Origin of the sequence: Streptosporangium sp. NBC_01755, from assembly GCF_035917995.1 — a bacterium.
Lineage (GTDB): Bacteria > Actinomycetota > Actinomycetes > Streptosporangiales > Streptosporangiaceae > Streptosporangium.
The window spans coordinates 2,971,362-3,027,861 of the sequence record NZ_CP109131.1 but is presented as its reverse complement, the minus strand read 5'-3'; the positions used below and the strand labels follow the sequence as shown (position 1 = coordinate 3,027,861).

Annotated in this window: 53 protein-coding genes and 1 pseudogene (1 of these 54 running past the window's edge); 25 read left to right on the top strand and 29 right to left on the bottom strand. The window is 69.2% G+C overall.

Annotated elements, in window-relative coordinates:
• The 4 genes from OG884_RS13865 to OG884_RS13850 are packed head-to-tail and all read right to left on the bottom strand — an operon-like array spanning nt 1 to nt 3,113.
• A complete protein-coding gene (locus tag OG884_RS13865) occupies nt 1-255 on the bottom strand; it encodes an acyl carrier protein (protein WP_326645672.1) in 255 nt (84 codons plus the stop codon).
• 58 nt (nt 256-313) lie between these two features.
• On the bottom strand, nt 314-1,537 hold the full coding sequence (locus OG884_RS13860) for a ketosynthase chain-length factor (protein ID WP_326645670.1): 1,224 nt from the start codon (nt 1,535-1,537) through the stop codon (nt 314-316).
• Nucleotides 1,534-2,805 carry a beta-ketoacyl-[acyl-carrier-protein] synthase family protein gene (locus OG884_RS13855; protein ID WP_326645668.1) on the bottom strand — a complete coding sequence of 424 codons (1,272 nt, stop codon included), beginning with the start codon at nt 2,803-2,805 and terminating at the stop codon, nt 1,534-1,536. Before OG884_RS13855 ends, OG884_RS13860 begins: the two co-directional genes overlap by 4 nt.
• A complete protein-coding gene (locus OG884_RS13850; protein WP_326645666.1) occupies nt 2,802-3,113 on the bottom strand; it encodes a cupin domain-containing protein in 312 nt (103 codons plus the stop codon). Before OG884_RS13850 ends, OG884_RS13855 begins: the two co-directional genes overlap by 4 nt.
• Before the next feature lie 306 nt (nt 3,114-3,419).
• Between OG884_RS13850 and OG884_RS13845 the strand changes: the two genes are divergently transcribed.
• From OG884_RS13845 to OG884_RS13825, 5 genes are all read left to right on the top strand, one after another.
• Entirely contained in the window at nt 3,420-3,878 is a 459-nt protein-coding gene (locus tag OG884_RS13845) for a DUF1772 domain-containing protein (protein WP_326645664.1), read from the top strand.
• Nucleotides 3,879-3,909: 31 nt separating this feature from the next.
• Nucleotides 3,910-4,377, top strand: coding sequence for a pyridoxamine 5'-phosphate oxidase family protein (locus tag OG884_RS13840; protein ID WP_326645662.1), 468 nt, complete (start codon nt 3,910-3,912; stop codon nt 4,375-4,377).
• 111 nt (nt 4,378-4,488) lie between these two features.
• Entirely contained in the window at nt 4,489-5,697 is a 1,209-nt protein-coding gene (locus tag OG884_RS13835) for a cytochrome P450 family protein (protein ID WP_326645660.1), read from the top strand.
• Nucleotides 5,698-5,747: 50 nt separating this feature from the next.
• Nucleotides 5,748-6,776 (top strand): methyltransferase, encoded by a 1,029-nt coding sequence (locus OG884_RS13830; protein WP_326645658.1) that lies wholly within the window; start codon nt 5,748-5,750, stop codon nt 6,774-6,776.
• 492 nt (nt 6,777-7,268) lie between these two features.
• Entirely contained in the window at nt 7,269-9,401 is a 2,133-nt protein-coding gene (locus OG884_RS13825) for an ATP-binding protein (RefSeq protein WP_326645656.1), read from the top strand.
• On the opposite strand, the gene OG884_RS13820 is transcribed toward OG884_RS13825, so the two are convergent.
• The 3 genes from OG884_RS13820 to OG884_RS13810 are packed head-to-tail and all read right to left on the bottom strand — an operon-like array spanning nt 9,381 to nt 12,141.
• A complete protein-coding gene (locus OG884_RS13820; RefSeq protein WP_326645654.1) occupies nt 9,381-10,337 on the bottom strand; it encodes a carbohydrate kinase family protein in 957 nt (318 codons plus the stop codon). The two genes, OG884_RS13825 and OG884_RS13820, sit on opposite strands and share 21 nt — an antisense overlap.
• Nucleotides 10,334-10,987, bottom strand: coding sequence for a hypothetical protein (locus OG884_RS13815; protein ID WP_326645652.1), 654 nt, complete (start codon nt 10,985-10,987; stop codon nt 10,334-10,336). The genes OG884_RS13820 and OG884_RS13815 overlap by 4 nt, the downstream gene beginning before the upstream one ends.
• 23 nt (nt 10,988-11,010) lie before the next feature.
• Nucleotides 11,011-12,141, bottom strand: coding sequence for a hypothetical protein (locus tag OG884_RS13810; RefSeq protein ID WP_326645650.1), 1,131 nt, complete (start codon nt 12,139-12,141; stop codon nt 11,011-11,013).
• Nucleotides 12,142-12,445: 304 nt separating this feature from the next.
• On the opposite strand from OG884_RS13810, the gene OG884_RS13805 reads away from it, so the two are divergent.
• The 5 genes from OG884_RS13805 (at nt 12,446) to OG884_RS13785 (ending at nt 21,217) form a co-directional block, all read left to right on the top strand.
• A complete protein-coding gene (locus OG884_RS13805; RefSeq protein ID WP_326645649.1) occupies nt 12,446-15,595 on the top strand; it encodes an AfsR/SARP family transcriptional regulator in 3,150 nt (1,049 codons plus the stop codon).
• Between the two features lie 776 nt (nt 15,596-16,371).
• A complete protein-coding gene (recD2, locus tag OG884_RS13800; protein WP_326645647.1) occupies nt 16,372-18,537 on the top strand; it encodes an SF1B family DNA helicase RecD2 in 2,166 nt (721 codons plus the stop codon).
• A gap of 317 nt (nt 18,538-18,854) precedes the next feature.
• Nucleotides 18,855-19,262 (top strand): TOBE domain-containing protein, encoded by a 408-nt coding sequence (locus OG884_RS13795; protein ID WP_326645646.1) that lies wholly within the window; start codon nt 18,855-18,857, stop codon nt 19,260-19,262.
• A gap of 192 nt (nt 19,263-19,454) precedes the next feature.
• On the top strand, nt 19,455-20,189 hold the full coding sequence (locus OG884_RS13790; RefSeq protein ID WP_326646922.1) for an ABC transporter permease: 735 nt from the start codon (nt 19,455-19,457) through the stop codon (nt 20,187-20,189).
• On the top strand, nt 20,186-21,217 hold the full coding sequence (locus tag OG884_RS13785) for an ABC transporter ATP-binding protein (RefSeq protein WP_326645645.1): 1,032 nt from the start codon (nt 20,186-20,188) through the stop codon (nt 21,215-21,217). The genes OG884_RS13790 and OG884_RS13785 overlap by 4 nt, the downstream gene beginning before the upstream one ends.
• 78 nt (nt 21,218-21,295) lie before the next feature.
• Here the strand turns inward: OG884_RS13785 and OG884_RS13780 are convergent, their stop codons facing one another.
• Nucleotides 21,296-21,649: an anthrone oxygenase family protein gene (locus OG884_RS13780; RefSeq protein WP_442811725.1), complete on the bottom strand. Its 354-nt coding sequence runs from the start codon at nt 21,647-21,649 to the stop codon at nt 21,296-21,298.
• On the opposite strand from OG884_RS13780, the pseudogene OG884_RS13775 reads away from it, so the two are divergent.
• From OG884_RS13775 to OG884_RS13765, 3 genes and pseudogenes are all read left to right on the top strand, one after another.
• Nucleotides 21,632-21,739 (top strand): annotated as a pseudogene (locus tag OG884_RS13775) (AraC family transcriptional regulator); the annotation flags it as partial. The gene OG884_RS13780 and the pseudogene OG884_RS13775 sit on opposite strands and share 18 nt — an antisense overlap.
• Nucleotides 21,740-21,861: 122 nt before the next feature.
• A complete protein-coding gene (locus OG884_RS13770) occupies nt 21,862-22,032 on the top strand; it encodes a hypothetical protein (protein ID WP_326645643.1) in 171 nt (56 codons plus the stop codon).
• Between the two features lie 200 nt (nt 22,033-22,232).
• Nucleotides 22,233-24,143 (top strand): glycoside hydrolase family 15 protein, encoded by a 1,911-nt coding sequence (locus OG884_RS13765; RefSeq protein WP_326645642.1) that lies wholly within the window; start codon nt 22,233-22,235, stop codon nt 24,141-24,143.
• A gap of 219 nt (nt 24,144-24,362) precedes the next feature.
• Here OG884_RS13765 and OG884_RS13760 read toward each other — a convergent pair whose 3' ends face one another.
• The 3 genes from OG884_RS13760 to OG884_RS13750 form a co-directional block, all read right to left on the bottom strand.
• Nucleotides 24,363-24,626 (bottom strand): hypothetical protein, encoded by a 264-nt coding sequence (locus tag OG884_RS13760; protein WP_326645640.1) that lies wholly within the window; start codon nt 24,624-24,626, stop codon nt 24,363-24,365.
• A gap of 300 nt (nt 24,627-24,926) precedes the next feature.
• On the bottom strand, nt 24,927-25,691 hold the full coding sequence (locus tag OG884_RS13755; RefSeq protein WP_326645638.1) for a phosphatase PAP2 family protein: 765 nt from the start codon (nt 25,689-25,691) through the stop codon (nt 24,927-24,929).
• Between the two features lie 52 nt (nt 25,692-25,743).
• Nucleotides 25,744-26,127 (bottom strand): hypothetical protein, encoded by a 384-nt coding sequence (locus OG884_RS13750; protein WP_326645636.1) that lies wholly within the window; start codon nt 26,125-26,127, stop codon nt 25,744-25,746.
• A 152-nt stretch (nt 26,128-26,279) separates the two neighbouring features.
• On the opposite strand from OG884_RS13750, the gene OG884_RS13745 reads away from it, so the two are divergent.
• Both OG884_RS13745 and OG884_RS13740 read left to right on the top strand, forming a co-directional pair.
• Complete coding sequence (locus OG884_RS13745; protein WP_326645633.1) at nt 26,280-27,365, top strand: quinone-dependent dihydroorotate dehydrogenase; 1,086 nt, start codon at nt 26,280-26,282, stop codon at nt 27,363-27,365.
• Between the two features lie 94 nt (nt 27,366-27,459).
• Nucleotides 27,460-27,663, top strand: a complete 204-nt coding sequence (locus OG884_RS13740; RefSeq protein ID WP_326645632.1) for a heavy-metal-associated domain-containing protein — start codon at nt 27,460-27,462, stop codon at nt 27,661-27,663.
• A gap of 35 nt (nt 27,664-27,698) precedes the next feature.
• Here the strand turns inward: OG884_RS13740 and OG884_RS13735 are convergent, their stop codons facing one another.
• Together OG884_RS13735 and OG884_RS13730 are read right to left on the bottom strand one after the other, a co-directional pair.
• Nucleotides 27,699-28,643 (bottom strand): beta-N-acetylhexosaminidase, encoded by a 945-nt coding sequence (locus OG884_RS13735; RefSeq protein WP_326645631.1) that lies wholly within the window; start codon nt 28,641-28,643, stop codon nt 27,699-27,701.
• Nucleotides 28,644-28,705: 62 nt separating this feature from the next.
• Entirely contained in the window at nt 28,706-29,032 is a 327-nt protein-coding gene (locus OG884_RS13730; RefSeq protein WP_326645629.1) for a glycoside hydrolase family 20 zincin-like fold domain-containing protein, read from the bottom strand.
• A 118-nt stretch (nt 29,033-29,150) separates the two neighbouring features.
• On the opposite strand from OG884_RS13730, the gene OG884_RS13725 reads away from it, so the two are divergent.
• Nucleotides 29,151-30,689 carry a N,N-dimethylformamidase beta subunit family domain-containing protein gene (locus OG884_RS13725; RefSeq protein ID WP_326646921.1) on the top strand — a complete coding sequence of 513 codons (1,539 nt, stop codon included), beginning with the start codon at nt 29,151-29,153 and terminating at the stop codon, nt 30,687-30,689.
• 8 nt (nt 30,690-30,697) lie between these two features.
• Here the strand turns inward: OG884_RS13725 and OG884_RS13720 are convergent, their stop codons facing one another.
• The 3 genes from OG884_RS13720 to OG884_RS13710 form a co-directional block, all read right to left on the bottom strand.
• Nucleotides 30,698-31,582, bottom strand: a complete 885-nt coding sequence (locus OG884_RS13720; RefSeq protein WP_442811679.1) for an N-acetylmuramoyl-L-alanine amidase — start codon at nt 31,580-31,582, stop codon at nt 30,698-30,700.
• A gap of 102 nt (nt 31,583-31,684) precedes the next feature.
• Entirely contained in the window at nt 31,685-31,933 is a 249-nt protein-coding gene (locus tag OG884_RS13715) for a hypothetical protein (protein WP_030917491.1), read from the bottom strand.
• Nucleotides 31,934-32,056: 123 nt separating this feature from the next.
• Entirely contained in the window at nt 32,057-33,142 is a 1,086-nt protein-coding gene (locus OG884_RS13710) for a LacI family DNA-binding transcriptional regulator (RefSeq protein ID WP_326645625.1), read from the bottom strand.
• 135 nt (nt 33,143-33,277) lie between these two features.
• Between OG884_RS13710 and OG884_RS13705 the strand changes: the two genes are divergently transcribed.
• A complete protein-coding gene (locus OG884_RS13705) occupies nt 33,278-33,967 on the top strand; it encodes a TetR/AcrR family transcriptional regulator (protein WP_326645622.1) in 690 nt (229 codons plus the stop codon).
• Nucleotides 33,968-34,105: 138 nt separating this feature from the next.
• On the opposite strand, the gene bldC is transcribed toward OG884_RS13705, so the two are convergent.
• A complete protein-coding gene (gene bldC / locus OG884_RS13700) occupies nt 34,106-34,309 on the bottom strand; it encodes a developmental transcriptional regulator BldC (RefSeq protein WP_013133571.1) in 204 nt (67 codons plus the stop codon).
• A gap of 318 nt (nt 34,310-34,627) precedes the next feature.
• Entirely contained in the window at nt 34,628-35,485 is an 858-nt protein-coding gene (locus tag OG884_RS13695) for a hypothetical protein (RefSeq protein ID WP_326646920.1), read from the bottom strand.
• A gap of 315 nt (nt 35,486-35,800) precedes the next feature.
• Here OG884_RS13695 and OG884_RS13690 point away from each other — a divergent pair, with 315 nt between their 5' ends.
• Both OG884_RS13690 and OG884_RS13685 read left to right on the top strand, forming a co-directional pair.
• The gene (locus OG884_RS13690) at nt 35,801-36,904 is read left to right on the top strand and encodes a Leu/Phe/Val dehydrogenase (protein ID WP_326645621.1); all 1,104 of its coding nucleotides are present in this window, start codon (nt 35,801-35,803) and stop codon (nt 36,902-36,904) included.
• Nucleotides 36,905-37,054: 150 nt separating this feature from the next.
• A complete protein-coding gene (locus OG884_RS13685; RefSeq protein ID WP_030917477.1) occupies nt 37,055-37,288 on the top strand; it encodes a DUF3073 domain-containing protein in 234 nt (77 codons plus the stop codon).
• A gap of 177 nt (nt 37,289-37,465) precedes the next feature.
• Here OG884_RS13685 and purM read toward each other — a convergent pair whose 3' ends face one another.
• Nucleotides 37,466-38,491, bottom strand: a complete 1,026-nt coding sequence (gene purM / locus OG884_RS13680) for a phosphoribosylformylglycinamidine cyclo-ligase (RefSeq protein WP_326645620.1) — start codon at nt 38,489-38,491, stop codon at nt 37,466-37,468.
• A gap of 43 nt (nt 38,492-38,534) precedes the next feature.
• Nucleotides 38,535-39,980, bottom strand: a complete 1,446-nt coding sequence (purF, locus tag OG884_RS13675) for an amidophosphoribosyltransferase (protein WP_326645619.1) — start codon at nt 39,978-39,980, stop codon at nt 38,535-38,537.
• 160 nt (nt 39,981-40,140) lie between these two features.
• On the opposite strand from purF, the gene OG884_RS13670 reads away from it, so the two are divergent.
• A complete protein-coding gene (locus OG884_RS13670) occupies nt 40,141-41,166 on the top strand; it encodes a hypothetical protein (protein ID WP_326645618.1) in 1,026 nt (341 codons plus the stop codon).
• 32 nt (nt 41,167-41,198) lie between these two features.
• Here OG884_RS13670 and OG884_RS13665 read toward each other — a convergent pair whose 3' ends face one another.
• On the bottom strand, nt 41,199-41,654 hold the full coding sequence (locus OG884_RS13665) for a sterol carrier family protein (RefSeq protein WP_326646919.1): 456 nt from the start codon (nt 41,652-41,654) through the stop codon (nt 41,199-41,201).
• Between the two features lie 168 nt (nt 41,655-41,822).
• Between OG884_RS13665 and OG884_RS13660 the strand changes: the two genes are divergently transcribed.
• Nucleotides 41,823-43,916: a PhoX family protein gene (locus OG884_RS13660; RefSeq protein ID WP_442811677.1), complete on the top strand. Its 2,094-nt coding sequence runs from the start codon at nt 41,823-41,825 to the stop codon at nt 43,914-43,916.
• Between the two features lie 137 nt (nt 43,917-44,053).
• On the opposite strand, the gene OG884_RS13655 is transcribed toward OG884_RS13660, so the two are convergent.
• The 4 genes from OG884_RS13655 to OG884_RS13640 form a co-directional block, all read right to left on the bottom strand.
• Nucleotides 44,054-44,665: a hypothetical protein gene (locus OG884_RS13655; protein WP_326645615.1), complete on the bottom strand. Its 612-nt coding sequence runs from the start codon at nt 44,663-44,665 to the stop codon at nt 44,054-44,056.
• A gap of 66 nt (nt 44,666-44,731) precedes the next feature.
• Complete coding sequence (locus OG884_RS13650) at nt 44,732-46,195, bottom strand: MFS transporter (RefSeq protein ID WP_326645613.1); 1,464 nt, start codon at nt 46,193-46,195, stop codon at nt 44,732-44,734.
• A gap of 263 nt (nt 46,196-46,458) precedes the next feature.
• A complete protein-coding gene (locus tag OG884_RS13645) occupies nt 46,459-47,127 on the bottom strand; it encodes a Crp/Fnr family transcriptional regulator (protein ID WP_326645611.1) in 669 nt (222 codons plus the stop codon).
• Nucleotides 47,128-47,184: 57 nt separating this feature from the next.
• Complete coding sequence (locus OG884_RS13640; protein WP_326645609.1) at nt 47,185-49,233, bottom strand: adenylate/guanylate cyclase domain-containing protein; 2,049 nt, start codon at nt 49,231-49,233, stop codon at nt 47,185-47,187.
• Between the two features lie 248 nt (nt 49,234-49,481).
• On the opposite strand from OG884_RS13640, the gene OG884_RS13635 reads away from it, so the two are divergent.
• A complete protein-coding gene (locus OG884_RS13635; protein WP_326645607.1) occupies nt 49,482-49,802 on the top strand; it encodes a hypothetical protein in 321 nt (106 codons plus the stop codon).
• A gap of 255 nt (nt 49,803-50,057) precedes the next feature.
• Here OG884_RS13635 and purL read toward each other — a convergent pair whose 3' ends face one another.
• The 4 genes from purL to purS form a co-directional block, all read right to left on the bottom strand.
• Nucleotides 50,058-52,313: a phosphoribosylformylglycinamidine synthase subunit PurL gene (gene purL, locus OG884_RS13630; protein WP_326645605.1), complete on the bottom strand. Its 2,256-nt coding sequence runs from the start codon at nt 52,311-52,313 to the stop codon at nt 50,058-50,060.
• A complete protein-coding gene (gene purQ / locus OG884_RS13625; protein WP_326645603.1) occupies nt 52,310-52,993 on the bottom strand; it encodes a phosphoribosylformylglycinamidine synthase subunit PurQ in 684 nt (227 codons plus the stop codon). Before purQ ends, purL begins: the two co-directional genes overlap by 4 nt.
• Before the next feature lie 197 nt (nt 52,994-53,190).
• Entirely contained in the window at nt 53,191-53,658 is a 468-nt protein-coding gene (locus tag OG884_RS13620) for an ATP-binding protein (protein WP_326645601.1), read from the bottom strand.
• 142 nt (nt 53,659-53,800) lie between these two features.
• Nucleotides 53,801-54,046 (bottom strand): phosphoribosylformylglycinamidine synthase subunit PurS, encoded by a 246-nt coding sequence (gene purS / locus OG884_RS13615; protein ID WP_326645599.1) that lies wholly within the window; start codon nt 54,044-54,046, stop codon nt 53,801-53,803.
• 300 nt (nt 54,047-54,346) lie between these two features.
• Between purS and pdhA the strand changes: the two genes are divergently transcribed.
• The 3 genes in view from pdhA to OG884_RS13600 are tightly spaced (at most 14 nt apart) and all read left to right on the top strand, a layout consistent with a single transcriptional unit that may run on beyond the window.
• Complete coding sequence (gene pdhA / locus OG884_RS13610; protein ID WP_326645597.1) at nt 54,347-55,438, top strand: pyruvate dehydrogenase (acetyl-transferring) E1 component subunit alpha; 1,092 nt, start codon at nt 54,347-54,349, stop codon at nt 55,436-55,438.
• Nucleotides 55,435-56,412, top strand: a complete 978-nt coding sequence (locus OG884_RS13605) for an alpha-ketoacid dehydrogenase subunit beta (RefSeq protein WP_326645595.1) — start codon at nt 55,435-55,437, stop codon at nt 56,410-56,412. The genes pdhA and OG884_RS13605 overlap by 4 nt, the downstream gene beginning before the upstream one ends.
• Nucleotides 56,413-56,426: 14 nt before the next feature.
• On the top strand, nt 56,427-56,500 hold the 5' end (the start) of the coding sequence (locus tag OG884_RS13600) for a dihydrolipoamide acetyltransferase family protein (protein WP_326645593.1). It continues 1,345 nt past the right edge of the window; 74 of the gene's 1,419 nt are visible here — the first part of the coding sequence; the start codon lies at nt 56,427-56,429; its stop codon lies off the right edge, out of view.

Here is a 56,500-nt window from a genome sequence, read left to right as displayed (position 1 = left end):
TCAGTTCACCCCGGCCTTCCGGTTGACGTGGTCGAGCACCTCGCGGGGGGTCTTCAGGCCCGCGGCCACTTCGTCGGGGACGGTCACACCCCAGTCCCGCTCGATACGACTGGCCAGCTCCAGCACGGCCAGCGAGTCGTAGTTCATGTTCGTGAACGTGGTATCGACGATGTCGCCCTCGATGTCGATGTCCTCGTCCACCCCCGCGCTGAGCCGCATGAGCTCCCGCAGATCGTCGAGGTCGAAGTCCTTCATCGCTGCTCCTGTCGTTGTCCGTACGGTTGGTCGCTCACGAGGGCGCCCGGTTGGTCGCTCACGAGGGCGCCCGCAGCACGAGTGCGGCGTTGAACCCTCCGTAGCCACGGGCGAGGACCATCGCGGTGCGTATCTCGACGACCCGAGGCTCGTTCGTGACCAGGTCGATCGCGTAGTCCGGCACCGGATTCGCGACGCCGACCGTCATCGGGATGATCGAGTCGCGGATGGAGAGCAGGGCGGTGACGGTGTCGAGGGCGGGCCCTCCGGCGTACAGCCGCCCGGTTATCGTCTTGGGCGCCGTGACCGGTACCGCCCGATCTCCGAACACGGCCGCGATCGCCTCCGCCTCGGCCCGGTCGAGCTCGGGGACGCCGGCCGCGTCGGCGAAGACCACGTCCACGTCGCGCGGCTCCAGGTCCGCGTCGATGAGCGCGTTCTCGATGGCCCGGCGCAGGGTCGGCGGGCGCTCGCTCCCGGGGGCCGGGTCGAACGTGGCGGCGTGTCCGGCGATCACGCCGTACACCTTCTCCGCACCGCGTTCCCGGGCGCTCTCCGCGTCCTCCAGCAGGATGATCGCACCCCCCTCTCCAGGCACGTAGCCGTTGGCGTCGGTATCGAAGGGCAGGTAGGCCCGTCGCGGATCGGTCCGCGTGCTGAGCCGCCCGCCGGCGATCTGGCAGGTCAGCCCGTACGGGCTGAACGGAGCGTCGGTGCCGCCGCTCACGACCAGGCGGGCGCCGTCCCGCAGGACCCGGCGGGCCTGGGCGAGCGACTCCAGGGCGCCGGCCTGCTCCGCGACCACGACCCCGCAGGGACCACGCATGCCGTGCCGGATGGAGATCTGACCGGTGGTCGCAGCGTAGAACCAGGCGATCGACTGGTAGGCGCCGACGTGGCGGGGGCCCTTGTGCCACAGTTCCTGGATCTCGCGCTGGCCGAACTCCACCCCGCCGGAGGAACTCGCCGTGACCACGCCCATCTCGTACTCGGGCAGGTCCGCGGGGTTCACGCCGGCGTCGGACAGGGCCATGTCGGTCGCCACCAGCGCCATGTGCGTCCAGTGGTCGGTCTGCGGGATCAGGCGGCCGGGGACGTTCCCCGCCGCGGTGAAGTCCTCGATCTCGCCGGCAAGACTCACCGGGTAGGAGGAGGCGTCGAATTTGGTGATCCTGCCGACCCTCCTCCTTCCCCGGAGCGTGGTGGACCAGTGCTCCTCCACGCCGAGACCGGTGGGGGCCACGACACCGATCCCCGTCACCACCGGGGCGGCGCCTCTCATGCCACCTGCCTTCCGGGGGCGGTGAGTACGGTCGCCGTCTGGAATCCGCCGAAACCGCTGCCTACGCTGAGCACCACGTCGATCGGCCGCTCCCGCGCGGTGTGCGGGACGTAGTCGAGGTCGCACTCCGGGTCGGGGGCGTTGAGGTTGGCCGTGGGAGGCACCACCCCGTGCTCGATCGCCAGCGCGCAGGCCGCCACCTCGATGGCTCCGATGGCACCGAGCGAGTGCCCGATCATGGACTTGATGGAGCTGACCGGCGTCCGGTAGGCGTGGTCGCCCAGGCTGCGCTTGAAAGCGGCTGTTTCGTGGCGGTCGTTCTGCTTCGTCCCGGAGCCGTGCGCGTTGATGTAGTCCACGTCGTCCGGGTCCACCCGGGCACTGTCCAGGGCCACCCGGATGGACTCGGCCATCTCGCGCCCGTCCGGCTTCAACCCGGTCATGTGGTAGGCGTTGCCGCGGGTGGCGTAGCCCGCCACCTCGCAGTAGACATGGGCCTCGCGCCGCCGGGCGTGCTCCAGGCTCTCCAGGACGAACACGGCCGAGCCCTCGCCCAGCACGAAGCCGTTGCGGTCCCGGTCGAAGGGGCGCGAGGCGTGTGCCGGATCGTCGTTTCTGGGGGAGGTCGCCTTGATCGCGTCGAAGCAGGCCACCGTGATCGGCGAGATCGGGGCATCCGTGGCGCCGGCCAGCACGACGTCGGCCGTTCCCTCCGCGATCAACCGCGCGCCGTACCCGACGGCGTCGAGTCCGGAGGTGCATCCCGTCGAGATGAGCGTGACCTGGCCCTCGGCGCCGCATGTCCACGCGACCTCGGCGGCCAGCGAGCTCGGCACCAGATGTCCGTACAGGTGCGGTACCCCGTAGGACGGATCGACCTGCCACTGCCGGCCGGCGTCGCTCACGATGACGTACTCCTCTTCGAGGCTCATCGTGCATCCGACCGCGCTGCCCAGCGTCACACCGACGCGGGACGGTTCCAGCCCGGCCAGGTCGAGACCGCTGTCCTCGATCGCCTCCCGCGCGGAGACGACGGCGAACTGCGCGGCCCGGTCCATCCGCCGCACCTCGCGCGCGGTGAGTCCCTCCGCGACCGGGTCGAAGTCGCACTCGGCCGCGATGCGCGACCTGAACCCCTCGGCGTCGAACAGCGAGACGGTCCTGGTCGCGGTACGGCCCGCGGTCAGCAACTCCCAGAAGGCCTTACGGCCCGTCCCGCCCGGCGCCACGACCCCGATGCCGGTGACGGCCACCTGCCGGCGTCTCATCTGCATTCCCCCACGCCGAGGGAGGGCTCCGAGGCGTTGGGCAGCGGCTCGGTGTCGACGTGGCCGAGCTCCGGCCGCGGCGCCAGCGGGCCGAGCTGGAACACCGCGAGGGCCTGCTCGCTTCCGTCGTTCTCGACCCGATGCCGGACGTTGACGGGAATCATGAGCGCCTCACCCGCACTCAGCGTGACCGGCGTCCCGTCCACCCGCACGGTCAGCTCACCGCGTACGAGATAGAGGAACTCCTCGGAGTACGGGTGGTAGTGCTCGGACACGAACTCGCCGGGCTCCAGGGTCAACACCCCCATGAATCCCGAAGTCGATCCCACCGTGGCGGGGCCGAGCAGAACGCGAATGTCACCCCCACGCCGACGATTCGCGGCAATCTCGTCGACACTTATTTTAGATCGGGATATCGCCATTCAAGGTCCCCTCTCCAGGCGTATGTCTCCGCTGGGCGCCATCATCATCGCCGCACCTGCTCGAAGCATCCTCGAATCACGCTCAAAGCCAGGCTCAATGGATGACACGCGACGTTCCCCAGCAATATTCGAGGCCGCCTCAAGTCGAGGACGCGATACTTCGTTCGGTGACCGAGAGGAGGAACGACATACGTGATCGCCCAAATTCTCACCGCCGCCGTGCTGGTCAGTAGCGGGATCGCCGCCGGTGTGCTGTTCACCCACGCGGTCGGCGTCTGGCCGGCGATGCAGGCGATGGCGCCCGATCGCTACGTGGCGGCGCACAAACTCCTGGGCCGCGCCTATGACCCGATGATGCCTATCATCGTCGGCACGTCGCTGGTTCTGGACGTCAGCCTCTCCATTCTTTCCGGAAACGACACGGCCAGAACTCTTTTCATAGCCTCGGCCGTCTGCCTGGCCTGCGTGGGACTGGTCTCGCAAACCCGTAACGTCCCCATCAACCGGCGAGTGAAGTCACTCGATCCCGATGCGATTCCGGCGAACTGGGAAGACCCGAGAGGAGCCTGGGGGAAATGGAACCTGATACGGACGACATTCGCCGTTCTCGCTCTGGTGGGAAACGCCGCGGCAGCCGTTTCGGCCATCTGAGCGATCGAACAGGAAAGGAAGGAGGATGGCCGTGACCGGCACCGCGCGGGGCGTCGTGCTCCCGCCCGCCCGCGATCTCGCCCAGCGCAAGGCCGACGTGGTGGAGAAACTGACGACCGACAGGCACGCCTGGCTCGCGACCGGCGGCGCCTCCACCGCGCACTTGGTTCCGCTCGGGTGCGTGTGGGACGGGACCCACCTGGTGATGGCCACCCAGGAGCGGCACCGGACCGTCCGCAACCTGCGCGAGCACGGTTTCTCGCGGGCCGCGCTCGGCAGTCCCGCCGACGTGGTGCTCATCGACGGCCCGGTGGAGATCGTGCCCTATCCGGAGCTGCCCGCGGACGCTCCCGCCATTCTCGCCGAGCTGCCGGTGAACCCCTCCCGGGTGCCCGGCTGCGTCTACCTCTTTCTCACCCCGCGGCGCGTTCTCGCCTGGCGGCACCGCGGTGAGATTCCCGGCCGGACGGTGATGAAGGACGGCCGCTGGCTTGCCTGACTCGAACGGCACTGAACGGCTCACCCGCTCCGAACGGCGCCAACCTGCTCACCCGACCTGACCGGCCCCAGAACGGACCTCGACCGACGGCACGATTTCCGAGGAGCGCACATGTCAGAGACGATCCCGCCGCCAAGCGACATTCCCGACTCGGCCCTGATCGATCCCTATCCCTTTTACCGGCGGCTGCGCGCGGCGGGACGAGTGCATCGCATGCAGACGCCGATCGGACTGGAAGCCTGGTTCGTCACACACTACGAGGACGCCCGCACGTTGCTCGTCGATCCCCGTTTCAGCAAGGCCGTGCACCACTCCGACGGGCCCGCGGCCGGCGACCGGAAGCGCGAGAGCTCGTTCGCCAACAACATGGTGAGCACCGATCCACCGGAGCACACCCGGTTGCGCAAACTGGTGCAGAAGGCGTTCACCCACCGCCGTACCGAGCTCCTCCGCCCCCGCGTGCAGGAGTTCACCGACCAGTTGCTCGACAAGCTGGAGAAGGAGGGCAAGGCGGACCTCATGGAGGATTTCGCCTTCCCGCTGCCGATGATGGTCATCGGGGAGCTTCTCGGGCTGCCCGACGAGGACCTCGCGGGCCTGCGCGAGAAGACGGTCTTCTTCTTCCTTGAGGAGAGTTACGAGGGCAACCCCGTGCAACGCTTCCGGGAGAAGCAGGCCGGCATCGGGGAGTACGTCAGAAAGCTGATCGAGCACAAGAGGGCGACCACCGGCGACGACCTCGTCCACGGGCTGATCGAGGCGCGCGACGGCGAGAACAGGCTCTCGGAGAAGGAGCTCGTCGCGACCGTGATGCTCCTCATCTTCGCGGGCTTCCTGACCACGGTTAACCTGATCACCAACGGGCTCCACGCGCTGCTCGTCAATCGCGACCAGTTCGACCTGCTCGCCGCGCGGCCCGAGCTCATCAACTCCGCCATCGAGGAGTTCCTCCGTTACGAGAGCTCGCTGGGGCTGATCGAGGGGCACGCGACGGAGGACATCAAGGTCGGGGAGACCACGATTCCGGCCGGCTCGCTGATCATCGTGTCCGTGCACTCGGTCAACCACGACCCGGCGGCCTTCCCCGACCCGGAGCGTCTGGACATCACCCGCAACCCCAACCCGCACCTGGCCTTCAGCCACGGCCTGCACCACTGCCTGGGCGCCCCCCTGGCGCGGCTGGAGGCGCAGGTGGCCATCAACGGGGTGCTGAAGAGGTTCCCCGATCTGAGGCTCGACTGTGCTCCCGAGGACGTGGCCTGGCACCGCGACTTCTTCTCGCGATCCCTGCACGCGCTCCCGGTACGGCTCGCGCGCTGATCCGCCCTCGACCGACCCTTCCGTTCCACACCCACCAGAAAGGAAGCCGGATGTCCCTTCCGGAGAGCGCACTACCCATTGTCAGGACGGCGACCGGATTCTTTCAGGCGCAGGCGCTGTTCGTCGGGATCGAGCTGGGAATCTTCGCCCGCCTGTCTCGCGAACCCGCCGACGCCTCGGAGATCCAGCGGGAATTCGATCTGCACCCCTCTCTGACCGGCGACTATCTGGACTCGCTGGTCGCGATGGACCTGCTGTCACGGAACGGTTCCCGGTACGGGGTGACCCCCCTCGCCGCGGCCTACCTCGATCCCGCCAAGCCCGAGTACATCGGCGGGTTCCTCGCCTTCAACCAGCGCCGGCTCTATCCGGCGTGGGGCACTCTCGGCACGTTTCTGCGATCGGGCGAGAACCTGGCGCAGAAGTTCTCCGCCGAAGGCGACTTCACGTCCGAGCTGTATGCCGACCCCCGGCGGGCCCGCGCCTTCACGGAGGCGATGGACGGCTACGCGGTGCTGCTGGCCCGCCCGCTCGCCGAGAAGTACCGCTGGCACGAGGTGAAGTCCTTCGCCGACCTGGGAGGGTGTCGCGGGCTGCTGACCACGAGGATCGCCGCCGCCCATCCTCACCTGCGCGGGGTGACCTTCGACCTGCCCCCGCTGGAGCCGTTCTTCGACGAGCTGGTCGACGCGGTGGGCGGCGAGACCGATCTCCGCGACCGGGTCACCTACCAGGCGGGCAGCTTCTTCACCGACGTGCTGCCCGACACCCAGGTCTACATATTCGGCCACGTCCTGCACGACTGGGTCGACGAGCGCCGCCGCGAGCTGGTGCGGCGGGCCTTCGAGCAGCTGCCCCCGGGCGGCACGCTCCTCGTCTACGACAGCATGATCGACGACGAGCGCCGCGAAGGGATCTTCAACCTGTTGATGAGCCTCAACATGGCCATGATCAGTGGCTCGTCGGAGTACACCGTCTCCCAGGGCGTCGGATGGCTGACGGAGGCCGGATTCACGGTCGAGGAACCGGTCGCGCTCAACGAGATCACCACGCTGCTGGTCGCCGGCAAACCACTCTGAGCGGTCACTTCCCGGCGGGAGCCGCCGAAGGGGCCACCCGGCGGCTCCGGCGCCGCCTCCGGGCTCGCGAGCGGGTCCGGGAGCGGCGCGGGCTCAGCCCTTCGGGCCGCCCGCCACATACAGAACTCCTACCGCACCAATCTGCGACGAAGCATGACCTGACCCGAGACGACCGTTTCTCCGTGGTCCATCATCTCGATAAGCGCGATATGAACATCCCCGGGCCCGCCCATGTGATTTAGAGTCACTACTATTATCGTTTAAATGACATGTCCGCTAGGTGGTATGAAAGGGTATTCAACCAGCTCAATGTGCCTCTTCCCTCGTTTTTCGCCGGATGGAATTACTCGTGGAGCGGATTTACCCTTGACGGGGACTTCGGAGACCGTTATTCATGGAAGCAACCGTTCGGTTTCTCCGGCGCGAAAATCACTGATCCGGTTAACGATGGCCTCGTGGGTGTGATTTCTCGCCTCCGACACGAGCAGGGTGATGAGCACCGACTCCAGCGACAGAGACCAGGGATCCGAAGGCCACGTCAACGAGCTGGACGGGACCGTGCTGGGACCGGTCGTTCAGGCTCGCGACATCCACGGCGGGATTCATCTGCACCAGGCCGTCACCCCCCTGCCGAGACCGACCCAGCTGCCGGCCGGCAGCGTCCTGGTCAATCGAGGTGAGGCGCTCGCCCTGCTGGACGACATAGGTTCCGGTCACGGCGGGATGGGCGTGCCCAACGTGGCGGTGGTCAGCGGTCCGGCGGGGATCGGCAAGACCGCGGTGGCGTTGCACTGGTCGCATCGCGAGCGGGGGGAGTTCCCCGACGGCCAGCTCTTCGCCGATCTGCGGGGACATGCCGCGGACGCCCCCGTGCAGCCGGCCGAGGTCCTGGGGCGGTTCATCCGCGCGTTCGGGATCGCGCCCGAGCGCATACCCGGCGGCCTGGCGGAGCGCGCGGCGCTTTACCAGTCGCTGGTGAGCGGGCGCCGTCTGGTCATCGTGCTGGACGACGCGCTCTCGGCGGCCCAGGTGAGCCCGCTCCTGCCGGCCTCGGCGGACAGCGTCGCGATCGTCACGAGCCGGTTGCGCCTGGCGGGACTGCTGGTGCGCGGCGCGCGAGGCGTGCAGCTCGACCAGCTCAGTACGGACGCGGCCCTGACGTTACTGCGACGGGCCGTGGGCGAGGAGCGAGTCCGGAGAGAGCCGGACGCGGCCGGTGAGCTGGTGGAGTTGTGCGCGCGGTTGCCCCTCGCCCTGTGCGTGGTGGCCGCCCGGCTGGCCACCAGACCACACTGGCTCCTGTCCGAAATGGTGGAGGCACTCACCCATGAGCGCCAACGCCTCTCCGAGCTGTCGGTGGAGGACGACATGACGATCCAGGCCGCCCTCACGCTCTCCTACCACGGGCTCCCACCACAGGCGGCACGGGTCTACAGATTGCTCGGGCTTTTCCCCGGCACCACCTTCGACAGCCGGGCTGCCGCCGCCACGGTGATGCTTCCCCGCGTCCAGGTGCGGCAGCTGATGGAAGTCCTGACAAATGCCAATTTGCTTGACGACGTACCGGGGGGAGGGTACCGCTTCCACGACCTGACCAGGTTGCACGCCCGGGAGCTGGCCGAGCGGGAGGAATCCGCGAAGACCCGTGACGAGACCGTACGCGGAGCGCTGGACTGGTTCCTGTACACCGCCTGGACCGCGAGCCGGACGGCGATGCCGTATCGGCGGGTTCCTCGCCAGGTGGTGGTTCACGAGCCCGCCGAGCCCCTCGCCTTCGCCGATCCGGCGGAGGCGCTCGACTGGCTGGAGTGCGAGTTCGACAACCTCAGGTCGGCCGGTCGGGTGGCCTTCGAGCGGGAACTGTTCCCCACGACGTGGCAGCTGGTCGATGCCATCTGGCCCCTGTTCCTGCACCGCGGCCATCACGCGGAACGGCTGGAGGTCGACATGCTGGGGCTGGCGGCGGCACGGGCCTGTTCGGACTCCATGGCCGAGGCCAAGATGCTGAACCGGACCGGGCTGGCACTGCGCGCCCTCGGCCGGCTGGACGAGGCCGCCCAGGACTTCCGCGGCGCCCTGGAGATCTGGAGCCGTACGGGAAACCGGCCCCGGATGGCGGGGAGCCTGCGCCGGTTGGGACTGGTGGAGATGGACCGGGGGCGAGTCGACGAGGCCATCGTCCTCTTCGAGGAGGCTCTCGACGGGTATCGCGCGGTGGGCGGAGCGCGCAAGGTCGCTCTCGTACTGTGCGATCTCGGCAACGCGCTCGCCGAGCGGGGGCGGGCGAAGGAGGCCGTCGCGCGTCTGCTGGAGGCGCGACGGCTTCTCGCGACGGAGCCCGATCGGTACAACCGGGCACGGGTGCTCATCCTGCTCGGCAGGGTACGGGCCGATGGGCCCGCGGCAGCGGCCGATCTTCTGGAGGAGGGGCTGGAGGAGATGCGGCGGATCGGTTCGGACACCGGCGAGGTCCAGGCTCTCCAGGCGATGGGAGATCTCGCCCTGGAGAACCGCGGGCAGGATGACGCGCGCCGTCTCTACGAGGAGGCGCGCCGGATCCTCGCGCGAAGTGGCGCGCGGAGCAGGCAGCTGGACGATCGGTTGTCACGCCTGGACGGCTCGTGACGGCCGGTCGTCCCAGCGCCCGACGAGGGTGCGAGGCGAGTGCGAGGTCTTCAGGAGGGACAGCTCCGCGCAGGTCAGTGATGCCGTCGCCGGTGTCCGGCAGCCGATCTTCCAGCCCGCGTGCACCACCGCCGCCCGGAGTGCCCGCACCGGATCGCCGGTGTTCCGCCAGACGTGGAGGAAGGTGGCGAACAGTGCGTCGCCCGCACCCGAGGTGTTGACGACCTCCCGGGGGGTCACGGCCTCCACCCTGATGAGCAGCCCGTCCCTCGTGCCGAGAACCGCCCCCTGCCCGCCGAGCCCGATCCCCACCACCCGGCAGGCCGGGTAGCGGCCGAACATCTTCGCCACCCAGATTTCGGGTGGATCGGGAAGGTGCTCGTGGCTGCAGAAAACGATCTGCGCGGCCTCCAGCCATGGCCGGTTGTACTCATCGGCGAGATCGGCTATCAGGTGGACGTCCACGGCGATGGGAATACCGAGCCGGGCCGCGGGCCCCACCAGGTCCCGGACGAACTTCGCGTTGGTCAGGACCAGAAGGTCGGCGCCGTCGGCCCTCGCGCGGAGCAGTTCCGGCGGATACGCGACCTGGTTCACGGGCGCCAGATGCGGGAATCCCATGCGGCGACCGTCGGGGGCGACGAGTACCAGGCCCGCCGACGATTCCGCGCCCTCGATGACTCCGGGGCCGAGCAGCCCCGCGCGGCCCAACTCGGCGGCTATGCCGGCACCGATGGGGTCGCGGCCGACGACGGTGCACAGGTGTACGTTGTCGCCGAGCGTCCTCAGGGTTCGCGCGATGTGGCCCGCCGCCCCCGAGACGCCGCCGGCGAGCCAGCGCGGCGATGAGGTGGGGACGTATCGCACCGGAAACTCCCCTATCCCGACCGAGAGATAGAAACTGACGGCGCCGGCGACGACGATCTTCCGGCTCATGCGGACATCCCTCCGGCGTTCCACATCCGGCGCCTGGCCAGTCTGATCTGTGCCCTTCCTGCGACTTCGAGTGATCCGAGCCGGCCCGCGGACGAACCGGTGTAACGACCCACGATCACCGAGGCGGTGGCCAGGCACTCGAACGGCATCCCGGCGACCCGCCAGCCGTACAGGAACGACCCGTAGACCGCCGGCCACGAGCCGCCGCCGGATGACCCTCCCGCCGTGGTGATCGTGGCGAGCCGCCCGTCGCGCAGCCCGGCCAGGCAGTCGTGCCCACGTCCGACGGTCGCGATCTCGCAGCCGGGATACCGGTCGAGGAGACGTGCCACCTCGCGTTTTGGTACGTTCCACGCCCTCCTGGCCCCCACGAGTACGTCGGCGACCTCACGCCATTGCCGGTCCGCGAGGTCGTCGATGCCGGCGACGGTGTGCGCGCCGTCGAAGATCTGGGGGCCGGGTGGTAGGTCGCGACGGTGTTGTACGCAGGACAGGATCATGAAGTGGGGTGCGCGGAGCGAGCCCTCGCGGGGGATCACCAGGATCGCCGGCGCGTCGTACCGCGAGGCGAGGGCTCCAGGCGGGACGCGGCGCAACCTGAGTGCGCGCTCCAGCCGGAACAGGTGGACTGAGACGAGCTTGCCGAGCATGTCGGCCCTCCGATCTGGCTGGTCTATGTGACGAGGAAGGGCACCGAGGCCGGTGCGGTCACCGGGATGGTCGCGGGCTGCCGCAGATCCAGTAGCCGGTAGATGAGGTGGCGCATGTTGCGGTCGAAACGACCCGGTGCGGAGGTGATGCCCTCGGTGACGGTTCGGTAGTGGTCGGGCCGCACCTCGGTGGCGATCCTGGCCAGCTGGTCGCGGAGCGAACCGAGCCTGGAGATCCGGGGCGCGATGGCGGCGAGCCGCGCGAGCGCGGACGCCGGATCGATGCCGGAGCGGGGGAAGCCGGCCAGCACGACCGGGACTCCGGTGGCCGTCCCGTACAGGGGCGCCGATCCGTGGTCCCCGATGACCCAGTCGGCCGCGGCGAGGACCGCACGCCAGTCCGCTTCCGGTGGCACCAGGCTCAACCCGTGCCGCAGGCAGTCGGCGAGCCAGGTTCTCACCTGCCAGATACCGTGCCCGAACCAGACGTTGGGATGCAGGAGCACCACGATGCGGTACTCCCGCCGGGGTAATTCGGCGATCAGACGGGGCAGCAGATTGGGCCACCGGCCGAAGAGCGACTGCGGGCCCCAGGTCGAGCTGACCACGACGAGTTTCTGGGCCGGCTCGACCGCCAGCGCCCGGCGATACGAGTCGCGGTGCGGCAGGCCGGCGACCAGCCTGTCGTACGACGGGTCGCCGATGACGGAGGCCACGGGCAGTGCCTCCGGACAGGCCCGGCCCAGCCTCCCCAGTTCGGACTCGTGGGAGAGGACGATCCCCGCAGGAAGCACGGCGCCGTCGTGCAGCAGTCGCTGGGGGTCGAGCCCGTACGCCACGCGGTCGCCCACGGCACGGGCCCCCTCCCGCACGGTGGCGAACTTGTTGAAGCCGGCACCGTGCGGCATGACGATCAAGGGCGCGTGGATCTCGCGGATCGAGCCCAGGCCGGCCGTGAGGGCGAGGTCGAATCTCTGCTGTGTCGCTTGCGGCCAGGGCAGCGACACCGCGCCCAGGCCGCTGATGAACTGTGCCACTCCATTGCTGAATACATCCGGAGCCATGGTGAACACGACCTGGATTCTCAGGTCGGACTCCACGAGACGGACGGTGTCCAGCAGACGCTGTCCTGAGGTCACGGTGTGGACGACCACCAGAACCGATTTACAGTCCCTGCGTGTCACCCATCGGCGGGCGTCAAGTCCGATCGGAACCCTGCTCCATTCGTGGCCAGACATTTGCGGGCTATCCCTCCTTCCGAGGTGCGGGCGAGATGTGTCGCCCTCTCCTGAGAGTCACTGCCGGAACTTGCGGAAACCCTTGCGGTGATCCTGTTGCCAGCCAAGGACGGTTGGGGATAAATAGGTCGTAGAGCTAGTCAGGCCACTTACTGCTCGATTGACCCTCTCTAGATAAAATCGTCATATGGGAAGGTAGTTCGCTCGGGAAGGGACTCGAATGGAATTCCGTGTTCTCGGTCCAGTCGAGTTTTGGTCTCGGAAGAAGCGCTGTGACCTGGGCTGGGCCAGGGAACGTCATATTTTGGCCATCCTGCTCATGACACCGGGCAAGCCGGTGTCCGCGGAGTCGTTCATCCGCAAGGTGTGGGATGAGAATCCGCCCCCGAAAGCCCGGGACCGCCTGTACAGTCACATCGCCCGGCTGCGGGCACGCCTTCACGACACCGGAGAGGACGTGCGCCTGAGGTACGGTTCCGGGGCGTATTTTCTCGAAACAGACCCCGAGAACATCGACTACCACCGCTTCCGTACGCTCCGTTCGCAAGCCCGTTCGATAACCGAAAGTGGAGATATAAACCATGCTTTTCGGCTGTATCGTGACGCGAGCCGGCTGTGGCGAGGAGAACCGCTGGCGGGTCTCTCCGGTTCCTGGGCGATCCAGAACCGCCAGAAGCTCGAAAGCGAATTGCTGGGCGGCACCGTAGAACGTATCGAACTCGAACTCCTGCACGGTCGCCACACCGACCTCGTGGCGGAACTACACGATCTGACCAATCGGTTTCCGTTCGACGAGAAGCTTGTTGAGTTGCTCATGCAGGTGCTCTATCGCGGCGGCCGGCAGGCGGAGGCCCTCGTCACCTACCGCCAGGCGCGCACGCGTATCTTCCGGGATCTCGGCACCGAACCTGGCCCCGGGCTGCGGACACTGCACCAGCGCATCCTCCAGGGCGATCCGGCGCTGCTGCCCGAGTCCCCGGTGAGCGCCAGGGGAGATCCTCCTCCGAACAACCTTCCCCGTGACCTCACCACCTTCACCGGCAGGGTCCCCGAGCTCGACCGGCTGACCGGGGAGCTGGTCAGGCGGGACGCGGCCACCGTGCTCGCGATCGACGGCATGGCGGGCGTCGGCAAGACAGTGCTGGCCGTGCACCTGGCCCACCGGCTCGCCGACCACTATCCGGACGGCCTGCTCTATCTCCACCTTCACGGTCACGACGCCCAGCATGCCCCCATGGACGCCACCGGGGCGCTGGGGCAGTTACTCAGAATGCTCGGCATCCTCGCCTCCCTCATCCCGAGCGGCCTGGACGAGCGCGCGACGATGTGGCGGGCCGAGCTGGCCCGCCGCAGAGTGCTCATCGTTCTCGACGATGCCACGAGCCACGACCAGATCAGCCACCTCCTTCCCGGGACGCCCGGGTGCCTCGTCATGATCACCAGCAGGCGGGGGCTGGCCGGGCTGGACGACGTCCGGTCACTCTCTCTGGAGGTGCTGCCTCCTGAGGACGGGGCCACGCTCTTCAGCCGCGCCGTGGGCTCGCGGCGCATGCTCCAGGCGGACGACGTCGCCTCGGTCGTACGGCTCTGCGGATATCTCCCTCTCGCGATCCATCTGGCCGGTAGCCGGTTCCGGCACCGGCCCGCGTGGAGCGTGGCCGACCTCGTGGGGCTGCTGGAGGAACCCGACCGGCGGCTGGCCGAGATCCGCGCGGGGAACCGGAAGATCATCACAGCGTTCGAGCTGTCCTTCCACTGCCTCGACGAGGGGCAGCAGCAGGCGTTCTGGCGGCTCGGGCTGCACCCCGGGGCGGACATCACCGCCGAGTCCGCGGCGGCACTGCTGGACTTCAGCCAGGTCGACGCTGAGAAGTTTCTCGACGATCTTCTCGATCACCACCTGATCGCCGAACCCCGGCGAGGCCGGTACCGGTTCCACGATCTCATCGGCGAGTACGCCCGCCTGCTGTCCGGCCGGGAGCCGGAACGCCGGCGTGCCGAGGTGCTCCAGCGGCTCCTCGACTACTACCTCTTCGCGGCGGACGCGGCGGACCGGCTGCTCTACCCGTACCTGGCGCGCGGCCCCATTGAGGTGTCCCGCCCACTGAATCTCCGATCTGGCGCCGGTACCGAGGACCAGGCCCGTGCCTGGATGACCGCAGAACTGGACAATCTCCTCATCGTCGCGCGCTATGCCGCTGACAACGGGTGGACGAGGTACGCGGCGCTGCTCGCACACGTGATCGGCCGTCATCTCGACACGTGGGGACGCTGGCCGGAGGGGGCCGAGCTTCACGCGCGTGCCGTGACGGTGTGGCGGGAGACGGGTGACCGTGCGTGGACGGCGCGCGCACTGGCCGATCTCAGCATGGCGCGCTGGCGGACGGGCCATCACGACGAAGCGCTTCGGCTGGCGGATGAGGCGCTTGTGATTCAGGGCGCCCTCAACGACCAGCGGGCCGTCGCCGATCTGCTCGACCACAGCGGCTTGGTGTACTGGCACCGCTCCGATTTCAGCGCCGCCCTAGGCTGTTTGGAGCGGGCGCTGCACCTGCGACGGGTGATCGCGGACCGCCACGGCCAAGGCGGAACTCTCAACTACATCGCGTTCATTCACTGGCACCGCGGGGATTACGCCGAGGCCGCTGCTCGCCAACGGGAGGCGTTGGCGCTGTACCAAGAGGACGGCGACCGGCGTGGACAGCAGATGACGCTGAACAACATCGGCGAGACTGAAATTCGTCTAGGTAATTACGCCACGGCATTGAGTCATTATGAGGAAGCCGCTTCCCTTCATCCGCATATGGGTCCTCAGAAAGAAGCCATATGGCTGAACAATGTCGCCACCGCATATCAGGGCCTGGGTCGACATGCCGAAGCACTCGAATACTACAGAAAAGCATTGAGGGGATATCGTGATATCGGTGACCGGCGGTGCGAAGCAGATGTCCTGAACAACATCGGCAGTTGCCATGCGCGAATGGGCAGGGATGGAGAGGCGCTTATCCATCATCAGAATGCCCTGCGCATATCGGTCGAGATATCGGAACGCTACCAGGAAAGCCAGGCCCTGCACGGTATCGGCGGTGTTCATCGTCGTGCGAATCGTCATGAGGCCGCCCTCTCTCACTACGAGAGGGTCCTCGACCTGACGCGTGCGATCGAGGACGTCTCCCAGGAGGCCCGCACACTTGACGACATGGGCACCACGCTTGCTCGCATCGGTGAGAAGACGCGGGCGGAGGAGCACTGGCGGCGTGCGCTCGACCTGTATGAGGCCCTTGGAGCCGCTGAGGCCGAAGCCGTCCGGATCCGGCTTGCCGGGCAGGAGGACGTTCTTGCCGGGCAGGAGGACGTTGCTCATTCGTAGCATTTCAGTCAGACACCACTTGAGGGTTATAGTGTGCTGAAACCAGTCACATAATCATTATGTCACCCATTATGGTGATTTATGAGGCATATGGCGGTCGTATCCGAGATGGGAACGATGAAGATTCGTCAAATTTCCCGACACGGCTATGATCTAGCTAGGCTCGCCGCAGCCGCTCCTCGATCCTCAGGGCTCGGGTGAAGGGTGTGCGGCGATTGTTCGTTAACAAAGGAAGCAAGTCAAATTGGTTCTGCATTCCCTTTTTTTGACGCTAATCTTTAATATGTTCATGACCTACTAATTTTATCTGTATAGGTTCGTCTGCGATATCGTCTGAAGAGTAGGAGAAGTGGGTAGAGCGGGGAGGGGAGACTGTCTCGCCTCCCCTTAAGCATGTCGGGACCGCAATTCCTCGCAGGGCCGGCGGTTGCACCCCCGATGATCGGGGAGGCGCGTGGGCAAGGCCCCCGGAAACCGAACCGGTGGAGAGAACGGGTCCCCGCACCTCGGTCGCGGCCGCCGGAATCCCGGTCGATCACGTCCGATCGGATCCTGGGTTCGCGGGAGCACCGGCGTCCCGGATGCCCGGTATGAAATCCATCGTTCACCTCAGGGCGCGACGGTGGCGCCCAGGTCCGTTTCCTCCTCGGTGTTGTAATAGTGCTCGGGGAGTCGTGAGTGACCGCCGGGCGTGATGCCTTGTGGGATGGCGGTTCACCTGCTCTGATGTGCGAAGGGTGAGGTGAAGCCGGTACGGGGAGGGTTGGCTTTCTGCTGTGGAGGCGTCTGTCGAGCAGTTGGTGTACGTCCGGGAGGACGAGTACACGATCGCGCGGATGAGCGCCGAGGGCATGCCCGGCTTCGTCGCCTCCGGCCGAGCTCTGGGCGGGGTCCAGCCGGGGGAGACGCTCCGGCTCATCGGCGCGTGGGGCGAGCATCCGCGGCATGGCAGGCGTTTCGAGGTCACGGCGTGCGAGCGGCTGGTCCCGGCCACGGTCAGGGCCATCCGGATCTATCTGGGCTCCGGCCTGATCCGGGGTATCGGGCCGAGGCTCGCCCACGCCATCGTCAGTCACTTCGGTGAGACGACGCTGACCGTCATCGACACCGAACCGGGACGGCTCACCGAGGTCGTCAACATCGGCCCCGCGCGGCAGGCCCAGATCGCCGACGCGTGGCAGGAGCAGAAGGCGATCGCCGAGCTGATGGTGACCCTGCAGGGGTTCGGGATCAGCCCGCTGCTCGCGGCCAAGATCTACCAGGTGTTCGGGGTGGAGTCGGGCGACATCCTCACCTCCGATCCGTACCGGCTCATCGGCAAGGTCAGGGGCATCGCGTTCACCACGGCCGACCGGATCGCCCTGCGCTCCGGGGTCTCCGAGAGCAGCCCGCAGCGGATCAAGGCGGCGATCCTGGACAGGCTGGAGACGGCGGCCAGCCGCGACGGGCACTGCTACGTACGGCTGATCGCCCTGGTCGCCCAGTCCGCGGAACTGGTCGAGCAGGACCACGACCTCGTCCGCCGGATGCTCGACGCCCTCGTCGCCGACCGCAGGGTGGTCGTCGAGGTCTCGCCGGAGGACCAGGGGCAGGCCGTGGTGTACCTGAAGGAGACCCACAGCCGCGAACTCACTCTGACCGCCCAGCTGACCAGGCTCTGCCAGGCCGCTTCGACACTGCCCATGCGCGCCTTCCAGGAGGATCCCGGGCTGGACGAGGATCAGCGGGCGGCGGTGAACATGGCGCTGACCAGCACAGTGTCCATCATCACCGGTGGTCCGGGCTGCGGAAAGAGCCATACCGTCAGGACCGTGGCGGCGACCGCGAAGGCGATGGGCGGTACGGTGACCCTCACGGCGCCGACCGGCAAGGCGGCCAAGCGCCTGTCGGAGCTCACCGGAATGCCCGCGATGACCGTGCACCGGCTGCTGGCCCACCAACCGGATCCCGACAGCGGTGCGCTGTTCGAGCAGACACCCGCGCAGGCCGACCTGATCGTGGTCGACGAGGCCTCCATGCTGGACCTGCACCTGGCCACCCGGCTCACCGCGGTCATACCGGCGGGCAGCCACCTGCTGATCGTGGGCGACAGCGACCAGCTCCCCAGCATCGCCCCCGGCAGCGTGCTGGCCGACCTGCTGCGCGTCGAGGAGATCGCGCGGATCCACCTGACCCGCGTCTTCCGCCAGGCCGAGGGCAGCGGGATCATCCGGGCCGCCCACCGGATCCGCCTCGGAGAGGTGCCCCCGATCCCCGGCGGGGGAGGCTTCTGGTTCGAGGAGGTCGACGACCCCGACCAGGTCGCCGAGCGGGTGACGCACCTGGCGACGGTGGCGATCCCGAGCAAGCAGGGGGTGAACCCGGACCAGGTCCAGGTGCTGTGCCCGATGCGCAGGGGCCTGACCGGGACCGCCGAGATCGGCCGGATGATCCAGGAGCGGCTCAACCCGGCTCGCGAGGGAGTCGCGGAGCACTGGTCGGGCGCCTCGGTCTTCCGGGTCGGCGACCGGGTCATGCCGATCCGCAACAACTACGACAAGGGTGTCTTCAACGGGGACACCGGCACGGTCACCGCCATCACCTCGGAGGAGAGGCTCGTCGAGATCCGCACCGACGACGGGCAGATCGTGAAGTACGGCTTCGGCGAGCTCGACGAGCTGACCCACACGTACGCCATCAGCATCCACCGCTCCCAGGGCAGCGAGTATCCCTTCGTGGTCGCGCCGCTGGTCACCGAGTCCGGGGGCGTCATGCTCCGCCGCAAGCTGCTCTACACCCTGGTCACCCGGGCGCGGTCCTGGGTGATCGTCGTCGGCGAGCGCAAGGCTCTGGAAACGGCCGTCCATCGGCTCGGCCACCGCCGCAACACCGGGCTCGCCCGCCGGCTCGCGCTGAGCCTCGGAACCGTTCTGATCGGTGACCGACGAGGACCTCAGAAGTGACTCCTCCGCTCCCCGGGGGTTCCCCGGCCAGGGCAGGCGACGGCCAGGCCCTGACCGTCGGCCGGGGCAGGCGTCGGCCAGGCCCTGACCGTTTCGAACACCGGAACCATGACGGGAGGGCGATTCCCCGGCCGGGTGAGCCCGGCCGGGGAATCGCCGAACATGACGACGGGCGAGCGGGAGGGCTCAACCGGGGCGTCCGGCTTCCCCGGAGGGCGAGGATGAGGTGCCAGATCATGGCATGGCCGCCCTGAGGTGTGCGCCTGCCATGAGATATGGGGATAAAGACCTGCATATGCAAAGGTATGGTGATTGTTGTGACGACGTTTCGGATCAGTGAGGCCGCCGCGCTGCTGGGGGTAAGCCCCGACACCGTCCGCCGCTGGGTGGATGCCGGGCGGCTCGCGGCCCGGCGGGACGAGCACGGTCACCGGATGGTGGCGGGCGCGGATCTGGCGGCGTTCGCGCGCGCCCAGATCGAGTCCGAGAACGGCTCGGGGCTCTCCTCGGCGCGGAACCGTTTCCGCGGGATCGTGACCGAGGTGATCAAGGACGCGGTGATGGCCCAGGTGGAGCTCGCCGCTGGTCCTTACCGGGTGGTGTCGTTGATGAGCCGTCAGGCCGCCGACGAGCTGGGCCTGGAGGTGGGGGTGATGGCGGTCGCCGTGATCAAGTCCACCAACGTGGTCGTGGAGATCCCCGACCACGCCCGTACGGCGGGCTGACAGCCCGGTGAGCGGTACGGCGGGCGGTTCCTCCGGTGAGCGGACGGCAGGTGGTTCCTCTGGTGAGCGGACGAACGGCCGATCGGGTGGCGTAGTGGGCGACCCGTCCGGTGGGGTGGCGTAGTGGGCGACCCGTCCGGTGGGGTGGCAGGCCGCCTGCCCTGGGTGCTGGTACTGCCCGCAGTGGTCGGAATGGTCTTCCTGACACTGCCGCTGGCCGGGCTGCTGGTGCGCGCCCCCTGGTCCACGCTGATCGAGAGACTGAGCGAGCCCCATGTGCTGGAGGCGCTGCGCCTGTCGCTGGTGACCGCGACCCTGGCCACGCTGGTATGCCTGCTGCTCGGCGTGCCGCTGGCCTGGCTGCTGGCCCGCGTCGACTTCCCCGGCCGCCGCCTGGTGCGGGCACTGATCACAGTCCCCCTCGTGCTGCCCCCGGTGGTCGGCGGGGTCGCCCTGCTGCTCGTGCTGGGGCGGCGCGGCCTGATCGGCCAGTGGCTGGACACCACCTTCGGCATCACCCTGCCGTTCACCACGGCGGGAGTCGTCGTCGCCGAGACGTTCGTCGCCATGCCGTTCCTGGTCATCAGCGTCGAGGGCGCGCTGCGCGCGGCCGACCTGCGCTTCGAGGAGGCCGCCGCGACGCTGGGAGCCTCTCGCTGGATCATCTTCCGCCGTGTCACACTGCCCCTGATCGCCCCGGGCATCGTCGCCGGAGCCGTGCTGTGCTGGGCCCGCGCGCTCGGTGAGTTCGGTGCCACCATCACCTTCGCCGGCAACTTCCCCGGCCGGACCCAGACCATGCCGCTGGCCGTCTACCTCGCCCTGGAGACCGAACCCGAGGCCGCGATCGTGCTCAGCCTCGTCCTGCTCGCCGTCTCGGTGATCATCCTGGCCGGCCTGCGCGACCGGTGGGTGAGTGCCCCGTGACCCTGAGCGCCCGCCTCGTCGTCACCCGGCCCCGCTTCCACCTGGACATCGAGCTGGAGGTCGCCGCGGGTGAGGTCGTCGCCCTGCTCGGCCCCAACGGCGCGGGCAAGACCACGGCGCTGCGTGCGCTGGCCGGGCTCACCGCGCTGTCCGGCGGGCGGATCAGCCTGGACGGCGAGGCGCTGCACACCCTGGCGGCGGAAAGACGCCCGATCGGCGTGGTCTTCCAGGACTACCTGCTCTTCCCGCACCTGTCGGCACTGGAGAACGTCGCCTTCGGGCCCCGCTGCCGCGGCACCTCCAGAGCGGAGGCGCGGCGCGACGCCGCGGTCTGGCTGGAGCGCGTCGGCCTGGCCGAGCACGCCGCGATGAAACCCCGGCAGCTCTCCGGCGGTCAGGCCCAGCGCGTCGCCCTGGCCCGAGCCCTCGCCGTGGAGCCGCGGCTGCTGCTGATGGACGAGCCGCTGGCGGCCCTGGACGCCCACACCCGCCTGGAGATCCGCTCCCAGCTCCGCCGCCACCTGGCCGACTTCGGCGGCGCGACGGTCCTGGTCACCCACGATCCGCTGGACGCCATGGTGCTCGCCGACCGCCTGGTCGTCATCGAGAACGGCGTCGTCGTGCAGCACGGCACCCCCGCCGAGGTCGCCCGGCGCCCGCGCACCGACTATGTCGCCCGCCTGGTCGGCCTCAACCTCTACCGGGGCACCGCCGCCGGACAGCAGGTCGCCGTCGGAGAGGTGCTCTTCAGCGTCGCCGAGCATCTGGACGGCCCCGCGTTCGTCGCCTTCCCGCCCAGCGCGGTCGCGCTGTATCGGACCCGCCCCGACGGCAGCCCGCGCAACCTCTGGCAGGCCACGATCGAGGGCGTCGAACGGCACGGCGACAGCGTCCGCATCCACCTGGACGGACTGATCGCCGCCGCGGCCGACGTCACCCCCGCCGCCGTCGCCGACCTCGACCTCACCCCCGGGCAGCGGATCTGGGCATCGGTCAAGGCCACCGAGACCCACGTCTACCCGTTCTGACGCCGCGATCGGCGGGCTGCTGCGCGGCGGATCACGCTAGGTGTACTGCCCAGACGGCGCCCCGCGGCGTTGTCGTCGTCACGAGCCGCCCGCCGGCCCGATGCGCCCGTACAGCACGAGGGCCCAGGTGAGGCAGCCGAAGGCGGCGACGCACGCCACGGTGCGGGCGAGATTCCAGCGAACCCACACCGCCTCGAACCGCTCGCGCAACGCCGCGAGGTCCGCGACACCGTCGGGCTCCCCGGCCGCGTCGAGCGCGTTGTTGAGCGGCACGTTGACCCCCATGGTGATGACGAGCACCGTCATGTACAGGACGAGCGCCGCCACGATCCAGGGCAGCACGGGTCGCCCCTCCCGCTGGAGGTGGAGCGCCGCGGCCAGGACGGTCAGCACCGGCGCGCCGCCGAAGCAGACGGCGCGGTGGCCGCTCAGGTCGGGTACGGCAGCTCGTTCGCTCTCAGCGCCGCCTTCAAGCGCGTACGCGGGGTCAGCCCGCAGGAGCACCGTGCCGGGGTGAGGTAGCCGGGGTGAGGTAGCCGGGGTGAGGTAGCCGGGTCCCCGGGCAGGAAGTCCTCAATACAGGTCGCGACCTGGGCGTTCATTCTCGTACCGACCGGGAACGCTAGCCGGTCGAGGGGAACGACATGGAATACAAGGACTTCATTGGGCGCACCGGCCTGACCGTGAGGGAGACCACCGCCGGGGTGCGGGCCGTGCTGACCACACCGCACGAGGTGATCGACGACAAGGTCTTCGATCACGTTCTGGCACAGCTTCCCGGGGAGTTCCAGGAGATGGTGGAGATCACCACCTGACCCGGGGGGCCGGCGGGCGGGGAGCCTGGCGAAAGCGGACAGCCTGGTTCCCCGCCGCGGGCCGGAAATCCCGGAACCGGTGGGTGTTTCCATGCCGGCGGGCATACCTGAATGAGCGGACGTATCCGAAAGAGCGGATATGCCGCCCGGCAGGTGGCAGGTGTTCCTGAGCAGGGCAGCCGGAGAGGAGGAGAGGGCTCATGACAGCGGATCCATCGGTGGGCGCGCTGCCCGCCTCCTCCTTCCCGCCCATCGCCGACTACGCGTTCCTTTCCGACTGCGAGGTCACCGCACTGGTCGCGCCGAGCGGGAACGTCGAATGGCTCTGCCTGCCCAGGATGGACTCCCCCAGCGTCTTCGCCGCCATCCTCGACCGGGGCGCGGGGGGTTTCCGGATCGGCCCCGCGGACCTGAGGGTGCCCGCGGCACGCCGCTACCTGCCCGGCACCATGATCCTGGAGACGAGCTGGGGCACGCCCACCGGCTGGATCATCGTGCGCGACCTGCTGCTCATCGGGCCCTGGCACCACCACGAGGAGCTCTCCCACACGCACAGGAGGGCGCCGACCGACTACGACTCCTCCCACGTGCTCCTGCGCACGGTGCGCTGCGTCAGCGGGGAGGCGCAGATCACCCTCGGCTGCGAGCCGATCTTCGACTACGGCCGCATCCCCGCCCGCTGGTCGTACACCGACAGGGGTTACCACCAGGGCGTCGCGAGGGCGGCGGGGCAGAGCTTGGAGCTCAAGCTCACCACGGACATGCGGCTGGGCTTCGAGGCCGGGCGCGCGACGGCGCGCACCCTCCTCAAGGAGGGGGACACGCGCTTCTGCGCGCTGTCGTGGACCGTGCACGAGCCGCCGTACACCTTCCAGGAGGCCTACGAGCGGCTCGTGTGGACCGCCCACCACTGGCAGCACTGGCTCGCCAGGGGAAACTTCCCCGACCACCACTGGCGGAGTTACCTGGAGCGCAGCGCCCTCACCCTCAAGGGCCTGACCTTCGCCCCGACGGGCGCGCTCATCGCGGCGGCGACCACCTCCCTGCCCGAGACCCCCGGCGGCAACCGCAACTGGGACTACCGCTACGCCTGGATCAGGGACTCGACCCTCGCCCTCTGGGGCCTTTACACGCTGGGCTTCGACTGGGAGGCCGACGACTTCTTCTGGTTCATCGCCGACGTCGCGGAGCGGGACGAGGAGCTCCAGGTCATGTACGGCATCGACGGCGAGCGCGAGCTGAACGAGTACATTCTCGACCACCTTCACGGGTACGAGGGCGCCAGGCCCGTCCGGGTCGGCAACGACGCCTACCGGCACCGCCAGAACGACGTCTGGGGCGCCGTCCTCGGCTCCTTCTACATCCACACCCGATCGCGGGATCGCCTGGACGAGCGGATCTGGCCCATCCTGACGCGACAGGTCGAGTCGGCGGTCAGACACTGGCAGGAGCCCGACCGGGGCATCTGGGAGGTTCGCGGAGAGCCGCAGCACTTCACCTCCTCGAAGGTCATGTGCTGGGTGGCGGTCGACAGGGGCACCCGGCTCGCCTGGCTCAGGGAGGAGTTCGAGCTGGCCACGCGCTGGCAGGCGATCGCCGACGAGATTCACGCCGATGTGTGCGCCAACGGCGTCAGCGAGCGAGGTGTCTTCAGACAGCACTACGACACCGACGCCCTCGACGCGTCGCTCCTGCTCATCCCGCTGGTGCACTTCCTGCCGTCCACCGACCCCCGGGTCCGTGCCACCGTTCTGGCCATCGCCGACGAACTGACGGCCGACGACCTGGTCCTGCGCTACAAGACGGAGCACACGGACGACGGTCTGTCGAGCGAGGAGGGCACCTTCACGATCTGCTCGTTCTGGCTCGTCTCGGCGCTGACGGAGATCGGGGAGTACACCCGGGCCCGCAGGCTGTGCGAGAGGGTCCTCTCCTTCGCCAGCGCTCTCGGACTCTACGCCGAGGAGATCGACCCGGTGACCGGGCGCCACCTCGGTAACTTCCCCCAGGCGTTCACCCATCTGGCGCTCATCAACGCGGTGATCCACATCATCCGCGCGGAGAGAGAGCGGTTCACCCCGACCGCATGGCCGACATCGGAGCGGTTATGACCGCATGCGGACATACGAGAGCACCCGGGTGGCCTGACTAGGCTTTCGGGTATGAATCGTCGGGTGATTGCGATAGTGGTGCTCGTCGGCCTGCTCGCGACGAGCGGTCTGTCGGTGGTGCTGGCCTGGGGACTCGGCGGCTGAGTCCATGGGGCCATCAAGGGACCGAGCCGTCGCGTGCGCCCCCCGACGCAGCGACCGCTCTCTGCGAGGATGTCGCTAGGCGACCACCATCGAGTTCTGGCCCGTGGGCTGCGCGTTCTGCTGAGGGGGGTGGGCGGGCTGCCGCTGCGTGGCGGACTGCTCCGCGGCGGGCTGGGGCTGCTGCTGATCGGTGACCTGCTCGGCGGGGGCCTGCGCGGCGGGGCAGGTGCAATAGCCGTTGGTCACGATCAGGCGACCCCGCTGCGCCGTGTAGGTGCGGGAGTCGGTGGCGAGGAGAACGCCCGTACATTTGTCGCAGACGACGGACTGATGATCCATGGGCCGGCTTCCTTCCTTGAGGGTAGCCGTCGAACGTCTCTCTGTCCGGCCGGCTGGCTGCTCGTGCCCCGCCGGAGAGAGGTGAATCTCCCAATTGGGGTTTCTATCGTACTTCGTAGCGCAGGGCGATCATTGAGCGACCCCAAGTGACAGATGTGCGGCTTGGTGACGCTGCTTCACAACGGTCTCATGTGAAGCGATCCGGCGGGTGGGGAATGTCCCTCTCACATCTCGGTCGATTCTTGGCGTGACCGGGCGACTCGCCACGTCCTTATGACGCGTCGGCTACCCCGAACGGCTTCACCGGAACGCCTCGGGTTCGATGTCTTCCATGGGCGGCTCGACGGGTTTGCGGCCCTCTCCCCGGCGCCAGGCCTCGAAGCCCACGGACGTCCCTGCCACGACCACCACGCCCAGCGCGACCCCGGCGATGACGTCACTGGTCCAGTGGACGCCGAGTGCCACCCGGCTGTAGGCGACGAACACCACGACGACCGCCGCGACGATCCAGGCGACGATCCGGGAGGCCGGACTCCGCAGGAAGGGCAGCAGGATGAGCACGAGGATGCACGCGCCCAGCGCGGCGCCCATCGCGTGGCCGGAAGGGAAGGCGGCACCGGGCGCCGAGGCCACCGGATCGGGCAGGTCGGGCCGGGCGCGGGCGACGATCCCCTTGACCGCGAGGTTCAGCAGGCCGCCGAAGGCGATCGTGGCGACCGCCCAGACGGCCAGGCGCGACGCCCCCCGGTACCAGAGCCAGGCGGCGGTCAGCAGCACCAGCCCACGCCATGTCCAGGGGCCGAAGACCTCGGTCGCCACGTTGAGGAAGGCCGTGTAGTCGGGGTTCTCCAGTGCCTGGGCGTGCAACTGGACGGCGATGCCCTCGTCGAAGCTCCTGAGCGGCGAGGAGGAGGTCTTCACGAGCACGAGCAGGATCACGAACGGCATCGTGAAGATCGCCACTGCCACCACCGCCAGCGTCAGGCGTACGCCCAGGCGCAGGTCAGCAGAGTGATCATCGGGATTCTCGTGAGGTGGAGACTCGCCTTGGACAAATCTGACCATCGTTCATGGCTACCCGATTCCCGGTGAATATTGTTCCATTCCAGGTAAAGCATCAGGCAGCGGGCCGGGATTCGCGCCGGATGGTCCAGCGCAGGACGTCGCAGTGCCGCCGCTCGGCCTCGGCGAGTGCCGCGTCGTCCGTGTAGGCGTCGAGGACGGCCCGTAGCTGCGGCATCTGCGCCGCGACGTCGTCCCACGCCTGGGGCGGGTCATCGAGGCCGAGCTCGATCAGCGCGTCCAGGTGTGCGGCGTAGGCGGTCCACCACTGCCGGCTCAGCTCGGCCAGGAACCCGCCGAGCCCGTCGAACTCGCGCTGGATCTCCTCCTCCCACCAGAGGGGGACTGTGACGGCACCGGTGTCCGCGAGGTCGCGGAGCACGATGTGCGCCAGGGTGCGCCGCCGCCGGGCGACGGCCGAACGTGACAGGGCGTTCATGTGTCCACCCTGCCGATCTCTGTTTGCCGAACGCTTAACGATGTGTTGACGGCGATATGCGGCCTTGAATCCGGCGGATGCCCGCTGATCGGGAACTCCGGAGGCATGGTCGGCGCGAGCCTTACCCCGTAGGGGCACTAACCTGATCGGTGATGTACAGACTCGTCTTCTCGCAGGTCCTCAGCCGCCTCGACGCGGAGGACGCGCACCATCTGACGGTGCGCGCGCTCCGTGTCCTCTCGGTCACGCCCGTGGTCAGGGGGCTGCTCCACCGCGGCCTCGCGCCGCGCGATCCCGCACTGCGCGTACAGGCCTTCGGCGTGCACTTCCCCGGGCCGTTCGGGCTGGCGGCCGGTTTCGACAAGGACGCCGGCTGCGTGGAGGCCCTGTCCGCGCTCGGCTTCAGCCACGTCGAGGTCGGCACGATCACCGCCCACGCGCAGCCGGGCAACGCCAGGCCCCGGCTGTTCCGCCTCGTGGGAAACAGGGCGATCATCAACCGGATGGGCTTCAACAACGCCGGTGCCTCCGCGGCGGCCCGGCGGCTGAGCAGGCCCAGAGGTGTTCCGGCGATCGTCGGCGTCAACATCGGCAAGACCAAGGTCGTGCCCGAGTCGGGAGCCGTCGACGACTACGTGACCAGCGCCAGAAAGCTCGCCCCGCTGGCCGACTACCTGGTCGTCAACGTCAGCTCGCCCAACACCCCCGGGCTGCGCGACCTCCAGGCCGTGGAGCTGCTGAGCCCGCTGCTGCGGGCGGTGAAGGAGGTCGCCGACGCCACGCCCAAGCGCACCCCGCTGCTGGTCAAGATAGCTCCCGACCTGGCGGACGCCGATGTGGACGCGGTGGCCGACCTGGCCCTGGAGCTCGGGCTCGACGGCATCATCGCCACCAACACCACGATCAGCCGGCAGGCGCTGACCGGCGCCGAACGTGACCGGGGCCAGGAGAGCGGCGGCCTGTCCGGCCGGCCGCTGAAGGCGAGGTCCCTGGAGGTGCTGCGCAGGCTGCGCGCGAGGGTGGGCGACCGCCTGGTGCTCGTCTCCGCCGGCGGAGTGGAGGACGTGGACGACGTCTGGGAGCGCCTGCTCGCCGGGGCCACGCTCGTCCAGGGCTACAGTGCGCTGATCTACGAGGGGCCCTTCTGGGCGCATCGCATCAACCGCGAGCTCGCCCGCCGGCTACGCCGCCACGGCGTGGTGGACCTCCGCCAGATAATCGGCCGAACCGCGGCCTGATCCGGTTCCGGCGCGACCCGGCCCGTCGTCCCGGCGGCGCGCGGGACGGGCTGCGGTATACCCTGGGTGGGTAATCTTGGACATTGGAGGCACGATGAGCGTGATCACATACACCGTCACCGGCATGACCTGTGGCCACTGCGTGAGCTCGGTCAAGGAGGAGGTCGGCGAGGTCTCCGGCGTCACCGGTGTCGACGTCGACCTCGAGACGGGCAGGGTCGACGTCTCCGGTGACCCCCTCGACGACGCGGCCGTACGCGCCGCCATCAAGGAAGCCGGCTACGAGGTGGCCGGCTGAGGCCCTGATCGCCCCTCTCCGGCGGTCCGGGGCGGTCAGGGCCTCCCGCCCCGGACCGTCGGCGGGGGAGCCCCTGACCGCCGGGCCTGTGGCGCCGGTTCGAAGGCCGCGACGTCCGACACGGTGATCGTGTCGCCGATCGCCAGGGGCTCCAGCTCGGACGCGGCCTCGGCGTAGTCGAAGTACAGCGGGAAGACCGAGGTCTGCACCACGTCGTGCCCGGCCGCGGCGGCGCGCCTGGCCACTCCGGGGCCGCGCCAGGGCATCACGATCGTGTCGGGCCTGAGCATGCCGCTGACGAACGCCTCGTCCCACACCACGGCCCGGCTGCCGCGCGTCGCCAGCACGTCCGCCAGCCGGCGCAGGAACCAGGCGTGCAGGTCGGCGAGGCTCCCCAGGCCCAGCTCCGTCTGGAAGGCGACGATCTCGGGGGAGGCGGCCCAGTCGTCGAGCACGCATTCGTCCCCGCCGACATGGACGTACGGGGTGTCGCCCAGCGCCGCCAGGATCTCGTCGAACACGTCGGTCAGGAAGTCGACGGTGCCGGGCAGCGGGGACAGGATCGCGGGGAAGATGCCCCAGCGCTCCAGCACCCGGAAGGGCTCGGGCCGCCGGCCACCGGTGGCACGGGCGTCCAGCTCGGGGTAGGCGGCGAGGATCGCCGAGGCGTGTCCCGGCACGTCGATCTCGGGCACGACGGTCACGGCGCGGGCCCGTGCGTAGGCGCCGATCTCGGCGAGGTCGTCCAGCGTGTAGTAGCCGCCGTGCGGCACGTCGTCGAAGGCGAGGTCCTCCCGGTAGTAGCCGGTGGCCGTGCGCGGGCGGTGCGAGCCCACCTCGTGCAGCCGCGGGTGCCTGCGGCTCTCGACCCGCCAGCCCTGATCGTCCACCAGGTGCAGGTGGAGGCGGTTCAGCTTGTGCGCCGCCATGAGATCGACCATCCTGAGCACCTCGCGCTTGGGCATGAAGTGCCGTGCCACGTCCAGGTGCACCCCGCGCCAGGAGAACCAGGGCGTGTCCCGTATCCGGCCGAGGGGGACGCTCAGCCCGTCCCCGCCACCGTGCGGAACGCCGCGGCGGGGAGCAGCTGCCGGAGCGTCTGGCCCGCGTAGAAGGCCCCGGCGCGATCTCCTGCCGCGATCCGCACGCCCTGGGCCGTCACGTCCAGGGTGTACGACTCGGCACCGAGCGACGCGTCGGGTTCCACCTTGATCACACCTGCCTCGCCGGGGCGCGGGTCGAGCACGGCGAGTGCGAGCCGTACCGCGTCGACCAGATCGGCGGGGCCGAAGACGCCGACCCCGGGGGAGAGCCCAAGGAAGCCGTCCACGGGTGTGTACGCGGCAGGAAGCGGCAGGAGGTCAGTCATGGTCTGAATCATGCCAAGCTCATCGGCCGATAGGCCTTTACTCTGCCGACCCGGAGCATGAGGCCAAGAACCGCCCAAGTCCAGCGAGGGAGAGCCGGGGGAGATCTTCCAGGTGGACATGCTGCTGCTCATGTTCCAAACGTCCTGGCACGCGGTCCGCACGCCGCTGACGACCCTGATGGCGACACTGCTGGTCGCCGGATGCGGCGCCACCGCCGAACTCCCCGCGGAGCCGCCCTCGCCCACCCCCTCGGTGTCGGCGTCCGCGGTGCGGAGCGCCAAGGCGGCGGGCGCCACCGCGGCCGAGAACGCCAAGACCGGCGACCCCGACTGGCGAGTGCGTCACCGCGGTGCCGAGCACGAGATCGAGGGCTTCGCCGACCGGGCGAGCGTGCCGCCGGGAGAAGGCTTCCGGCTGTACGTCTCGACCACCGCCGACCGCTACACCGTCAGGGTCTTCCGCATGGGCTGGTACGGCGGAGCCGGAGCCAGGCAGGTCTGGCGGGCGAGCGGGCTGCCCGGCATGAGACAGGTCCCGGCCAGGACGATCGCCGCCACCCGCACGGTGACCGCCGCCCACTGGAAGCCCGGCCCCGAGGTGGACACCTCCGGCTGGCCCGAGGGCTCCTACCTGATCAGGCTGGACGCCGCCACCGGAGGCGGCCGCTACGTGCCCCTCACCGTCAGGTCCACCTCCACCAGGGGACGCCTGGTCGTCGTCAACGCGGTCACCACCTGGCAGGCGTACAACGACTGGGGTGGCCGCAGCCTCTACCGGGGGCCCGGCGGTTTCGAGGACAGGTCCCGCGCGGTCAGCTTCGACCGTCCCTACGACACATCGGGAGCCCGGCTCTTCCTGGACATGGAACGCGACGCCGTCGAGGTCGCCGAGCACAGCGGTGTCCCGCTCGCCTACGTCACGAGCGCGGACCTCGACCGCGACCCCCACCTCCTCGACGGGGCAAGGGGCCTGGTCTCCCTGGGCCACGACGAGTACTGGTCGGCGCGCATGCGCCGCACCGTCGAGGCGGCCCGTGACCACGGCACCAACCTCGCCTTCCTCGGCGCCAACGCCGTCTACTGGCGGATCCGCTTCGCCGCGACGCCGCTGGGCCACCGCCGCCTGGTCGTCTGCCACAAGGACGCCGCCGAGGACGCCCACACGGTCCTGTGGCGCGCGAGCGGCAGGCCGGAGAGTTCGCTGACCGGGCCGATGTACGACTGCTTCCCCTCCGAGTCCGCCTACGTGGTCCGGAGTCCCGACAACTGGATCTTCAAGGGGACCGGGGTGCGGCGCGGCACCACCTTCCCCGGCATGGTGGGGGTGGAGACCGACCGGGTCGGTACCGGCGTGCCCCGCCCGATGGAGGTCCTGTCCGTCTCCCCGGTCGACTGCGGCGGACGCCCCACGGTCGCGCACAGCGCCTACTACACGGTGCCGAGCGGCGCCGCCGTGTTCTCCTCGGGCACGATGCGCTGGGTGTGCGCGATGCGGGGAGCCCGCTGCGGCCACGGCGTCACGGAACGGGCCGCCTCCTTCGTCCGCAGGGTCACCGGGAACATCCTGCGGGCCTTCGCGGCCGGCCCGGCCGCGCGCCGCCACCCGGCCGAGGACAACCTCAGGTCCCTGGGCCTGGCCGGTCCGGCGAGAGGCTGAGCGGGCCGTCAGTGGGTCAGGTACTGCTGCAGCCCGTTGGCCAGGGAGAGCGCGATCTTCTGCCGGAACGCCGGCTGCTGGAACCTGGCCGCCTCGGTCGGGTTCTTCATGTTGCCGCACTCGACGAGGACCTTGGGGACCGTGGAGAGGTTCAGTCCGCCGATGTCGTTGCGGTAGTCGAGGGCGTCCTTGCCGATGTAGGTGGAGTACGGCAGGCCGGTGCCGCTCCTCATGGCGTCGCGTACGTCGAAGCCGAGCCTCTCGGAGGCCTTGACCACCGGGTCGACCGGACCGCCGATCCTCTTCGGGATGATCACGTGGAAGCCGTGGTTGGCGGGGCCCGCCCCGTCGGCGTGAATCGAGATCGCCACGTTCGCCCTGGCCTTGTTGCCGATCGCGGCCCGCTGGGTGATGCAGGGGCCGACGCCGGTGTTGTCCTGGCGGGTCAGCACCACCTTCGCGCCCCGGTTCTTGAGGATCTTGTCCAGGCGCTGGGAGACGTCCCAGGTGAAGGCGGCCTCGCTGTAGCCGTTCGCGGTGGCGGTGCCCGTGGTGTCGCAGGCCTTCCGCTTGGTCAGCACGTCGACCTGCTTGTTGATCTCCGCGGGGTGGCGGTAGTTCTGCCCGTTGTGGCCGGGGTCGATGACCACGACCTTGCCGCTCAGCGGTTTTCCAACCGGCGTGGGACTCGCCGCGGAAGCGCTCGCCGCACCGGTCGCGGAGCCGGCCGGGGTGGCGGCCGTGCCGCCGGTCACGGGGTGGGCGGCCGTGGCGGCCACCGGAGGGACCCCCACGCGATCTCGCGCGAGGTCCGCCGTGGTGCCGCCACAGGCGGCGGCGCCCAGGCCGCACAGGACAAGGGCCGTCGCGAGTGCTCTGCCGGTCACGCTCATCGCCCCCTAGTGAGTCGTCAACCACCCAACTTACGCCGCGCGACGACATGACTTGGTCATTGTCGCGATATGTGCCCGCCTGTTACCGGGAGTGAGAGCCTGTCACCAGGCGTGCTCGCCGACCTCCTGCTTCTGCAGGAGCGAGGCGAGTTCCCTGGCGTCCTCGGCGTCCAGCCCGAGGACCACGCGCGGCCGCCCCCACGGGTGGTCGATCGAATGAGCCACGTAACTGGCCACGGACTCGGCTCCGGCATCCCCGCTGCGGCCCCGGGCGGCCCGCCAGTGCGCCCACGCCCGCTCAAGCTCGGCGGCGGCTCGCTGGGCGCATGACACCAGTTCCGGATCACGCATTGTTACCCCCCTCGTCTCGGCCAGAGTCAACACCGGCGGCGCGCCGTCGTTCGCGATGTTGACCTGCTTTTGGGGAGTTCATGGAGCCTGCCTGGGCGTGCTGTAACGCTCCAGGCAGGCTCTTTAGCGCTCGATGGGGCTCGTGCTGTGCCGTACGACCAGCTGCGGCGCGACCTGGCGCAGGCGCGAGGCCTTGCCGGGGTCGCCGATCCGGTCGTGCAGCAGCGCGGCGGCGGAACGGCCCATGGCACGGCGGGGCTGGTCCACGGTGGTCAGCGAGATCGGCTGGGTCCCGGCGCGGTGGATGTTGTCGTACCCGACCACCGACAGGTCCTCGGGAACCCGCAGTCCCAGTTCGGCGGCCGCGGAGAGCACGCCCATGGCCACCAGGTCGTTGGCGGCGAAGATCGCTGTGGGCCGGGGGTCGCGGGTGAGCAGGCTGTGTGCGGCCCGCGCGCCGCCCTCCTCACCGGAGGCGCCCTCCTCGACCATGATGTACGGCGCCAGGGAGTGCCTGCGCATCGCGACCAGGTAGCCCTCGCAGCGGAAGCGCCCGGAGGAGATGCCCGAGGCCTCTATGTGGGCGATTCGGCGGTGGCCGAGCTCCACGAGGTGGTCGACGGCCAGACGGGCGCCGAGTTGGTCGTCGTCGACGACGATGTCCACGCCGCCGAGATCGATGTCGCGCTCGCCCACCACGACCGTGGACGTGTAGCCGGTGGCCTCGATGAGCGTCCCGCTGGTGGGCGCGATGCCGAGCAGGACGAGCCCGTCGACGCGCAGTTCGAGGAACGCCTCGACCGCCTCGTCCTCGAAGGCGGGGTCCCACTGGCTGTTGCCGATGAGGAGCCTCAGCCCGTCGCCGTGCAGGCTCTCCTGCAGGCCGTCCAGGAACTCGGCGTAGAACGGGTTGTGCAGGTCGGCGACGAGCGCCCCGACCAGGTGGGTACGGCCCTCGACGAGGCTGCGCGCGACCGCGTTGGGCCGGTAGCCGAGGTCTCTGGCCGCCTGGAGCACGGCCTGCCTGCGATGCTCGCTGACGTGTGGCGATCCGCGCAGGACGAGCGAGACCAGTGATTTGGAGACACCGGCCCGTTCGGCGACATTGCGGATCGTGGGTCTCGGGCGTGGTCCGCACCCGTCGGATAAGACGGGCTCGGCGAACCCGCGGGCTCGGGTGAATGTGGTGTTGACCGGCGGTCCTGACATGGCTCTCCCCCGCAATGGTGGATGGGCACCTGTCACTCAAAACGATCGAGTTCCGAATGGGGTACGGCCTCCGGGGTAGGGAACTCCGATCTTGACCTCGCCGCCGTGCGTATCGACTCCGATAGTCTTCACGGTGTGGGCTCGACATCCGGAGCCGCCGAACAGGTGAAACCTGCGGCGGGTGACGCGCGACCGGCGCGTCGCAGGCTCAGCGTGGACCGGCGCCGTGAGGAGCTCATGGCCGCGGCCCTGGAGTTGTTCAGCAGGCGAGACGCGGAGGACGTGTCGATCGATGACGTGGCCTCCGCGGCCGGCGCGTCGCGGGCCCTGGTCTACCACTACTTCGGTGGCAAGCAGGAGCTTTATGTCGCCGCGCTGAAAAGCGCCGCCGCGCAGCTGGAGGCAAGGCTCAAGCCCCATGGGGGCGGCCGCCCGCTGGACGAGCTGGCGGGAGGGCTCACCCGGTACTTCGACTTCGTCGAGGAGCACGCGGCGGGTTTCGCCGCACTGCTCAGGGGCGGTCCCGCCAACCGCAGCGGCGACATCGGGGAGATCGTCGACTCGGTCAGGAACCGGCTGTTCAGGCTGATCATGAGGCAGATGCGGGTCGAGGAGCCCGGCCCCGTACTCCGCATCACGCTGCGTTCGTGGATCGCCTCCGTCGAGACCGCGGGCCTCGACTGGCTGGAGCACCGCGACATCGAGCGGCCGGCTCTGGAGCGCATGCTGGTCGACCACATGGTGGCGCTGTTCGGCGTGGCGGCCAAGCACGACTCGCAGGTCGGCGAGTTGCTGGACGATCTGGTCCGGGACCGGTCGGGCTGACCCGAGGTCCAAAGGAGCTGCCGGGCATGTGCTGGGGCGGCGCCGGGCGGGCGACGCCGCTCCCCATAAACCTGTGTGGCCTACGCGCTCACAGGGTGAGCGCGCACCAATCCCCCTAGGTCAGTGACGGCCCCCGTCTTACTCTGAGCGCTGCTGCGGAATCCCCGCGAGCAGCGCGCGAACCTCGGTCTCCCGGTACCGGCGGTGTCCACCCAGGGTGCGGATGGACGTCAACTTGCCCGCCTTCGCCCACCGGGTCACGGTCTTGGGATCGACGCGGAACATGGTTGCGACCTCCGCCGGGGTGAGCAGCGGCTCTGCCTCGGGTGTACGAGCTGACATTTGTGCGGCCTCTCCTCCATGTGGACCGGCGACAGCGATCCTGCGACTTGACGCTTGTCACGGATGTCCGCCTATGGCCATTGCGTGCGGCAGTTTGGGCCATATACGGCATCACCCGATGTGACCATACAGCCACGTAGAGCGATTGGCGAGTCTTTGAGTGACTCATCTCTCTTGTGCACGTGTTGTTGTCACGCTCGGTGATTCTAGCGACACGTTTCGTGGTATCGCAGTGAAAACGGCAAACTACTCAGTTCGTAGGTGCATCCCCGGTCATCGACGGACCTACTTACGCAGGTCGAAGGGATGATTTGCGAGTCAGTTTGCTGATTCGAGAAGTTGTATTGATCGCCAGCGGAGGATGACGCGCTGGTACATGGCGAACGCCAGTTCTTCCTCGCCTTTTTCCAGACCTGTCAGTGCCGCCGCGAGCTCCGCCACGGACTCGTCGGCCTGGAGCCTCTCGTCGTCCATGAGGTTGACGATGCCGCCGTAGTCGAGCTCGACCAGCGAATGCGGGTGGAACTCCTCCAGCCAGCGCGCCACGTCCTCGACCTCGGCGGTGACCGAGACCTCGCCGACCTGCCTTCTGATGATCTGCAGGGCGCGGGCACTGCGGCGCCTGGCATGGGCCATGGAGGTGACGTAGATCAGGTTGCGCGTGGTGGTCGTGCCCCCCTGGCCCCCGTTGCCGTCGATCACCAGCCAGCGCTCGTTGCCGTCGAAGGGGACGAACCACGAGGTCGGAACGTGCCAGGTGGAGCCACGGATGTGGGTGCGCAGCGCGGCCGAGTCGCTGCGACGCTTGAACCGGTCGAAGTCGTCGACGGTCTGCTCCGCGACGGCGGGTGGGACGAACCGCTCCATCAGCTTGGGCGGGGTCGCCCCGCGAAAGCGCGAGAAGGCCAGCCACGACCTCAGCCTGCTCTGCCATGGGCAGACGTACAGGACCTCCTCCACGCGCCTCAGATAGGCGTTGGGGCTCTCCTGGACGGGTGCCGGGGCCGGTGGGATCCCCAGGAGGCGTCGCACCGCCTCGCCGTGTTCGGCGTGCAGGGCGCCGGCTCGGCGCGGTCGGTCGGCAGCCTCGGCGTAGGCGGCCCACGAGGCGCGCTCCGCAGGGGTGAACGCGACCAGTGGCTCGTAGACGCGGAGGTACGCGGCGTAGGGCAGCACGTTCCGCATCGTGTCACGAAGGACCGGCCGCTGTCCGTACGGGACCGGCTTTCGTGGCCTCCGTCTCGGCGACCGAGGCGACTCCTCCGCCCCCGGGGCCTCTCGCCTTCCTCGGCCGAGGCGGGCGACGGCCGATCCCTGATCGTCGCGGGAACCGTGACGGCGGGCGACAGACCTGCGAGGCAGGCCCGGCAGCCCACTCGTCGACCATGATGGGGCCTTCGCGTGAGTCGTCCCTTCGCGGGTCTGTGGTTACGCTGAAGGCGATCTCCGCCGCGACGGAGCGGCGGGAACGGACGACTGGGAGTCACCACAGTGACCGACGTCTTCGGGCCGTCCCACAAGGACACCGGCCCGGTAATCGGACAGACCCGGCACGAGCAGGTCGTTTTCTGCTCCGACGAGCGCAGTGGCCTGCGCGCCATCATCGCCATCCACAACACGGCCCTGGGCCCGGGCCTGGGCGGCACCAGGTTCTACCCCTACGAGAGCGAGCAGGCCGCGCTGGCGGATGTGCTCAATCTCTCCCGGGCGATGTCCTACAAGAACGCCCTGGCGGGACTCGACCTCGGTGGCGGCAAGGCCGTCATCATCGGCGACCCGGCGAAGGACAGGAGCGAGGCGCTGCTGCGCGCCTACGGCCGGTTCGTCCAGTCACTCGGAGGCCGCTACTACACCGCGTGTGACGTCGGCACCAACAGCGAGGACATGGACATCGTGGCCCGCGAGAGCTCCTACGTGACCGGCCGCACGCCGGCCAACGGCGGAGCCGGGGACTCGTCGATCCTGACCGCCCACGGCGTCTTCCAGGGCATGCGCGCCGCCGCCGAGCACACCTACGGCACGCCGACGCTGCGCGGCAGGCGTGTCGGCGTCGAGGGCGTGGGCAAGGTCGGCCACCGCCTGGTCGGCCACCTGGTCGAGGACGGCGCCGAGGTCGTGGTCTGCGACGTGAGCGAGCAGGCCGTGGAGCGGCTGCTGCGGCGCTACCCGAGGGTGGAGGTCGTCGCCGACCGGCTGGAGCTCACCGGATCCGACATCGACGTCTACGCGCCGTGCTCCCTCGGCGGGGCGCTGGCCGACGAGACGGTGGCCCGCCTGCGCGCCACGATCGTCTGCGGCGGGGCGAACAACCAGCTGGCCCATCCCGGGGTGGAGAAGCAGCTCGCCGACCGGGGAATCCTCTACGCGCCCGACTACGTGGTCAACTCCGGCGGTGTCATCCAGGTCGCGGACGAGATCCGCGGGTTCAACATGGACCGGGCGCGGGCAAAGGCCACCCAGATCTACGACACGACTCTTAAGATCTTCTCCAGCGCGGCGGAGGACGGCGTCCCTCCGGCCGTCGCAGCCGATAGGCTGGCCGAGCGAAGAATGTCGGAAGTCGGGCGAATTAGGGGCATTTGGCTGGGCCACTAGCCCTACACGCCCATACGACGTACCGAGCCGGGCGTAAAACGGGTACGGTTGTAGGCGAACGAGAGCTGGCGCCTCAAGTCAGGTGGCGTCAGTGCGTGGTGCGTTAGCGACGAGGGGTCGGGCACGACCCCACACGAGGGGGTCGAGCCAATGGGGCGCGGCCGAGCAAAGGCCAAGCAGGTCAAGGTTGCTCGCCAGCTGAAGTACAACAGCGGTGGCACTGATCTTGAGCGTCTTCGCGACGAGCTCGGAGTCAGAGATGACTCCAACCACAACGACGACTCCAACGACGCCTACGACGAGCTGGCGGATCGGTACGCCGATTACGCCGATGACTTCGGCTCCAAGGATGACCGCGACGACGGGACATCCGGGCGCCGCTAGGCGGGTTTCGGTTTGACGGTGAGCGGGGCACCCGGTGGTGAGCACAGAGCCACCGGGTGTTCTTCTCGCTGGGAGTCGACAATATGCGGCGCTCCGGTGGTCCGGGGCGCTTTTCGTCGTACTCGACTCACACCGGCCCTTCCCCGCCCCGGGCGGGGGCGGGGAAGGGCCCGAGGGTCATCGGAAACGTGCCTGCCCAGAGCCCTCGACGATCTCGCCCAGCACCCAGGCCGGAAGGTTCCGCTCAGCGAGCAGCGCCAGGGCGGGCTGCACGGCCTCCGCGGCGACGACCGCGGCCATGCCCACGCCCAGGTTGAACGTGCGGTCCATGTCGGCCTGGGCCACCCCGCCGTGTCCGGCGAGCACCTCGAAGACGGCGGGCGGGGTCCATGACGAGCGGTCGAGCAGCGCGTCCAGCCCGTCGGGCAGCGATCGGGACAGGTTGCTCGCCAGGCCGCCACCCGTGATGTGCGCGTACGCGTGGACGTCGACCTTGCGGGCCAGCTCCAGGCAGTCGAGCGAGTAGATCCTGGTCGGCTCCAGCAACTCCTCGCCCAGCGTCCGGCCCAGCTCGGGCAGCTCGGCCTCCAGCGACAGCCCGGCCCGGTCGATGATGTGCCGGACCAGCGAGTAGCCGTTGGAGTGCACGCCCGAGGAGGCCAGCGCGAGGACCACGTCGCCCTCGCGCACCCTGTCCCGGCCGAGCATCCGGTCGGCCTCCACCACGCCGGTGGCGGCGCCCGCGAGGTCGTACTCGTCGGCGCCCATGGCCCCGGGGTGCTCGGCGGTCTCCCCGCCGATGAGGGCGCAGCCCGCCAGGCGGCAGCCCTCGGCGACGCCACCCACGATCTCGGCGATCCGCTCGGGAACGACCTTGCCGCAGGCGATGTAGTCGGTCATGAACAGCGGTTCGGCACCGCAGACCACCAGGTCGTCCACGACCATGCCGACCAGGTCGAGGCCGATCGTGTCGTGCTTGCCCAGCCGCTGGGCCAGCATGACCTTGGTGCCGACGCCGTCGGTCGACGTGGTGAGCAGCGGCCGCCGGTACGACAGCAGGGCCGAGGCGTCGAAGAGGCCGGCGAAGCCGCTGGCGTCGTCCACGACCTCGGGCCGCCGTGCCCGCGCGACCTTCGACCTCATCAGCTCGACGGCGCGCTCACCCGCGTCGATGTCCACTCCTGCGGCCGCGTAGCTGGTCATGGGGCCTCTCTCGTCGGCCGGGCGGTCTGGCCGCCTGACCTGCTCAATGCTTGGCCTCCAGCACGTATTTGCCCACATTGTCCTGGTCGATCGGAATCGGGTAGTTACCGTCGAAGCAGGCGCGGCAGAGCCGGTCGGCGGGGATCGTGGTGGCCTTGGTCAGGCCCTCCAGCGAGATGTATCCGAGCGAGTCGGCGCCGAGCGAGGCGCGGATCTCCTCCACGCTGAGCGAACCGGCGATCAGCTCGGCCCGGGTGGCGAAGTCGATGCCGTAGAAGCACGGCCAGCTGACCGGCGGGGAGGAGATCCGGACGTGCACCTCCCTGGCACCCGCCTCGCGCAGCATCTTGACGATCGCCCGCTGGGTGTTGCCCCGGACGATCGAGTCGTCCACGACGACCAGGCGCTTGCCCGCGACGACCTCCTTCAGCGGGTTGAGCTTCAGGCGGATGCCCAGCTGACGGATCGTCTGGGACGGCTGGATGAAGGTCCGGCCCACATAGGAGTTCTTGACCAGGCCCTGGCCGTACGGGATCCCGCTCGCCTCGGCGTAGCCGACGGCGGCGGGGGTGCCCGACTCGGGCGTGGGGATGACCAGGTCGGCCTCGACCGGGTGCTCACGGGCCAGCATGCGGCCGATCTCGACGCGCGTGGTCTGCACGCCGCGCCCGGCGATCGTGGTGTCGGGGCGGGCCAGGTAGACGTACTCGAACAGGCAGCCCTTGGGTTCGGCGAGCGCGAACTTTCGCGAGCGCACGCCGCGCTCGTCGATGGTGATCAGCTCGCCCGGCTCGATCTCGCGGACGAACGTGGCGCCCACGATGTCCAGTGCCGCGGTCTCGGAGGCGACCACCCAGCCGCGCTCCAGGCGCCCCAGGACCAGCGGGCGGACGCCCTGGGGGTCACGGGCCGCGTAAAGGGTCCTCTCGTCCATGAAGACGAGCGAGTAGGCGCCCCTGACCTGCGGAAGAAGCTCGGCGGCCGCGTCGTCGATGGGCTGGCTGCGGTCCTGGGCCAGCAGCGACGTCAGCACCTCGGTGTCGGTGGTCGCCCGGGTGGAACCCGGGGCCAGACGCCTGGCCAGCACCGGGGTGTTGATCAGGTTTCCGTTGTGGGCGAGGGCCAGCCCGCCGCCCTCGGTCGAGCTCAGCGTCGGCTGCGCGTTCTCCCAGACGCTCGATCCGGTCGTCGAGTAGCGGCAGTGACCGATCGCCAGGTGGCCGCGGAGGGTTCCGAGCACGGACTCGTCGAAGACCTGGGACACCAGCCCCATGTCCTTGTAGACGAGGATCCTGCTGCCCTCGCTGACCGCGATGCCCGCGGACTCCTGACCGCGGTGCTGCAGCGCGTACAGCCCGTAGTAGGTGAGTTTGGAGACTTCCTCCCCAGGAGCCCAGACCCCGAAGACGCCACATGCGTCCTTCGGAGGCCGGTCGTGGGGGTCAAGGTCATGGCTCAGATGGCCGTCGCCCTTCAACACATGCTTCATTCTAGGTCGGCTTCTTCCCTGCTCGCACCTAGGGTCCGTTCCGTGGCATGTCGCACCCTGACCGAACAATCATCGGTATTTTGCCGTGTCGGCCTGTTTCGTCGGCGGGTGACAGGGGAGTGTGAGATATCCGGCATGCCCAAGCGTCGGGAGAGTAGACGTGACAACACCTGTGGACCCGAACCAGCCCGACCCGCGGCAGGAGCCGGATCCCGAGTCGCCCGTACCCGATCCCAGTGAGGCGCCGACCTGGCCGCCGTCCCCCGTTCCCGGGGAACCGAGGGTGCCGCCGCATCCGGACACGCCGGTCGCGCCAGAGGTCCCTCAGCCCGACCAGGCCGGTGATCCGGACGCCCCGAGGGGGGACGAGACACCCGAGAAACCGGAGTCCGGTGGGCGGGAGGGGGGAGTTCCCTCGCCGGAGGAACGGCCGCCCCACCCCGTGCCCGGTGCCACGCCCGCCGCGTATCCCGGCTGGGAGGGCGCCTCGGAGGCTCCGGGCGGTCCTGACCACCCCGGCCCCGCCCAGCCCTCGCGCTACGAACCGCCTGAGCCCTCCGAGGAACCCGCGGCCCAGCCTCGGCCCACCGAGCCCGCCGCCGGTGGTTTCCAGGCGGATCGGCCGCCCGCTCCCGGAACTCCCCAGCAGGGCTATTCGGGCCGGCACGGCTACGGGGAACAACCGAGATACGGGGAGGCCCAGCAGGCCGGGCAGCCCTACGGAGGTCCCGGCCCGCAGACGCCGTCCGCGGTGGGCCCTTACCAGCCGGCTCAGGGCGCGGCAGGCCCCTACCAGCCGCCGCCGTACCCGCCGCCTGGCGCGCCCGCCTATCCAGGCGCCGCGCCCTACCCGGCGTATCCGGGTGAGGGGCGCAGGCAGGGTGACGGGCTCGGTACCGCCGCGCTCGTGCTCGGGATCGTGGCCATCGTGTCGCTCATCGCCTGCGGCCTCGGCGTGCTGGTGGCGATCGTCGGTCTGGTCGTCGGCATCATCGCACTCGCCAAGAAGTCCGGCCCGGGCCGGGCCTGGGCGGGCATAGCGCTGAGCGTCCTCACTCTGATCATCGCCGCGGTCTTCCTGAGCTGGCTTTACAGCAAGGTCGGCGACTGCGCCAACCTGCCACCGGAGCTCCAGCAGCGCTGCATCGAGGACAGGTTCGGCGTCCGGCTCCGGCCCGCCCCTTGACGATCCCGCCACGCGCCTGGGAACGGCGGGAGCTATCGCAGCGGCAGATGGTCCGACAGGTCGGCGCGGGCTCCGCTCGCGGCGACCTTGCCGGTGGCCATCGCCGCAGGCCAGGTCAGCCGGCCGGTAGCCAGATCCAGCCAGGTGCGCGCGTCGGTCTCCACCACGTTGGGCGGGGTGCCACGGGTGTGACGGGGACCCTCCACGCACTGCACCGCCGCGTAGGGCGGGACCCGGACCTCGACGGTCCGGCCGGGAGCGGCCGTCGCCAGCGCGTCCAGCAGGTGCCGTACGGCGAAGCGGGTGATCTCCCGTTCCGGGCGGATCTCGCGCTCGAAGGCTCGCAGCACCACGCTCACGCAGGCGTCCAGCAGCGCCGTGACTCCGGTAGGACCGTCGTAGAGCGGCTCGTCGAGGGCGCTCAGCTGGGTGTCGAGGGCGGCGTGAACCTTGGCGGCGTCGGGCTTGTAAGGTGGCACGCCCTCCATGATGCCCGCCGGAGCGGCCCGTCCCGACGACAGGACGCCTCTGAGCTGCTCGATCCCGGTGACACCGGGCAACGGTTCATTGCCTGGGCAAATGCCGTTCACCTCCGGTTTGGCTGGCGCACGTAGCGTCCGGGCCGTACGATCCCGCCCCCTTTTTTGGAGGATCCTGTGGCGAACATGTCGCCGCGCCGCCCGCTGCCCCTGCTCATGAGCCCTCACAAGGGGGGCCGCAGCGCGCTCACCTGCCGGTTTCGTTGCGGTGACCAGTGCGCCCACGATGTGATGAACACCAGTGACAACACCTACTTCGGCGACGTGGTCGCCGAGGCGATGACCCGGCGCGGGATGCTGCGCGCGGGTGCCCTGGGCGCCATCGTCGCCGGGGTGGGGATCGGTACGGCGCTCCCGGCCGTCGCCGCCCCGGAGCCGGAGGCGAAGACCTTCGGATCCGGCGGGGGCCACGGCCATGGGAACGGTCAGCAGGGTGGCCTGCGCTTCGCCGCCGTCGCGCCGAACACCGACGACAGGGTGACGGTCCCCGCGGGCTACCTGTCGGCGGTCGTGGTGCGCTGGGGTGACCCGGTGCTGCCGGGCGCCCCGGCGTTCGACTTCGAGAGGCAGACGGCCGCCGCGCAGGCCAGGCAGTTCGGCTACAACTGCGACTACGTGACGCTCTTCCCGCTGGGACAGCGGCGCGGCCTGCTCTGGGTCAACCACGAGTACACCGACGAGAACCTGATGTTCCGCGGTTACACGGACGGCACCTCCGCGACGGAGGAGCAGATCAGGATCGCGATGGCCGCGCACGGCGGCTCGGTGGTCGAGGTCGAGCGGGTGGGCGCGTCCGGCCAGTGGAAGCTGGTCACCCGGGGCCCCCGCCGCTACAACCGTCGCATCACGGTGCACACCCGTATGAGGTTCACCGGCCCGGCGGCCGGCAGCGACCTGCTGAAGACCGCGGCCGACCCGAGGGGCACCACGCCGGTCGGCATGCTGAACAACTGCGCGGGCGGCACCACGCCGTGGGGCACGGTGCTCAGTGGCGAGGAGAACTTCAACCAGTACTTCGTCAACGGCAACGGTGTGCCCGAGGCGCAGAAGCCCTACCTCACCCGGTACGGGGTGAGCGCCACGACGGGCATCCCGAATGGAAACCGCAGGTTCGACCGGGTCGAGGACCGTTTCGACCTGGCGAAACACCCGAACGAGATCAACCGTACCGGGTGGATCGTGGAGATCGACCCGTTCGATCCGGACTCCACCCCGATCAAGCGCACCGCCCTGGGCAGGATGGCCCACGAGGGCGCCACCACCTCCCTGGCCGCCGACGGCCGGGTGGTGGCCTACATGGGGGACGACTCCCGGTTCGAGTACGTCTACAAGTTCGTCTCCAGGAAGCGCTACATTCCCGGCTTCGACCGGAACAACCGGGACCTGCTGGACGACGGCACGCTGTACGTGGCCAGATTCACCGGGAACAGCCCCGCCACGGAGATCGACGGCACCGGCAAGCTCCCGGCCGACGGGCGGTTCGACGGCTCGGGCGAGTGGATCCCGCTGGTCACCGGTGACGTCTCGCACGTACCGGGGATGACGGCCGCGGAGGTGCTCGTCTACACGCGGGTGGCGGCCGACAAGGTGGGGGCGACCAAGATGGACCGCCCCGAGGACGTGGAGCGCAACCCCGTCACCGGTGGCGTCTACGTGGCGCTGACCAACAACACCAACCGGACTCCTGCCCAGGTGGACGAGACCAACCCGCGCCCGGCCAACAAGCACGGTCACGTCCTGGAGATCGTCGAGCGGCGCGACGACGCCGGGGCCACCACCTTCGCCTGGTCCCTGCCGCTGGTCTGCGGTGACCCGAACGACCCCGCGACCTACTTCGCCGGGTTCGACAAGACCATGGTCTCGCCGATCTCCTGCCCGGACAACGTCGCCTTCGACGCCGACGGCAATCTCTGGATCTCCACGGACGGCAACCAGCTCGGTGCCCACGACGGCCTGTTCGTCATGCCGGTCCGCGGTCCCGAACGCGGCTACCTGAAGCAGTTCCTGAGCATGCCGGTCGGCGCGGAGACCTGCGGCCCGCTGGTCAGCGCGGACCAGCGCAGCGTATTCGTGGCCGTGCAGCACCCCGGCGAGACCAACGGTGCCACCCCCGAGGCTCCCAGCAGCCACTGGCCGGACGGCGGCACCTCCCAGCCCCGCCCGTCCGTGGTGGTCGCCTGGCACGCGAGGGGCGGCAAGATCGGCTCCTGACCGCCGTCTGTGCTTCCGGGGGGAGGCACGGGGTCCTGTCCCGGCGGCTCCGGTGAGAGCCACCGGGACAGGACCCGGCATTGCCCGGGGAACCGGTCCCCCGGGAAGCCGGCGATACCGGGTCGCCGGTGGGGCGTTCAGTCGAAGAACTGCCAGATGCTGAACCTTCGTACGAAGAGTGGGGCGAAGGCCCGGCCGGTCACCCGGATCCGCCTGATACGGGTCTGTTTGTTCATCGTGACCTTCACGCACTTCAGGCAGGCCCCGTGGGGTCCGGGCAAGGCGAAGTAGGAGATGGACGCGCCGCGGTGTGCCAATCCCCTGTCGGAGAGTCCTACCCCGATCTCCCGGTAGAGACGGTTCGACCCCTTCAGGTTGAACGCGGTGGAGCCGATGATCGCGTGGTTCGACGAGGGAGGGCAGTGCACGAATATCCGGACGTGACTGGCCTGCCGGGGCCACGGGGGCAGGACGCGGAGCGACGGGACGTTCTTCAACGCCTTGGGGATGGTGTTTCTGCCCCCTATAGTGGGAATTGACACTGTCTGGTTGGTTTTGGTGGTGACGCTGGTCGTGGCACCGGACGTGGATGTGGCGCTGAGGGTGGGCGTAGTGCTGGGCGTGGTGCTGGCGTTGGGGGTGGCTGTGGCGCTGGGCGTGGTTGTGGTGCCGGGGGTGGGTGCGGGTGCGGGTGCGGGACCCGGCCCGGCCACGCGCGGTGGGTTCTCTCCTGCGAGGAGAGCCCGCATGATCTCCCGGCTCCTGCTCCGGGGCGCGATCCCGCTGTCCGCCCGCCCCGCGGCGAGCGCTGACCCTCAGGCCCGGCGGCGGGGACGGGCCAGGGAGGCCGTCAGGGCGCCCGCCAGGGTAACGGCGAACAGGACGGCGTAGGTCCGCTGGAAGCCGGTCACCAGGTGCTCCACGGCGACGGGGGAGAGGCGCGACAGCGTGCCCGCGTACACCTGCCCGCGAAGCTCGGCACTGACCGAGCCGGTCAGGACGCTGAGTGTGAGGGCGACGCCCAGCACGATCCCGACATTCATGATCATGAGCCGGAAGCCGTTCACCACTCCCAGACTCTCCGCGGGCAGGGCGGCCATGACCTGGGTCGTGTTGCCGGTTATGAAGGTGCCGCTGCCGCAGCCGCACAGGAACAGGCCCACCCCGATGATCCAGTACGGCGTGGCGGGGGCGGTGTTCAGGAGCAGGATGCCCAGCCCGGCCGCGCTCATCAGGGTGCCCCCCACCGAGAGCGCGTACGGCTTGATCCGGCGGCCGAGGGCACCCGCGGCCGGGGAGGCCAGAGCCATGCCGATCGGGACGGGGAGCACGCCCAGGGCCGCGGTGACGGCGTCGATGCCCCTGGCGGCCTGGAAGTAGAGGGCGACCAGCAGGATCAGCGCCGAGCGCGCCAGCGCGTTGCAGAAGGAGGCGAGGTTGGCGAAGGCCAGCATGCGCTCGCCGAACAGGCGCAGGTTGAGCACGGGATACGACGCCCGGCGCTCCACCACGACCAGCACCGGGACCAGCACCACCGCGATCGCCGCACCGACGATCACCACGGGGCCGGACAGACCCTGCGACCCTACCTCGGACAGCGCGATCAGAGCCGCGGAGAGGGCGGCGAACACGATCAGGTTGCCGAGCGCGTCCACCGGCCGGCGGGCCCCCCGTGGAACCCGGCGTAGCGTGAACGCTCCCCAGACAAGGGCGGCCAGCCCGGCCGGCACGTTGATCCAGAAGATCCACTGCCAGCCGGCGGCCTCGGCGATGAGGCCGCCCAGGGTGGGGCCGGCGAGCTGGGCGACCGAGAGGGTGCCGATGTAGACGCCCATGCCCTGGCTGAGCCTGTCCGGAGGGAAGGCGTCGGTGATGATCACGGTTCCGTTGGCAAGGACCATCGCGGCCCCGATCGCCTGCACGGCGCGCATCGCGATCAGGAACCAGATGTCGGGTGAGAGCCCGGCCAGCAGTGATCCGACGGTGAACAGGACGAACCCCGCCAGATAGATCTCCCGTCGGCCGAGCAGATCGGCCACCCGGCCGAAGAACACCAGCGTCGCGGTGTTGACAAGGAGGAAGGCCAGCAGGACCCAGCCGGCCGCGAACGCGTCCGCATGGAAGTGCCTGACCACGGTGGGAAGTGCGACGTTCAGTGTGCTGCCGGAGATGCCGATCATGACCATACCCAGGCTGGTGACCGAGCAGACTCGCCACGCATAGCGGAGTTTGGATAGGTATTCAGGGGATCCAGGCAGGTCTTGGGGGATTGCGACCATGAGTCACAGTCTGACGTACGTTGTACGTCGATCTTGATCCAGATCCGCTTTAGAGCACGTCTGCCCCGTCGGCGCCTCGGGTCAAGCCCCCGGCGTGGGCGACGGCTGGGTGGCGGATCGGCTCCGCCGGAGGAGATCGTCGTGCTCGTTGCCGTCGCCGGGGACCGTGCCTGTCACCTTGCCCCGCGCGGCGAGGGCGTGCCTTCCCGCTCGTGGGCAGGCGCGCCCTCGCGCCGGTCGTCCGGTGTGCCGCCGGCGCGCTCTCAGCGCGCCCGTCTACGCAGGCCCTCCATATCGTGGATGATCACGCGGCGGCGGCCCGTCTCGATCAGCCCACGGTCGCGCAGGGAGCGCAACGCCTTGCTGACCGCCTCGCGGGAGGCTCCGGTCCAGCCGGCCAGCTCGTCCTGGGAGAGCGGCAACATCACCCGGACCCCGCCGTTGGCGGGCTCGCCGTACCGCTCGGCCAGCTCGACCAGCCGGGTGGCCACGCGGCCCGTGGTGTCGAACGCGCCGTACTCGATGCGCTTACGGTCGGAGTCGCGCATCTTGCCGACCACCATCCGCACGAGCAGCACCGCGACTCTCCCGTGGTCCCGCAGGTAACCGGGAAAGTCGTGGACCGTGACTCCTTCGACGGGTTCGAGGGCGGTGATCGTGGCGGACCTGGGCAGCCCGTCGATCGCCGCGAACTCGCCGAGCAACGCCCCGGGGCCTCGTATCGCGAGGACCACCTCGCTGCCACTCGCGGTGTGCGAGGACACCTTGACACGACCGGATGTCAGGACGAGCACCCAGTCGCTCACATCACCCTCGGTGCACATCGTCGCGCCCCTGTCCCAGCGCCGGGAGTGCCCGGCGGCGTACAGGGCCGCTACCTCATCGCTTGTGAGCAACGTGATGAACTCACCCGGTTCGGGGGAGGAAGTCATAACCACCTCGTGGCGATCTCGATCGTGTCCGTACGGCTCCCGAGGCGGGAGGTGCTTCTACGAGAGCCCGGACAGCACGTGGGCATGGACGGGTTGTTCCCTGCCCTTGAGGTTGAGCAGGCCCAGGGAACGGCTCTGGGCCCGGGGGCCGATCAGGTCGAGGGTGCTCTGGCCGATCACGACGCTGCCGGGATCGGCGATCCCCTCAAGTCTTGCGGCCACGTTGACACAGTCGCCCATCGCGTTGAAACCGCGTAGCTCGGGGCTGCCGATGTTTCCGACAAGCGCCTCACCGGTATTGATCCCGATCCTGAAGCGAGGATAGCCGGGCATCCCCGTCGCGATCTCCTCGGCCGCCTCCTGCATCGCCAGGCCCGCCCGCACCGCGGCGAGGGCGTGGTCGGACTGCCGGGCGGGGGCATTGAACAGCGCGAGCAGCGCGTCACCCACGAACTGCACGATCGTGCCGCCGTTGCCGAGCACGATGGGCACGGCCGCGGTGTGGTAACGGTTCAGCATCTCGACGATCTCGCCGGGCGCCACCCGCTCGGAGAAGCTCGTGAATCCCTTCAGGTCGGCGAAGAGCGCGGTCAGCTCCACCAGTTCGCCGCCGAGAGCCGCGGTCTGCGGGTCGGCCAGCAGCGACTGGGCCACGTCCGGCGACATGTACTGCCGGAAGAGGGTCTCCAGCTCGCGGTAGAGACGGACGTTCTCCAGGGAGATGGACAGCTGACCGGCCAGCATGGTGGCGAGCGCCTCGTCCTGCGGGGTCCTGCCGATCGGCACCTCCAGTGCCCCGGCGAGCCTGCCCTGCACGGTCAAGGGGTGGACGACCCTCCCCTCCAGCCGGATCGGCTGGTCGTCGGGGAAGTCCCGCGGACCGTACTCCCTGGAGTTCACGGTGACCCGGCCGTTGTCGACCAGCTTGATCCGGACGTCTCCATACGCCTGCCGCACGCGACCGAGGCTCTGCGCCAGCAGTTCACGCTCCGGCAGGCCCACCCGGGCCTGCCGGCCCGTGTCGACCAGCGCGGCGAGCCTGTCGGTCAGCTCCCGCTCGTTGGCCAGCGCCTCACCCGCCCGGTCGAGCACCGCCACCTGGGACTCGGTGAGCCCGAACTTGCCCGCCAGCCTGTTCGCGATCGGAACCCTGCTCTCCTCCCTGCGCCGCAGGTGGCCGACGAGCTCCTCCAGAGCGGCCTCGTAGTCGGCTCTGATCCTGCGGACCGTCGCCGACAGTGCCACCGAGTCGAACAGTCCGGCACTCGTGCCCTCCCGCCGGAACTGCAGGTAGGCGCTGTAGGCGACGAAGAGGAACGCCGTGGTCAGCAGCACGTGCCAGAGCCACCACGACAGGTGCCAGTTGCGGTGGGACAACCCCGCGACCAGGGACTCGGCGAGCAGCGCGTACGCGGTGACCAGGCTGATCAGCACGACCGCGGGACGGCTGCGGTGCAGCTGGAACATCATCGCGGCCGCCACCACGTACAGGGCCACCCCGATCCACTCCAGGCCGCCCAGGCCGGTGCCCCCGGGAGGCGAGTCGCTCAGCGGGGTCAGGCCCGGCACCAGGCAGGCGATCCCCCACCCGGTGATCAGGGTGGCCAGACCGCCGCGCAGCCACATCTGGTGCCTGAGGACGGTCTCGGCCGCTCGGTCCCTCAGGGGCAGCGCCGATGTGAACGCGAACACCGAGGCGATGAGGAGACCCACCGGGTGGGACAGGTCGAACCCGTAGCTGGGGGTGCCCAGGATGATCCCCGGCGTGGACAGCCCGTGCACCAGGAAGGATCCGGCGCTGCTCAGGAAGACCAGCGAGACCAGGAGCAGGCGTGCGTCCGCCCGTCTGGCCGATGCCTCGCTGATCATGAGGCCCAGGGCCAGGTTGATCCCGGCGACGGTGATGATCAACCAGAAATGACTGGGATTGTCCTGTAGAACGATGTTCAGGTCGGGTTGGGCCAGTAGCAGCCAGAGTCCGAGCATTGGCAGTGCCAGGTGCAACACCCACACCAGGGTGCGGACCGGCTGGGTCGCAGGCGGCAGGTACGGTTCCCGGCCGGAACGGTCTCGGGTGACCGTGTCCGTCGGGTTGATGGTCGGCACGGTGGCCTCCGCGTCTGGAGAACCCGTTGGTTCCCTGTGTTGTTCGTCCACGCCCAGCGGGCAGGTTCCCCCGAACGGTCCGATTATTCCGCACGCGGCCGTTGACGGCAGACATCTGGACATTCGGACATCTGGGCTTCCGAGATTGAAATGTGATGTTTCACCGGTAAACCATTGGAGCGGTTGAATCGTGTACCACTCGTACCTCTCCCATCACGCCAGACTCTGGTGTCGCAGAAGGAAGCCCAGTGGCTATCAAGTTGCCGGGCGGACGCACGCTCGCCGTCATGACCGTTGGTGTACTCGCTGGAACGTTGTTCACCGCGAGCGGCAGTGCCGTAGCCTCGTCGGCGGCCGCGGAGATCCACGCGTGTGTCCACAAGCAGACGCGCTACACCCGCATCGTCAACGCGACGGCCAAGTGCAGGCCCACCGAGATCCGGATCAGGTGGGGCCAGGAGAGCCTCCGCGCCCACTTTCTCCGGTGGCAAGCCGAGCGGCTGGTCCGTCTCCGTCGAGGCGAACTCCGGCTCCGACGACGACGACAGGGACGGCAGGGAAGACGGTAAGACCTCCGGGGGCACCACCAGCGGCCACGGAGGGAGCGGCAAGATCCAGGGCACCGTGTACGTGATCTGCGCGGCCGCCTGATCACCCGACCCGTTCGCGGGAACGCGACGGGCGGGTGACGCGGTGGGGACCCGTCGTCCTCACCGCGTCGCCCCCCGGCACCGACCGTGTGATCCATATAGATCGGTCAGGCCCCGCACCGTCATGTGACGGTGCGGGGCCTGACCCGTAAGCGCACCTCGTACGGGAGACGATCAGCCGAAGATGCCCGGCAGGGTGGAGATGTGGGTCTGGCGGAGCTCGGTGACCGGGATGTCCAGGACACCCTTGACGCTCAGGGAGTCACCGCCGGTGGCGCCCAGGCCGTAGCAGGGCACCTCGTGGGCCGCGCACAGCTCGGCGAAGGCGTCGAACGAATCGGGCCTGACGGTCACCAGCGCGCGTGCCGACGACTCGCTGAACAGCTCGACGAACGCGTCGTCGCCCGTCAGGGAGACCGCGCAGCCGATGCCCTGGGCGAGGCAGGCCTCGGCGAGGGCGATGGCCAGCCCGCCGTCGGACAGGTCGTGGGAGCCGGTCAGCAGCCCCTGCGAGGCGGCCTTGGTCAGGACGAGGGCCAGGTCGCGCTCCGAGGCCAGCCGCACCTTGGGCGGCAGGCCGCCCAGGTGACCGTGGGCCACGTGCGCCCACTCCGAGCCGCCGAACTCCGCCTCGGTCTCGCCGAGCAGCACCACCCTGTCGCCGTCGCCGGTGAAACCGGACCGCACGCGGGTGGACACGTCGTCGATGACGCCGAGCACGCCGACGACCGGCGTCGGGTGAATCGGCACGGATCCCGTCTGGTTGTAGAAGGAGACGTTGCCGCCGGTCACCGGGACGCCGAGGGTCTTGCAGGCGTCGGCCAGGCCACGCACGGCCTCGGCGAACTGCCACATGACCTCGGGGTCCTCCGGCGAGCCGAAGTTGAGGCAGTTGGTCACCGCCAGCGGCGTCGCGCCGGTGGTGGCCACGTTCCGGTACGCCTCGGCGAGGGCGAGCTGGGCTCCCGCGTACGGGTCGAGGCGGGCATAGCGGCCGTTGCCGTCGGTGGCCAGCGCGATTCCCCGCTTGGTCTCCTCGGCGCCGGGCATGGCCTCGCTGATGCGCAGCACGCCCGCGTCGGCGGGCTGGGCCAGCACGGTGTTGCCGCGGACGTAGCGGTCGTACTGGGAGGTGACCCACTCCTTGGACGCCAGGTTCGGCGAGCCGAGGAGCTCCAGCAGCGCCGCGCGCAGGTCGGTGGGGCGGGCGAGGCGCTTGGGGGTGTCGCTGTTCAGCGCGATCTGGCCGGCCGGCTCCTGGAACGGCCGCTCGTAGACCGGGCCCTCGTCGGCCGCGGTGCCCGGCGGGATGTCGACGATGGTCTCGCCGTGCCAGGTCATCACGAGGCGGCCGCCATCGGTGACCTCGCCGATTACGGTCGCGGGAATGTCCCATTTCGCGCAGATCGCCATGAAGGCGTCGATGTCGTCGGGGGTGACGACCGCCATCATGCGCTCCTGCGACTCGCTCATCAGGATCTCCTCGGGCCGCAGCGAAGGATCGCGCAGCGGCACCAGGTCGAGCCTGACGTTCATGCCGCCGGTGCCCTTGGCCGCGAGCTCGGTGGTCGCGCAGGAGACGCCCGCGGCACCGAGGTCCTGGATGCCGACGACCACGTCCGCCTGGTAGAGCTCCAGGCAGCACTCGATCAGCAGCTTCTCCATGAAGGGGTCGCCGACCTGGACGCTGGGACGCTTGGCATGCGACTTGTCCTCGAACGTGGCCGAGGCCAGCACGGACGCGCCACCGATGCCGTCGGGGCCGGTCAGCGCGCCGAACAGGACCACCTTGTTGCCCGGTCCGGGGGCCACCGCGAGCTTGATCTGGTCCTTGCGCAGCAGGCCCACGCAGAGGGCGTTGACCAGCGGGTTGCCGATGTAGCAGGGGTCGAAGACGACCTCGCCGCCGATGTTGGGCAGGCCCAGGCAGTTGCCGTAGTGGCTGATGCCCTCGACCACACCGGGCAGCACCCGCCGGGTGTCGTGGGCGTCGGCGCCGCCGAAGCGGAGCGCGTCCATCACCGCGACCGGCCGGGCGCCCATCGACATGATGTCGCGGACGATGCCGCCGACGCCGGTCGCCGCGCCCTGGTGGGGTTCGACGTAGGACGGGTGGTTGTGCGACTCGATCTTGAAGGTGGCGGCCCAGCCGTCACCGATGTCCACGACCCCGGCGTTCTCCCCCATGCCGACGAGCAGAGCAGCCGAGGAGGGAGCCTTGGTGGCGAACTGGCGCAGGTGCACCTTGGACGACTTGTAGGAGCAGTGCTCGCTCCACATGACGCTGTAGATGGCCAGCTCGGAGCCGGTGGGACGGCGGCCGAGGATCTCGCGGACCCGCTCGTACTCCTCGAGCTTCATGCCCAGCTCGGCGTACGGCTGGCGCTCGTCGGGGGTTTCCCCGGCACGCTTGACGGTGTCAAGATTCACGCGTTCACCAGCTTCTTCAGGATCGAGGAGAAGAAGGCGCGCCCGTCGGTGCTGGGCGCGCCGGTGAGGTCCTCGACGGCGTGCTCGGGGTGCGGCATGAGGCCGACGATGTTGCCGGCCTCGTTGCGGATGCCCGCGATGTCGTTCAGGGAGCCGTTGGGGTTGCCGCCCGTGTAGCGGAAGACCACCTGGCCACCCGCCTCCAGCGCGCCCAGGGTCGCCTCGTCGGCGACGTAGCGGCCCTCCCCGTGCTTGATCGGCAGCACGATCTCCTGGCCCTCGGTGAAGTCGGAGGTCCAGGGGGTGGAGGTGCTCTCGACCCGGATGCCCTGGTCGCGGCAGATGTAGTGCAGTCCGGCGTTGCGCATCAGCGCTCCGGGCAGCAGATGGGCCTCGCAGAGGATCTGGAAGCCGTTGCAGGTGCCCAGCACGGGGAGCCCGGCCCTGGCGGCGGGGATCAGCTCCTCCATCAGCGGCGCGAACCTGGAGATGGCCCCGCAGCGCAGGTAGTCCCCGTAGGAGAACCCGCCTGGCAGGAAGACCGCGTCCACCCCCCTGAGATCGGGATCCGCGTGCCAGAGCGGCACGGCTTCGCCACCCGCCTGGCTTACGGCGCGGGCCGCGTCCTGATCGTCAAGCGTTCCGGGAAAAGTGACGACGCCCACGCGGGCAGCACTCATGGCAGCGTTCCCCTCCACAAACGGGCGCCGCGCCGGCGTCTCTCACATCGGACGTCGGTCTGCGGCGGTGCTTCCAGGCTATCCGCTCCGGGCGAGCGGTCATGCGCGGAGTGCCCGATCACACAACCGGGCGGACGGGAGGGACCTTCCTGTCGTCCGTACGGCCGGTGGAGCCGGATTCTCGCCGGGAACCGGGGCTATACGGCGGCGAGCACCCGGTCGCGGGAGAAGGCGGCGTCGTCGTCCCAGTCCAGATGCTTGCGCAGGTGCACGACGGTGCCCCTGCCGGGCGCGATGTCGAAGGAGATCTCGTCCACCACCGCCTGCATGATGAGCAGGCCCCTGCCGTTCTCGACGTCGGCCGACGGGTAGTGCTCCGGCACTCTGACGAGGCCCTGGCCCCGGTCGATGATGCGAACGTCGCAACGCCCGTGGCCGATGGCGGCCTCGACCTCGTAGCGGTTGGCCGGACCTCCGTGCCGCACGGCATTGGCGCACGCCTCGGTCACCGCGAGCAGGATGTCGGAGACGCAGTCCTCGGTGACGCCGAGTGAGCGCAGGGAGTCACCGAGTGCCCTGCGGACCATCGGGATGCCGATGGCCTGTCGTGGCAGAGCCAGCGAGAACTCCATGTCCACCGGTTTCCTCCCGGGGTCAGACGTCACCTCGTGAAGGCTTCCCTGCAGAATCCGGGCTAACCGCAAAATAACCGTAATGTTATTGACTAGTGGTCAAGCCGTGGGATTGCTCCACCCATATGGCCGGATATAGGCGGATCTGGGGGGTTGATCTGCGGGGAGTGACGGCCTAGGACTCGACGGTGACGGTGTACTCCTCGATCACCGTGTTGGCGAGCAGGGTTTCGGCCATTTTCCGGACGTCCGAAAGTGCCGCCTCATCGGCGGGCCCTTCGATCTCCACCTCGAACCGCTTGCCCTGCCGTACCGCTGAGACACCTACGAGGCCGAGCCGAGGCAGCGCGCGGGCGATCGCCTGCCCCTGCGCGTCGAGAATCTCGGGCTTCAGCATGACGTCGACGATGACGCGCGCCACGGCGTTCCTCCTGGTTGCGACGGGGACGGTTCGGCGCCTCAAGAGTAACGGGCTCCGGCCGCGCTCAGGCGCGGGGGCCGGACCCGCGCCACGCGGACGAAATGGGCGGGTGAAAGGGAACGCGCGGGGAACGGGGAGCATATGGACGCCGAGGCAGGTCTTGCGCACACGTATATGACCTCTGCCACGATGGCCACAAGCGCGTACGAACCACCATCAGACGGGTCGAACGCGTCGCGAATCGGCCGGACAGCGGTGGCGAACCCATCCCAGACGGCCCCTAGCACACAGGAGTGGCACGTGACAGCCGACGCCTCTCGTGGTGCGGAAGCACCCCCGGAGCTCATTCAACTGCTGACCCCGGAAGGAGAACGGGTCGAGCACCCCGACTATGACATCGACCTGACCCCGGAGGAGGTCCGCGGCCTCTACCGGGACCTGACCCTGGTCCGCCGCGTCGACCTGGAGGCCGTGGCCCTGCAACGCCAGGGCGAACTGGGCCTGTGGGCATCGCTACTCGGGCAGGAGGCCGCGCAGATCGGCTCCGGCCGGGCGCTGACCGAGGCCGACATGGCATTCCCGACCTACCGCGAGCACGGGGTGGCCTGGTGCAGGGGCGTTGACCCGATCAATCTGCTCGGCCTGTTCCGCGGCGTCAACCACGGTGGCTGGGACCCCGCTGAGCACAACTTCCACCTCTACACCATCGTGATCGGCAGCCAGACCCTGCACGCGGTCGGCTACGCCATGGGCATCCAGCGCGACGGCGCCGAGGCCGCCTCGATCGTTTACTTCGGTGACGGCGCCACCTCCCAGGGCGATGTGAACGAGGCGTTCATCTGGGCGTCCGTGTTCAACGCGCCGGTGGTGTTCTTCTGCCAGAACAACCAGTGGGCCATCTCCGAGCCGCTGGAGAAGCAGACGCGCATCCCCCTGTACCGCAGGGCCAGCGGGTTCGGGTTCCCCGGTGTCCGGGTCGACGGCAACGACGTCTTCGCCTGCCTGGCCGTCACCCGCAAGGCGCTGGCCGAGGCCAGGTCGGGGCAGGGACCCATGCTGATCGAGGCGTTCACCTACCGGATGGGTGCCCACACCACCTCCGACGACCCGACCCGCTACCGGGTGGCCGCCGAGCTGGAGGCGTGGAAGCTCAAGGACCCGATCGAGCGGGTCAGGGCCTACATGTTCAAGAACCAGATCGCCGACCAGGAGTTCTTCGACGCGATCGACGCGGAGGCCGACGAGCTGGGACGGGACGTCCGCAAGCGCTGCCTGGAGTTGCCCGATCCCGAACCGCTGGCCATCTTCGACCATGTCTACGCAGAACAGCACTCCCTGATGGACGCCGAGCGCGCAGAGTTCGCCACCTATCTGGAGGGCTTCGAGGCATGACCATTCTCACGCTGGCCAAGGCGCTCAACGAGGGTATGCGTAAGGCCATGGAGGACGATTCCAAGGTCCTCGTCATGGGTGAGGACGTGGGCAAGCTCGGCGGGGTGTTCCGGGTGACAGACGGCCTGCAGAAGGACTTCGGCGAGCAGCGGGTCATCGACACCCCGCTGGCCGAGTCGGGCATCATCGGGACGGCCATCGGTCTCGCGCTCCGGGGCTATCGCCCGGTCTGCGAGATCCAGTTCGACGGGTTCGTCTTTCCCGCGGCCGACCAGATCATCACGCAGCTCGCCAAGATGCCGCTGCGCTCGCTGGGCAAGCTGAGACTGCCGGTGGTCGTCCGGATTCCCTGCGGCGGCGGCATCGGCGCGGTGGAGCACCACAGTGAGTCGCCCGAGGCGTACTTCACACACACCGCGGGCCTGCGCGTCGTGGCCTGCTCCAACCCGGCCGACGCCTACACCATGATCCAGCAGGCGATCCGCTGCGAGGACCCCGTCATCTTCTTCGAGCCCAAGCGGCGCTACTGGGAGAAGGCCGAGGTGGATGTCGACTCCTCCGGCTGGATCCCCTTCGACGAGGCCAAGGTGGTGCGGCAGGGCACGGACGTCACCCTGCTCGCGTACGGGCCGATGGTGAAGACCTGCCTGGAGGCCGCGAAGGCGGCCGAGGACGACGGCCGGTCCCTGGAGGTCGTGGACCTGCGCTCGCTCAATCCGCTCGACGTTTCGAAGATCACGGAGTCGGTGCGCAGGACCGGGCGCTGCATTGTGGTGCACGAGGCGCCCGTCTACAACGGTTTCGGCGCGGAGATCGCCGCCCGCGTCACCGAGGAGTGCTTCTACAACCTGCAGTCCCCGGTCCTGAGGGTCGGAGGGCCCTCCACCCCTTACCCGCCCTCGCGGCTTGAGGACCACTACCTGCCCGACCTGGACAGGGTCCTGCACGCCGTCGACCGCGCGTTCGCGTTCTAGAGGAGGGGCTGGGTATGAAAGAGTTCAGACTCCCCGACGTGGGAGAGGGACTGACCGAGGCGGAGATCGTCCGCTGGCACGTGAAGGT

Bases quoted from the DNA above. Each gene is read 5' to 3' on its own strand.
- OG884_RS13730 (WP_326645629.1), bottom strand. From the start codon at position 29,032: ATGACTGACCTCCTGCCGCTTCCTGCCGCGTACACACCCGTGGACGGC.
- OG884_RS13865 (WP_326645672.1), bottom strand. From the start codon at position 255: ATGAAGGACTTCGACCTCGACGATCTGCGGGAGCTCATGCGGCTCAGC.
- OG884_RS13790 (WP_326646922.1), top strand. From the start codon at position 19,455: ATGGTCTTCCTGACACTGCCGCTGGCCGGGCTGCTGGTGCGCGCCCCC.
- OG884_RS13745 (WP_326645633.1), top strand. From the start codon at position 26,280: ATGTACAGACTCGTCTTCTCGCAGGTCCTCAGCCGCCTCGACGCGGAG.
- purQ (WP_326645603.1), bottom strand. From the start codon at position 52,993: ATGAGTGCTGCCCGCGTGGGCGTCGTCACTTTTCCCGGAACGCTTGAC.
- OG884_RS13650 (WP_326645613.1), bottom strand. From the start codon at position 46,195: ATGGTCGCAATCCCCCAAGACCTGCCTGGATCCCCTGAATACCTATCC.
- OG884_RS13645 (WP_326645611.1), bottom strand. From the start codon at position 47,127: ATGACTTCCTCCCCCGAACCGGGTGAGTTCATCACGTTGCTCACAAGC.
- OG884_RS13860 (WP_326645670.1), bottom strand. From the start codon at position 1,537: ATGAGAGGCGCCGCCCCGGTGGTGACGGGGATCGGTGTCGTGGCCCCC.
- OG884_RS13685 (WP_030917477.1), top strand. From the start codon at position 37,055: ATGGGGCGCGGCCGAGCAAAGGCCAAGCAGGTCAAGGTTGCTCGCCAG.
- OG884_RS13720 (WP_442811679.1), bottom strand. From the start codon at position 31,582: ATGAGCGTGACCGGCAGAGCACTCGCGACGGCCCTTGTCCTGTGCGGC.
- OG884_RS13825 (WP_326645656.1), top strand. From the start codon at position 7,269: ATGAGCACCGACTCCAGCGACAGAGACCAGGGATCCGAAGGCCACGTC.
- OG884_RS13605 (WP_326645595.1), top strand. From the start codon at position 55,435: ATGACCATTCTCACGCTGGCCAAGGCGCTCAACGAGGGTATGCGTAAG.
- OG884_RS13710 (WP_326645625.1), bottom strand. From the start codon at position 33,142: ATGTCAGGACCGCCGGTCAACACCACATTCACCCGAGCCCGCGGGTTC.
- OG884_RS13830 (WP_326645658.1), top strand. From the start codon at position 5,748: ATGTCCCTTCCGGAGAGCGCACTACCCATTGTCAGGACGGCGACCGGA.
- OG884_RS13750 (WP_326645636.1), bottom strand. From the start codon at position 26,127: ATGAACGCCCTGTCACGTTCGGCCGTCGCCCGGCGGCGGCGCACCCTG.
- OG884_RS13855 (WP_326645668.1), bottom strand. From the start codon at position 2,805: ATGAGACGCCGGCAGGTGGCCGTCACCGGCATCGGGGTCGTGGCGCCG.
- OG884_RS13760 (WP_326645640.1), bottom strand. From the start codon at position 24,626: ATGGATCATCAGTCCGTCGTCTGCGACAAATGTACGGGCGTTCTCCTC.
- OG884_RS13665 (WP_326646919.1), bottom strand. From the start codon at position 41,654: ATGGAGGGCGTGCCACCTTACAAGCCCGACGCCGCCAAGGTTCACGCC.
- OG884_RS13850 (WP_326645666.1), bottom strand. From the start codon at position 3,113: ATGGGGGTGTTGACCCTGGAGCCCGGCGAGTTCGTGTCCGAGCACTAC.
- OG884_RS13770 (WP_326645643.1), top strand. From the start codon at position 21,862: ATGGAATACAAGGACTTCATTGGGCGCACCGGCCTGACCGTGAGGGAG.
- OG884_RS13715 (WP_030917491.1), bottom strand. From the start codon at position 31,933: ATGCGTGATCCGGAACTGGTGTCATGCGCCCAGCGAGCCGCCGCCGAG.
- OG884_RS13805 (WP_326645649.1), top strand. From the start codon at position 12,446: ATGGAATTCCGTGTTCTCGGTCCAGTCGAGTTTTGGTCTCGGAAGAAG.
- OG884_RS13655 (WP_326645615.1), bottom strand. From the start codon at position 44,665: ATGCGGGCTCTCCTCGCAGGAGAGAACCCACCGCGCGTGGCCGGGCCG.
- OG884_RS13740 (WP_326645632.1), top strand. From the start codon at position 27,460: ATGAGCGTGATCACATACACCGTCACCGGCATGACCTGTGGCCACTGC.
- OG884_RS13835 (WP_326645660.1), top strand. From the start codon at position 4,489: ATGTCAGAGACGATCCCGCCGCCAAGCGACATTCCCGACTCGGCCCTG.
- purM (WP_326645620.1), bottom strand. From the start codon at position 38,491: ATGACCAGCTACGCGGCCGCAGGAGTGGACATCGACGCGGGTGAGCGC.
- bldC (WP_013133571.1), bottom strand. From the start codon at position 34,309: ATGTCAGCTCGTACACCCGAGGCAGAGCCGCTGCTCACCCCGGCGGAG.
- OG884_RS13755 (WP_326645638.1), bottom strand. From the start codon at position 25,691: ATGGTCAGATTTGTCCAAGGCGAGTCTCCACCTCACGAGAATCCCGAT.
- purF (WP_326645619.1), bottom strand. From the start codon at position 39,980: ATGAAGCATGTGTTGAAGGGCGACGGCCATCTGAGCCATGACCTTGAC.
- OG884_RS13765 (WP_326645642.1), top strand. From the start codon at position 22,233: ATGACAGCGGATCCATCGGTGGGCGCGCTGCCCGCCTCCTCCTTCCCG.
- OG884_RS13815 (WP_326645652.1), bottom strand. From the start codon at position 10,987: ATGCTCGGCAAGCTCGTCTCAGTCCACCTGTTCCGGCTGGAGCGCGCA.
- OG884_RS13820 (WP_326645654.1), bottom strand. From the start codon at position 10,337: ATGAGCCGGAAGATCGTCGTCGCCGGCGCCGTCAGTTTCTATCTCTCG.
- OG884_RS13725 (WP_326646921.1), top strand. From the start codon at position 29,151: ATGCTGCTGCTCATGTTCCAAACGTCCTGGCACGCGGTCCGCACGCCG.